This is a genomic window from Nocardioides sediminis (assembly GCF_003047295.1).
Classification (GTDB): domain Bacteria; phylum Actinomycetota; class Actinomycetes; order Propionibacteriales; family Nocardioidaceae; genus Nocardioides; species Nocardioides sediminis.
This window is the reverse complement of the sequence record NZ_PZYZ01000008.1, coordinates 1-55,810: the sequence shown is the minus strand read 5'-3', so window position 1 is coordinate 55,810 and position 55,810 is coordinate 1. Positions and strand designations below refer to the sequence as shown.

The following is a 55,810-nucleotide window of genomic DNA, read 5'->3' as shown; positions in this document are numbered from 1 at the left end:
CGCCTACCGCGACCTGCGGGACGAGGCGCCCCGGGACATCGGCGACGAGTGGACCCAGGTGGTCACCCGGCTCGAGGGGCTCCAGGACGCCCTGGACGACGCCGGCGTCGACCCCGGGTCGTACGACCCGCGCGTCACGCCCGACGAGCTGGCGGCCGAGGACCGGAAGGCGATCGAGGCCGCCGCGCGGGCCCTCGGGGAGGCGCGGACCGTGGAGGCGATGGCCGGGATCGAGCAGCAGGCCCTCGACGTGTGCGGGACGCCGCTCAGCCAGTAGGGGCCGCATTGCAGGGCGTCCGTCGGACTGACTAGATTGACCGCGTTGCCCTCGCCCCAGAGCCAGAAGGACCCGTTTCGTGGCCTTGCCCCCCCTCACGCCCGAGCAGCGCCAGGCGGCCCTCGACAAGGCCGCCGCATCCCGACGGGAGCGCGCCGAGGTCAAGAACCGCCTCAAGAACTCGGGTGCCTCGATCATGGACGTCGTCCACGAGGGGCAGGACAACGAGGTCATCGGCAAGATGCGCGTCGTCGACCTGCTGCAGTCGATGCCCGGGCTCGGCAAGGTCCGTGCCCGCCAGGTGATGGAGCGGCTCGGCATCGCCGAGAGCCGCCGCGTGCGGGGTCTGGGCATCAAGCAGGTCGCCGCGCTCCAGCGTGAGTTCGGCCCCCGCGAGGAGTCTTGAGCGAGCCCCGCAGGTCCCGCCTGATCGTGCTCGCCGGCCCCACCGCCGTCGGCAAGGGCACCGTCGCCGCCGAGGTCCGCCGCCACCACCCCGAGGTCTGGCTCTCGGTCTCCGCCACGACGCGTGACCCGCGCCCGGGCGAGGAGAACGGCGTCCACTACTGGTTCGTCTCCGACGACGACTTCGACGCGATGATCGAGCGCGGCGACCTCCTGGAGTGGGCCACGGTCCACGGGACGCACCGCTACGGGACCCCGCGGGGCCCCGTCGAGCTCGCCCTCGCGTCGGGGCACCCGGCGATGCTCGAGATCGACCTGCAGGGTGCCCGCCAGGTGCGCCGGACGATGCCCGAGGCGTTGTTCGTCTTCCTCAAGCCGCCCTCGTGGGAGGAGCTCGTACGCCGCCTGGTCGGCCGCGGCACCGAGACCGCGGCGCAGCGCGAGCGCCGGCTCGCGACCGCGCGCGAGGAGCTGGCCGCCGAGTCGGAGTTCGACGTCACCGTGGTCAACCACGAAGTTCACGCTGCCGCCGACGAGTTGGTAGCCTTGATGACGTTCGACCAAGCGTCGGCCCCTGCCCGGGGCGAGACGACCACCGACTGACTTCTGTGAGGCCTTCCGCGTGTCTGCCCCCAACATCGCCGCCGAGGGCGTGACCAACCCCTCGATCGACGACCTGCTCACCAAGACCGACAGCAAGTACAAGCTGGTCCTCTACAGCGCCAAGCGCGCCCGGCAGATCAACGCCTACTACTCCCAGCTCGGCGAGGGCCTGCTGGAGTACGTCGGCCCGCTCGTCGACACCGTCGTCCAGGAGAAGCCGCTCTCCATCGCGCTGCGCGAGATCAACGACGACCTCCTCACCTGCGAGGACGTCGACCCCGCCGAGCTCGCCGCCGAGGAGGCTGCCGCCGCGGCCGCGCGCGCCGAGGCGTCGACCTTCACGGAGTGACGTGACCTCCCAGGACCCTTCCGTCCACGACGTGGCCGTTTCCCGCACCGGGGAGCGGCCACGTGTCGTACTCGGGGTCAGTGGCGGCATCGCGGCCTACAAGGCCTGCGAGCTGCTGCGTCGGCTCACCGAGTCGGGCCACGACGTGACCGTGGTGCCCACCGCGTCGGCGCTGGAGTTCGTCGGTGCCCCGACGTGGGCCGCGCTGTCGGGCAAGCCGGTCGCCACCGACGTGTGGACCGACGTCCACGAGGTGCCGCACGTGCGCATCGGGCAGTCCGCCGACCTCGTGGTGGTCGCGCCGGCCACGGCCGACCTGCTCGCCAAGGCCGCCCACGGGCTGGCCGACGACCTGCTCACCAACACCCTGCTGACCGCCCGCTGCCCGGTGGTGCTCGCGCCCGCGATGCACACCGAGATGTGGGAGCACCCGGCCACCGCCGCCAACGTCGAGACCCTGTGCGGTCGCGGCGTGGTGGTCGTCGAGCCGGCTGAGGGCCGGCTGACCGGCAAGGACACCGGCAAGGGCCGGCTCCCCGAGCCGGCCGAGATCTTCGAGCTGGCCATGGAGGTGCTGGCCCGCGGGGTCGCCGTCCCCGACCTGGCCGGTCGGCGGGTCGTGGTGAGCGCGGGCGGCACCCGGGAGTACCTCGACCCGGTCCGCTTCCTCGGCAACCGCTCCTCGGGCCTGCAGGGCTACGCCCTGGCCCGTGCGGCCGCTGCCCGCGGGGCCGAGGTGACGCTGGTCAGCGCCAACGTCACGCTGCCGGACCCGGCCGGGGTCAAGGTCGTGCGCGTGGAGACCACGGCGCAGCTGCGCGACGAGGTCGTGCTGGCGGCCGGCTCGGCCGACGCGGTGGTGATGGCCGCGGCGCCCGCCGACTTCCGGCCCACCACGGTCAGCGAGGCCAAGATCAAGAAGGCCGACGACGGCTCCGCGCCGGCGATCGAGCTCGAGCAGAACCCCGACATCCTCAAGGAGATCTCCCACGACCGGCAGCGGCCGGGGGCGGTGGTGGTCGGGTTCGCCGCCGAGACCGGCGACGACACCGGCGACGTCCTCGACCTCGCGCGCGCCAAGCTGGCGCGCAAGGGGTGCGACCTCCTCGTGGTCAACGACGTCAGCGGGGGAGCGGTGTTCGGCAGCCCCGACAACGAGGCGGTCATCCTGGCCGCCGACGGCGCGGCCGTGGAGGTCCCCCACGGCACGAAGGGCGCGCTGGCGCACGTGGTCTGGGACCAGGTCGTCGCGCGATTCGCCCGCTGAGACGCGCATCTTGCATAGTGGCCCCCCGATATCGTGGGTCTCACCACCTCGACAGGAGCACAGACTGTGGCTGGACGCCTCTTCACCTCCGAGTCCGTGACCGAGGGTCACCCGGACAAGATCGCTGACCGCATCAGCGACACCGTCCTGGACTACCTCATGGAGCACGACTCCGACCGCGAGAACCTCCGGGTCGCGGTCGAGACCCTGCTGACCACCGGGCTGGTCGTCGTCGCCGGGGAGGTCCGCACCCACGCCTACGCGCCGGTCGCCGACCTCGTCCGCAAGGCGATCCTCGACATCGGCTACGACTCCTCCGACAAGGGCTTCGACGGCACCACCTGCGGCGTCCAGGTCGCCATCGGCGCCCAGTCGAGCGACATCGCCGCGGGCGTCGACAGCGGCCACGAGTCCCGCGTGGGGGCCTCCGAGGACGACCTCGACAAGCGCGGCGCCGGCGACCAGGGCCTGATGTTCGGCTACGCCTGCGACGACACCCCCGAGCTGATGCCGCTGCCGATCATGATCGCCCAGCGGCTCGCGCAGCGGCTGACCGAGGTCCGCAAGGACGGCACGCTCGCCTACCTGCGGCCCGACGGCAAGACCCAGGTCACCATCGAGTACGACGCGCAGGACCGCCCGGTCCGCATCGACACCGTGGTGCTCTCCACCCAGCACTCCGAGGACGTCGACCACGCCACGCTCGAGGCCGACATCAAGAAGCACGTCATCGACGCGGTGCTCGCCACCTTCGACATCCCCTCCGAGGGCTACCGGCTGCTGGTCAACCCCACCGGCAAGTTCGTCGTCGGCGGGCCGATGGGCGACGCCGGCCTGACCGGCCGCAAGATCATCGTCGACACCTACGGCGGCATGGCCCGCCACGGGGGCGGCGCGTTCTCCGGCAAGGACCCCTCGAAGGTCGACCGCTCCGCGGCGTACGCCATGCGCTGGGTGGCCAAGAACGTCGTCGCCGCGGGTCTCGCCCGGCGCTGCGAGGCGCAGGTGGCCTACGCGATCGGCAAGGCCGCGCCGGTGGGTGTGTTCATCCAGACCTTCGGCACCGGTGTGGTCTCCGACGAGGCGATCCAGGCGGCCGTGCTCGAGGTCTTCGACCTGCGTCCGGCCGCCATCATCCGCGACCTCGACCTGCTGCGGCCGATCTACGCCCAGACGTCGGCCTACGGCCACTTCGGCCGCGAGCTCCCCGACTTCACCTGGGAGCACACCGACCGCGCCGAGAAGCTCCGGGCCGCCGCCGGCGCCTGAGCGCCGCTGCAGGAATCACCGCTTCAGCGGTGACTCTGGCGCTTGCTGGCCGATGCAACGGCCAGCAACCGTCGGGATCGGCCAGCAAGTGCGGGACCGGTGGGACCGTCGGTGGCGCTGTCGGTCCGCATTGGTTGAATGCCGACCATGACCAACCACGAGGCCGGGCCAGCAGAGATGCTGCCCGGCCTCCGTGCGTCGGTGGCCGACGGCAAGGCGCGGGCGGCGGCGACCCGGGCGCGCAAGGCGGCCGAGTTCGAGCCGGCCGCGGTCGACCCGGTCGCGCGCGTCCTCGTCGACGTGCCGCTGGCCCACCTCGACCGCACCTTCGACTACGCCGTGCCGGTCGCGCACGCCGAGGCGGCCGTTCCGGGTGCGCGGGTCAAGGTCCGCTTCGCGGGCCAGGACGTCGACGGGTACGTCGTCGAGCGCGCCGCCACCAGCGACCACCCCGGCCGTCTCCAGCCGCTGCGCCGGGTGGTGAGTCCCGAGCCGGTCCTGAGCCCCGTCGTCGCCGACCTGACGGCCGCCGTCGCGGCGAGGTACGCCGGCGCCCGCGCCGACGTGCTGCGGCTCGCCGTGCCTCCCCGGCACGCCAAGGTCGAGGCCGAGGCCTGGGAGGTGCCGCCGGCGCACCCGGTGCCGGCCTCCGCGGACCGGTGGCGGCACGTCACGCACGGTGAGGCGTTCCTGCGGCACCTGACCGACGGGTCGGCGCCCCGCGCCGTCTGGTCGGCGGCTCCCGGCGACGACTGGCCGGGCATGGTCGCGGCCGCGGTGGCCGCCGCCCGGGCGGGCGACCGGGGCGCGATCGTCTGCGTGCCCGACCAGCGTGACGTCGAGCGGGTCTCCGCCGCGCTCGAGGGCTTGCTCGGACCCGACCAGCACGCCGTCCTGACCGCCGACCTGGGTCCTTCAGCGCGCTACCGGGCGTTCCTGTCGGTCTCCCGCGGGGCCCGCAAGGTCGTCGTCGGCACCCGGTCGGCGGCCTTCGCCCCCGTCCGCGACCTGGGGCTGGTGGTGATCTGGGACGACGGCGACGACCTGCATGCCGAGCCGAGGGCGCCCTACCCCCATGTTTGCGAGGTGCTGGGGATCCGGGCCGAGGCCGAGGGGACCGCGATGCTCCTCGGCGGCTTCGCCAGGTCGACCGAGGCCGCCCTGCTGCTGCGGTCCGGGTGGGCGCGCGAGCTCGTCCCGTCGCGCGCGGTGGTCCGCGAGCGGGTGCGCACCGAGGTCGCGCCCGCCGAGGACCGGGCCGTCGGCTCCCGGCTGCCGCGGCCGGCGTTCGAGGCGATCCGGAGCGGGCTGGCCGTCGGCCCGGTGCTCGTCCAGACACCCCGCGCCGGCTACGCCCCAGCGCTGGCCTGCGAGCGGTGCCGCACCCCCGCCCGGTGCGGACGCTGCGCCGGCCCTCTCGTCCTCCGCGGACCGACCGTCCCGCCGACCTGCCGCTGGTGCGGCACGGCCGACGAGCGGTGGGCCTGCCGCGAGTGCGGCCACCGCGGCCTCCGCGCACCGGTGCGGGGCGAGGCGCGCACCGCGGAGGAGCTCGGCCGCACCTTCCCCGGCACCACCGTGCGCAGCTCGAGTGGCGACCGGGTGCTGGCCCGGGTGGGGGAGCGGCCCGACCTCGTGGTCGCGACCGTGGGCGCCGAGCCGGTCGCGGAGACCGGCTACGCCGCGGTCGTCCTGCTCGACACGTGGCTGACGCTGGCCCGCGACGACATGCGGGTCCAGGAGGAGGCCCTGCGCCGCTGGCTCGGCGCCGCGGGCCTGGTCCGTCCCGGCGGGCACGTCGTCGCCGTGGGGGACCCCGCGCACCCGGCGCTCCAGGCGCTGGTGAGGTGGGACCCGGCGGGGTTCGCCGAGCGCGAGCTCGTCGAGCGGGGGGAGGCACACCTGCCGCCGACGGCACGGATCGCCACCATCACCGGCGACCCGGGCGCCCTCGACGACGCGGTGACCCTCCTCGACCTGCCCGAGCCGGCCGAGGTGCTCGGCCCGGTCCCGGTGGCCGAGGACGAGCAGCGCGTGGTCGTGCGGGTGCCCCTGACCCAGGGCGGCGCCCTGTCCCGCGCCCTCGGCGAGCTCCAGCGCGTCCGCTCGGCCCGCAAGCTCGACGCCGTCCGCATCCAGGTGGACCCGCCGACCATCTGAGCCCTCCCTAGACTGGGCGCGCATCCGAGACCGAGGAGTCCCAGCAGTCCATGGCAGTCCAGCCCATCCGCCTCTTCGGCGACCCGATCCTGCGCCGACGCGCGATCGAGGTCGACGACTTCGACAAGGAGGTCCGCCAGCTCGTCACGGACCTCACCGACACCATGCTGGCCGCCCCGGGAGCCGGGCTGGCCGCTCCGCAGATCGGCGTCGGCCTGCGGGTCTTCACGTGGAACGTCGAGGGCGAGGTCGGCCACCTGGTCAACCCGTCCCTCGAGCTGAGCGACGAGACCCAGGACGGTGCCGAGGGGTGCCTGTCCCTGCCCGAGCTGACCTACGACTGCCTGCGCGCCCTCTCCGTGGTGGCGACCGGCTTCGACATGTACGGCGAGCCGGTGCGCATCGAGGCGTCGGAGTACCTCGCGCGCGCCATGCAGCACGAGACCGACCACCTCGACGGCATCCTCTTCATCGACAAGCTCGACACGGCCGCCCGCAAGGCGGCGATGAAGGAGATCCGCGAGTCCGAGTGGTTCGGCCTCGAGCGACCCGTCGTCCGGGTGAGCCCGCACAGCACCGGCGGGCTGGGCTTCTGATGCGCGTCGTCTTCGCCGGCACCCCCGAGGTCGCCGTGCCGGCCCTCGACGCCCTGCACACCTCCTCCCACGAGGTCGTGGGCGTCGTCACCCGGCCCGACGCGCCCGCGGGCCGCGGACGCCGGCTGGTCGCCAGTCCCGTGGCGCTGCGTGCCGAGGAGCTCGGCCTGCCGGTCCTCAAGCCCGAGCACCCGCGGGACGCCGACTTCCAGGACGCCCTGCGAGCGCTGGAGCCCGACGCCTGCCCCGTGGTGGCCTACGGGGCCCTGCTGCCGCAGTCCGCCCTGGACATCCCGCCGCACGGGTGGATCAACCTGCACTTCTCGGTCCTGCCCGCGTGGCGCGGCGCCGCGCCGGTGCAGCACTCGATCTGGGCGGGCGACGAGGTCACCGGCGCCACGACGTTCCGGATCGTCAAGGAGCTCGACGCCGGGCCGACGTACGGCGTCATGACCGAGCGGATCCGGCCCACCGACACCGCCGGCGACCTCCTCGCGCGGCTCGCGGAGGGTGGCGCGACCCTGCTGGTGCGCACCCTCGACGGGATCGAGGACGGCTCGTTGGAGGCCCGGGAGCAGCCCGCCGACGGCGTCAGCCTCGCCCCCAAGATCCTCGTCGAGGACGCGCGCGTCGACTGGGCCGAGCCTGCGATCGGCGTGGACCGGCGGATCCGGGCGTGCACGCCCGGCCCGGGCGCGTGGACCACCTGGGACGGCGAGCGGTTCAAGGTGGGACCGGTGACCGTCGCCGCCGGACGCGACCGCCTGGAGCCCGGGGTCCTCGAGGTCACCAAGAACGCGGTGTACGTCGGCACCGCCAGCGACCCCGTCGAGCTCGGCGAGGTCAAGGCGTTCGGCAAGAAGCAGATGCGCGCGGCCGACTGGGCCCGCGGGGTGACCGTGCCGGAGGGCGCGCGGCTGGTGTGACCCACACCCAGGGGTGGGGTGTGTCACATTTCAACGATCCGGCCGCTAGCCTTCGCGTCACGTCCATCGTCTCGGAGGTTCACCCGTGGCTGTTCTCGAAGTCCTCGATCGTCGCCACACGGTGGCACCGCACTCCTACAACCGCTGGCTGATCCCGCCGGCCGCCCTGGCCGTGCACCTGTGCATCGGCCAGGCCTACGCCACCAGCGTCTACAAGAACTCGCTCATCGAGCACTTCGACGCCTCGCAGACCGCGATCGGCTTCGTGTTCTCCATCGCCATCGTGATGCTCGGCCTCAGCGCCGCGGTCTTCGGCACCTGGGTGGACAAGGTCGGCCCCCGCAAGGCGATGTTCACCGCGGCCTGCTGCTGGAGCGCCGGATTCCTGGTCGGCTCGCTCGGCATCGCGACCGGCCAGCTGTGGCTGCTCTACCTCGGCTACGGCGTGATCGGTGGCGTCGGCCTGGGCATCGGCTACATCTCGCCGGTCTCGACGCTGATCAAGTGGTTCCCCGACCGTCCGGGCCTGGCCACCGGCATGGCCATCATGGGCTTCGGCGGCGGCGCGATGGTCGCGGCCCCGCTGTCGCGCCAGCTGCTCTCGTTCTACGACCCGGCCTACGACCCCAGCGACGCGGGCTCGCTCGCTGACGGTCATGCGCTGACGTTCCTCTTCGTCACCCTGGGCATCGTCTACTTCGCGATCATGATGCTCGGCGTCGCCAACATCCGCGTCCCCGCGCCGGGCTGGCGGCCCGACGGGTTCGAGCCCTCCGAGGTCGCGAGCAAGTCGCTGGTGACCGAGAACGACGTGTCCGCCGCCAACGCCCTCCGCACCCCGCAGTTCTGGCTGCTGTGGACGGTGCTGTTCTGCAACGTCACCGCGGGCATCGGCATCCTCGAGCAGGCCAGCCCGATGATCCAGGACTTCTTCCGCGAGGGTGGCGAGTCCAGCGTGACCGTCGCGGCCGCGGGCGGCTTCGTCGGCCTGCTGTCGCTGTTCAACATGGCCGGCCGCTTCGTGTGGTCCAGCACGTCGGACTACATCGGGCGCAAGCCGATCTACATGGTCTACCTCGGCGTGGGCATCGTCCTGTACGTCGCACTGGCGCTCGTCGGCTCGACGTCCACCGCGATCTTCGTGCTGCTCGCCGCGATCATCATCTCCTTCTACGGCGGCGGCTTCGCCACCGTCCCGGCGTACCTCCGCGACCTCTTCGGCGTCTTCCAGGTCGGCGCCATCCACGGCCGGCTGCTCACCGCCTGGTCCGCGGCCGGCGTCGCCGGGCCCCTCATCATCAACGGCTTCCTGGACTCCGCCGGCGGCGCGGGAACGCTGACGGCCGACTCCTACCGGCCGGCGCTGTTCACCATGGTGGCGATCCTGGGCGTCGGCTTCGTCGCCAACCTCCTGGTCCGGCCGGTCGCGGCGAAGTTCCACGAGGACACCTCGGCGCACAAGGCGCAGGCCGAGGCCGACCGGGAGGCGGGGCTCGCCGCGGAGGAGTCGGTCGGCTCGGGTGGCACGAGCACCGCCCGCCTCGTCCTGTCGTGGGCCGTGGTGAGCATCCTGCTCGCCTACGGCGTCTTCCAGACGGTCAGCACCGCCCTCAAGCTCTTCTCCTGACCCTCCTCGCGGACTTGCGGCGGCCGGGTCGTCGTGACGTAGGTTCGTGCGCCATGACCTCCCCCCTGGTTGTCCGTACCCGTCCCCGGCGCGCCCGCGTCGCCGCGCTCGCCGCGGCCGTCCTGGCGTCGGTCACCGCGCCGGTGCTCGTCTCCTCGACCGCGTCGGCGGACCACGGAGGCGCCGAGCCCGGCCCGGTGCACGCGGGCAACACCTACGGCTGGTGGCACAAGGGCATCGCGTGGCGCGAGGAGTTCGAGAAGCCCTACTCCGGCCCCACCGGCCCGCAGTGGCAGGCCTCGGGCAACGGCGAGGTCGTGCACCAGAACGGCATGCTGACCCTCAACACCACGACCCGCGGCGACCTCAGCGCCAAGCTCGGCTTCGAGGGCGCCACGGTCGGACGCTGGGAGACCCGGCTGCGCAGCCGGCAGTACGGCCGCGGCGGGGCCCGCTTCAAGGTGATGACCGAGCTGGTGCCGGCGGGCGACCGCGACCAGCACTGCGGCGCGCAGAACATCGCCCTGCAGAGCTACCGGATCGGCACCAGCAGGACCAACGTCTACGCCCGCACGCTCCCCGACGTCGCGTGGAAGGGCGCCAAGGTCGGCATGGACCTCGGCAAGGACCGCTGGCACACCTACGCCGTCGAGGTCGCCCGCGACCGCATCTCCTGGTTCGTCGACGCCCACGTCGTCCACACCGAGCGTCGGCCCGAGATCTGGTCCGACGTGCCGCTCGTGCCCCGCTTCACCATGCAGGCCAAGGGCGGCAAGGAGATGAACGTCAGCCGTATGCAGATGGACTGGATCCGGCACTGGAGCCTCGAGGCGCCCAACGACCTGCCCGTCGACGCGGCTCCCACCCGCCGCGGCACCTACGGGAAGGCCTGCTGAGCACCGTCGTCGCCCCGGCTACGCTCGCTCGCGTGAGCAGGCGCGCACGTCCCGAGGACATCGACGAGATCTGCGCCGCCCTGCCCGAGACCGAGCTGGGCATCTCGTGGGGCGACCGCCCGACCTGGAAGGTGCCCCGCGGTCCGAAGGGCCGCGGGTTCTGCCTCTACCGCATGCCGCACCACACCGCCGTGGACCCCGAGACCGGGGAGATGTACGACGACGTGGTCGTCATCGTGACCGCGTCCGAGGCCGAGAAGGTCGCCCTGGTCGAGGACACGTCGACCCCGTTCTTCACCATCGACCACTTCCGCGGGACCAACGCCGTCCTGGTCCGCCAGTCCCGCCTCGGGGAGATCACGCGGGACGAGCTGGTCGAGGTGCTCACCGACGCCTGGGCGCACCGGGCCCCGAAACGACTGGTCCGCGAGCACCTCGATGGCTGACCGCCGGGTCGACCCCGCCCGCGTGGCCGCCCTGGAGGTGCTCAGGGCCGTCCGGGTCGACGACGCCTACGCCAACCTGGCGCTGCCGCAGGTCCTGGCCCGCCACGGGCTCACCGGCCGCGACGCGGCCTTCGTGACCGAGCTCGTCTCGGGCACGATCCGCCGGCAGCTCACCTACGACGCGGTCATCGACGCCTGCCTCACCAAGCCGCGGCTCGAGGCCAAGGTCCGCGACGTCCTCCGTCTCGGGACGCACCAGCTGCTGTCGATGCGGGTGCCCGACCACGCGGCGATCAGCGCGACGGTCGAGCTGGCCCGCGCCCGGGTGGGGCTCGGCCCCGTCGGGCTGGTCAACGCGGTGCTGCGCAAGGTCGCGACGCACGACCTCGAGGGGTGGATCCGTCGGGTGGCGCCCGACCGTGGGACCGATCCCTTCGGCCACGCCGCCGTGGCCCACTCCCACCCCCGCTGGGTCGTGGAGGAGCTGGCCGACGCCCTGGCGTCCGCGGTCGAGCTCGAGGACCTCCTCGCCGCCGACAACGCGCCGCCGCGCGTGATGCTGGTCGCCCGGCCGGGGCTGGCCACCGTGGACGAGCTCGTCGCCGCCGGCGGCACGCCCGGCACCCTCTCGCCGTACGCCGTCGAGCTGGCGGGCGGGGACCCCGCAGCGATCCCGGCGGTGGCCGAGGGGAGGGCCGGGGTGCAGGACGAGGGCTCCCAGCTGGTGGCGCTCGCGCTCGCCGATGCGGAGATCGACGGGCGCGACGAGCGCTGGCTCGACGTCTGTGCCGGGCCGGGCGGCAAGTCCGCGCTGCTCGCCGCCGTGGCCGCCCAGCGGGGGGCACGGCTGCTCGCCAACGAGCTCCAGCACCACCGCGCTGCGCTGGTCGCGCGGGGCACCCGGGCCGCCGCGGCCGGGATGCTCGGCGTGGTCACGGGGGACGGCACCCGCCCGCCGTGGCGACCGGGCACCTTCGACCGGGTGCTCGTGGACGCGCCGTGCTCGGGCCTGGGGGCGCTGCGCCGGCGACCGGAGTCGCGGTGGCGCCGGACCCCGGCCGACCTCGGGGTGCTCGTCCCGCTGCAGCGTGCCCTGCTGAGCAACGCCCTGGACGCGGTGCGGCCGGGCGGGGTCGTCGTCTACGCGACGTGCTCGCCGGTCCTCGCCGAGACCACCGAGGTGGTCGACGCGGTCGTCGGTTCGCGCGACGACACGAGGGTCGGGGAGGTGCGCCAGCTGTGGCCGCACCGCGACGGCACCGACGCGATGTTCATCGCGACGTTGCACGTCGGTTGAGCCCACACCCCCAAAAGGGGGGAGCCGGGGTGCTCGGCTGTTCCCTCGGCACCACCAGTCGTGTTTGATGGTGGCGTCGGCCGCCGGGCCGACGGGGGACGGAAAGAGCGACGCGGTGCGACGGACAGCGGGAGCGGTGGCGGTGGCCGCTGTGGCGAGCCTGCTCCTGGGCCCCTCGCCCTCCGCCTCGGGCGACGGCGTCACCGTGCGCAGCGACCCCGGCACCCAGGCCGACGGCATGTTCCTGACCTACGTGGGCTGCGACGCCTTCTTCGGCCCCGCGACCGCGCCGCGCACCCGCGTCAACCTCGGCCCGGGTGCCGCGCCGCTGGGTCGCCGCAGCTTCGGGCTCGTCCCGGGCGGGCCGGGCACCGCGTCCGGTCCCTACGTGCCCTTCGGCTCCCTCGCGGGGCTCGGGGCCTCGGTGGCCGTGACCGCCGCCGCCGGCACCAGCGGTGCGTCGTACATCTGGACGACCGCCGCCGACGCGCCCGCCGGCCACGCCTGGCGCGGCCGCGCGGCGACCAGCGTGCCCGCCGGCGGCTGGCACACCGTCGCGACCTCCGCGCTCCGCTACGACTGGCAGCTCGTCGACCTGGTCACCGGGTCGACGACCCCGGGCGGGCAGGCGACGCCCGCCGAGTTCGTCGCCGAGCACGGCGACGGCGCCGGCTACGTGGTCACCGGCTTCGGCTGCGACGGGCGGGCGTTCAACATCGACGCCGTCCGTGGCGGCGGCAGCACGTGGGACTTCGAAGGGGTCAGTCTCTCCACCGCCATCTCCGCCTCGACGACGCAGGTGACCGCCGGGCAGGACGTCGTCCTCAGCGCCCACGTCACCAACGCCGCCGGGCGGGTCACCGGCGACCCGGTGCTCCTCCAGGCCCGCACGCCCGGGCAGGGGGAGTGGCGCACGGTCTCCGACCTGACGCTGGTCGGTCCCGACGGCTGGTCCCGCAGGACCGTCACGGTCACCGAGGACACCGAGTTCCGCTGGCTGCGGCCCGAGGGGGAGTACGCCGACGCCGGCGCGAGCGAGTCGGTGGTGGTCCGGGCGATCCCCGCAGCTCAGCAGACCCCGGCGCCCGAGCAGACCCAGCCGCCCGAGCAGGCGCCGGAGCAGCAGGAGGCGCCCGAGCAGACCCAGGCGCCGGATCCCGGACCCGCGCCGCAGCAGCCGTCCACGCCGGCTGGCTAGGTTGGGCCGCATGGCCCCGACCGGCAAGAGCACTGCCAGCAAGAGTCCCAGCGTCGAGATCGACGTGGACGACAAGGTGGTGCGGGTGAGCAACCCGGACCGGGTCTACTTCCCGGCCTCCGGGGCCACCAAGCTCGACCTGGTCGAGTACTACCTGGCCGTCGGGCCCGGCATCGTCAACGCCCTCTTCGAGCGCCCGTGCATGCTGCACCGCTTCCCCAAGGGCCTGTCGGGGGACAAGGTGCACCAGAAGCGCCTCCCCGCCGGCGCCCCGCCGTGGGTGGAGACGGTCAGGCTGCACTTCCCGCGCTGGAACCGCACCGCCGACGAGCTGTGCGTCACCGAGCTGGCCAGCGTCATCTGGGCCGTGCAGATGTCCACCGTCGAGTTCCACCCGTGGAACAGCCGCCGGGCCGACACCGAGAAGCCGGACGAGTGGCGCATCGACCTCGACCCCGGCCCGGACTGCGACTGGGCGACGGTGCAGCGGACGGCCGCGACGGTCCACGAGGTGCTCGACGAGCTCGGGGCGGTCGGCTACCCCAAGACCAGCGGCGGCTCGGGGCTCCACGTCTACGTCCGCATCCCGCCCACGCACGGCTTCGGCGACGTACGCCGCGCAGCACTGGCGTTCGCGCGTGAGGTCGAGCGCCGGTCCGGTGGCGACGTGACGACGGCCTGGTGGCGCAAGGACCGCGAGCCCGACCAGCTGTTCGTCGACTACAACCAGAACGCCCGCGACCACACGATCGCCGCGGCCTACTCGGTGCGCGGCGTCCCGGAGGCGCGCGTCTCCGCACCGGTGAGGTGGGACGAGGTCGACGTCTGCGAGCCCGACGACTTCACGATCTTCACCGTGCCCGAGCGGTTCGCAGAGATCGGCGACCTGCACGCCGACATCGACGACCACGTCTTCGACATCGCGCCGCTGCTGGAGTGGGCCGACCGGGACGAGGCGCAGGGCGCCGAGGCGCCCGTCGACCCGGACGACTGATTCCCGCGTTCCCCGGCCACGACGGCGGCGCGCTCCTAGCATCGCCGACGTGAGGTTCAAGACAGCCCCCGCGCCGTGGCCCCCCGACGAGGTCGACCCGCAGCCCGACCTGCGCGCCGGGCTCGAGGCCGTGGGGTTCCGCCTGCTCGGGGCGGCGGTGCGCGTGCTGCCGACGGACGCGGAGGTGTCCGCGATCGCGGCCGGCTACGCACCGGCCGACGGCGAGGCGCTCCTCCGCGGTGACCGCCCCGCCCAGGTGATGGCCGCCCCGGACGGGTCGGCCTTCGTGCGGATGGCCTGGTTCTGGTCGGGCAGCTACGCCGAGATGTCCACCGTGCTGCCCGGGGGCGGGGTGGTCACGACGGCGCTCGACTGGGGCGTGGACCCCGCGTGGCCCCGCGCGCTGAGCAGGGGTTACGCCGCGACGACCGACAGCCGGCGCGAACAGCTGCTGTGGTGGGCGCCGAGCGCCTCGCTGCGCATCGTCCGGGGCGGTGCGGCCGAGCTCTGGGACGCCCATCGCGAGCACGTGGCCGAGGTGCACCGGGACGCGAGGCCCCTGCCGGTGCACGCACGTCTCGAGGACGCCGTGGCCGTGTACGACGCGGCGCAGGCCTGCCGGATGAGATCGGCCGCGCGCTCGCGCATGCTCGCGGTCGTGGCCTCCCTGCTCGCAGGCGTGGTCCTCTTGGTGCTCCTGGCGGCGCTCCAGGCCGTGCTGCGCCCGCCGGCGGGTTGGGCGCTGCTGCTCGCCGCCCCGCCCGTGCTCCTCGTCCTGGCGCTGCACCGGCCGCTGTGGCTGCGGCTGCGGCACTGGGCACGGCTCCACCCGGTGCTGCGGGCCCCCGTCCCGGTCGCCGAGCGCTGATCCACAGCCAGCGCACAGGTCATCCTCACGCTCCTCTCACGCCACCCTCGTAGCGTCGGGCCATGCCCGCCGAGAGCCGCACCCGCCACGTCGCCGTCGTCATCAACACGGCCGCCCGCACCGGGGCAGCAGCCCTGCGCATGGTCGAGGCCGAGCTGCGCCGGTCCGGCGTGGAGGCGGTCGACGTGCACCGGGTCGACGGCGGGGCGCAGCTGCCCGGCGCGCTCGCGGAGGCGGTCGGCGCGGAGCCCGACCTCGTCGTCGTCGGCGGTGGGGACGGCACCGTCGGCTGTGCCGCCGCCTTGCTGGCGCACACCCGGGCCACGCTCGGCGTGCTGCCGCTCGGGACCGCCAACGACTTCGCCCGCACCCTGGAGATCCCCTCGGCGCTGCCGGCGGCCGTCGACACCCTGCTGAGCGGCAAGGTGGTGGACGTGGACCTGGGCCGGGTCAACGGCTCGGTCTTCCTCAACGTGGCCTCGCTCGGCCTCTCCGTCGAGGTCACCCGGCGGCTCACGCCGGGGCTCAAGCGCCGCCTCGGCCAGCTGGCCTACCCCGCCGCCACGCTCGCGGCGTACCGGCACCACCGCCCCTTCGCGGCCCGGCTCGAGCTCGCCGACGGCTCGACGCTCGAGCTCGGCGACCTGATGCAGGTCGCGGTGGGCAACGGCCGCCACTACGGCGGTGGGCTGACGGTGTCGCCCTCGGCCTCCATCGACGACCACCTCCTCGACGTCTACGCGATCGAGAAGGGTCGGCTGCGCGACCACGTGTCCGTGGCGCGGCTGCTGCGCAGCGGACACCTCATCGAGCACGAGCGCGTCCACCACCTCACCACCCGCACCCTCCGGGTGGTCACCGACGAGCCGCTGGACGTCAACCTCGACGGCGAGCTGGCCGCGATGACGCCGGCGACCTTCGAGGTCGACCGCAACGCGCTGCACATCGTCGTCCCGCAGCACAGCCGGGCCGCCCGGCTCGACTGAAGGGGCCTAGACTCACCGGCCGTGGGCATCCAGATCACGCCGAGCATCCTCAACGCCGACTTCTCCCGCCTCGGTGAGGAGGTACGCCGCATCGGCAGCGCCGACTGGGTGCACGTCGACGTGATGGACAACCACTTCGTGCCCAACCTGACCTTCGGCCCGACGATGGTGGAGGCGCTGACCCGCGCCACCGACCTCCCCCTGGACGTCCACCTCATGATCGAGGACTGCGACAGCAACGCCCCGGCGTACGTCGAGGCCGGCGCGTCGAGCGTGACCTTCCACGTCGAGGCGACCAGGGCGCCGATCCGGCTCGCCCGGGAGATCCGCGCCCAGGGCGCCCGGGCGAGCATGGCGCTCAAGCCGGCCACGCCGATCGAGCCCTACGAGGCGCTCCTGCCCGAGCTCGACATGCTGCTCGTGATGACCGTGGAGCCCGGCTTCGGCGGCCAGAAGTTCCTCGATCTGTGCCTGCCCAAGATCCGCACCGCCCGCGACCTGATGCGCAAGCACGGCGTCGAGACCTGGCTGCAGGTCGACGGGGGAGTCTCGCTCGAGACCATCGAGCGCTGTGCCGAGGCCGGCGCCGACGTCTTCGTGGCCGGGTCGGCGGTCTACTCGGCCGAGGACCCCGATGCGATGGTGCGCGAGCTGCGGGCGAGGGCCGAGGCCGCGACGTCGTGACCCGGCGGGCCACGGTCGACGACATCCACGCCGCGGCGCTGGCGATGCCGCACGTGACCGTGGAGCGACCGGGCACCCGCAACCCCGTCTACCGGGTGGGTGGGAAGGCGTTCGTCTTCTTCCGGACGCCCCGGCCCGACGCGGTCGACCCGGACACGGGGGAGCGGTACGACGACGTCATCGTGCTCTGGGTCGGCTCCGACGGCGACAAGATGGCCCTCGTCCAGGACGACGCGTCGCCCTTCTTCACCACCCCGCACTTCGACGGGCACCCCTCGGTGCTGCTCCGTGCCTCGCGGGTCGGCGAGGTGGAGCGCGACGAGCTCGTCGAGCTGGTGCAGGACGCCTGGCTGTCGCAGGCCTCGCGCCGGCGCGCGGACGGCTGGCTGCGCGAGCACGGCCTGGCGCCCTGACCGGTGACCTCGCGAGCGGTGAGCCAGCCACCATCCCCGCGCACGGACGGTGGCATCCTCACCGCCGCAGGGCGTGTCGCACCGGACACGCCGCCGGGAGGTGGCCCAGCCACGGAACGGGTGACCGTGAATGTGGCTCACGCACCGCGCCCCACTGAGGCCGCGCCCGCGAGCACGGCCTGGCGCCACAGCCCGGGAGTGGCTCATCCCACGTCGGACACCCGCACGGGAATGCCGCGGGCTGTGGCAGAGTTCCGTCCACGAGCAAGCGTGCTCTGGGGGCGGTGAAATTCCGCACCGGCGGTCACAGTCCGCGACCCGACCACTGCCAGTGGCCGGTTGACCAGGTGGAACTCCTGGACCGACGGTCACAGTCCGGATGAGAAGTGCACGCAGGCGTCGCACCCGTCCCGCACGGGTGCGCGCACCGCGCCCCCCGGAGTCCGAGACCACGGACGAGAGGGCCAGCAATGGGCGCGACACCGGCAGAGACCGCGGCGATGCGGCGCGCGCTGCAGATCGCAGCCACGCCCGGCGTCCCGCTGGGACCCAACCCGCGCGTGGGCTGCGTCCTGCTGGCCGAGGACGGCTCCGAGGTCGCCGAGGGCTTCCACCGCGGCGCGGGTGCCCCGCACGCCGAGGTCGCCGCGCTCACAGAGGCCGGCGACGACGCCCGCGGGACCACCGCCGTGGTGACCCTCGAGCCGTGCAACCACACCGGGCGCACCGGCCCCTGCGTGGAGGCTCTCGTGACCGCCGGCGTACGACGCGTGGTCTTCGCCCAGGCCGACCTCAACCCCGTGGCCGCCGGCGGGGCCGACGCACTGCGGGCGGCCGGCATCGAGGTCGAGGGCGGTGTGCTGGCCGAGGAGGCCGCGCAGGTCAACCGCGCCTGGACCTTCGCCGTCGAGCACGGCCGACCGTTCGTGACCTGGAAGTTCGCCACGACGCTCGACGGTCGCAGCGCGGCCGCCGACGGGACCAGCCGCTGGATCTCCAGCGAGCCCGCGCGCCAGGACACCCACCGACTCCGGGCCGAGTGCGACGTGGTGCTCGTCGGCACCGGCACCGTCGAGGTCGACGACCCGCTGCTCACCGTCCGCGACGACTGGGACCGCCCGGTCCGGCACCAGCCCCTCCGCGCGGTGATGGGTCTGCGGGACATCGCAGCCGACCGCCGGGTGCTCAACAACCACGCCGAGACGGTGCACCTGCGCACCCGCGAACCCGCCGAGGCGCTCCGCGAGCTGTTCGAGCGTGACCGCCAGCACGTCTGGCTCGAGGGCGGCCCCACCCTCGCCGCGGCCTTCCTCGCCGCCGGGCTCGTCGACGAGGTCGTCGCCTACGTCGCCCCCAGCCTCCTGGGCGCCGGCGCCAATGCCGTGGGCGACCTCGGCATCACCACCGTCTCCGACCAGCTCCGTCTCCGGATCAGGCAGGCCGCCGTCATCGGCACCGGTGCCGACGCCAACGTCCGGCTCACCCTCGGGAGGACCCCCTGATGTTCACCGGCATCGTCGAGGAGCTCGGCACCGTCGCCGCGATCGAGGAGCAGGGCGACGCCCTGAGGCTCTCGATCAGCGCGGCCACCGTGCTCGAGGACACCAGGCTCGGCGACTCGATCGCCGTCAACGGCTGCTGCCTCACCGTCACCGACCTGGCCGACGGGACCTGGACGGCGGACGTGATGGCCGAGACGCTCGACAAGACCTCCCTGGCCGGCGCCCGGCCCGGTGACCGGGTCAACCTCGAGCGCGCGGTCACCCCGCAGACTCGGCTGGGCGGCCACATCGTGCAGGGCCACGTCGACGGCGTCGGCACGGTGCTGCGGCGTACGCCGAGCGAGCACTGGGAGGTCGTCGAGGTCTCCCTCCCGCCCCACCTCGCGCCGTACCTCGTCGACAAGGGCTCCATCACCGTCGACGGGGTCAGCCTGACCGTCGTCGAGGCGCGGGACGACAGCTTCACCGTCAGCCTCATCCCCGAGACGCTCGCCCGCACGACCCTGGGCGTGCGCGGGGTGGGCGACCGCGTCAACCTCGAGGCCGACATCATCGCCAAGCACGTCGAGAAGCTGCTGCAGCGCGGTGGCCGGGACGAGCACCAGCACGACAGGAAGCAGGACTGATGGACCTCCTCGCGTGGCTCGTCCACGGCAGCATCCCCGTCGCCGGCGGCGGGCTGAGCGTGCCCGAGGTCGTGGGCAACCTCTTCGGGCTCGCCAGCGCGATCCTCGGCATGAGGCGCGTCGTGTGGGCCTGGCCGGTCGGCCTGGTCGGCAACGCGCTGCTCTTCATCGTCTTCGCCTCCGGCGAGCTCAGCGGCGTGGTCGCCGAGCCCCTGTGGGGCCAGGCCGGCCGCCAGGTGTTCTTCGCCGCGGTCGCGCTCTACGGCTGGGTGCGGTGGTCCCGGTCCCGCCGGGCCGGCGGCGCCTCCGACGGCGGGGCGATCACGGTCCGCTGGGCCACGGCGGCCGAGCGGCTCCAGCTCGTGGCCCTCGGGGCGGTCGGCTACGCCGTGGCGTACGTCGTCCTCCAGCAGATCGGGTCCTGGGGGCCGGTCACGGAGGCCTGGATCCTCGCCGGCTCGATGCTCGCGACCTACGGCATGGCGCGCGGCTGGGTGGAGTTCTGGATCGTGTGGATGCTCGTCGACGTCGTCGGCGTGACGACGCTGGTCAACGCGGGCTACTACCCGACCGCGGGCATGTACCTGTTCTACGCCGTCTTCGTGGTCATCGGCTTCGTGGTGTGGAAGCGGGCCAGCGCCCGGACCACCGCTCCCGCGGAGCGCCGGCTCGAGGAGGTGCCGGTCTGATGGGCGTGCGCCTGGACTCCGTCGAGCGGGCCATCGAGGACATCGCGGCCGGTCGCTGCGTGGTCGTCGTCGACGACGAGGACCGCGAGAACGAGGGCGACATCATCTTCGCCGCGGCGCGGGCCACGCCCGAGCTGATGGCCTTCACGATCCGCCACTCGAGCGGGGTCATCTGCGTGCCGATGCCGGGACCGATGCTCGAGCGGCTCGAGATCCCGCTGATGACGCCGCACAACAAGGACAAGCTGCGCACGGCCTACACGATCTCGGTCGACGCCAAGGACGGCGTCAGCACCGGCATCAGCGCCGCCGACCGAGCGCACACCGCCCGGGTGCTCGCGGACTCGGCGACCGAGCCGACCGACCTGACGCGCCCCGGGCACGTCTTCCCGCTGCGCTACCGCGACGGTGGAGTGCTCGTGCGCCGCGGGCACACCGAGGCGGCCGTCGACCTGGCCCGTCTCGCGGGGCTCACGCCCGCCGGCGTCCTGGTCGAGGTGGTCAACGACGACGGCACGATGAAGCGCGCCCCCGAGCTGCGGGAGTTCGCCGACGCGCACGGCCTGGCGATGATCTCCATCGAGGACCTGGTCCGCTACCGGCGGCGGCACGAGCGGCACGTCGAGCGCGTCGCGGTGACCCGGCTGCCGACCACGCACGGCGACTTCACGGCGTACGGCTATCGGATCACCATCGACGACAGCGAGCACGTCGCGCTGGTGCACGGGGACATCTCCGGTGAGGAGCCCGTGCTCACCCGGGTCCACTCCGAGTGCCTCACCGGCGACGTGTTCGGCAGCCACCGCTGCGACTGCGGGCCGCAGCTCGAGGAGGCGATGGCCCGCATCGTGGAGGAGGGCCGCGGCGTCGTCGTCTACCTCCGCGGGCACGAGGGACGCGGCATCGGACTGGTCGCCAAGCTGCAGGCCTACGAGCTCCAGGACGGCGGCCGCGACACGGTCGACGCCAACCTCGACCTCGGCCTGCCGGCCGACGCCCGCCACTACGGGACGGCCACCCAGGTGCTGCGCGACCTCGGGGTCGAGCGCGTGCGGCTGCTGACCAACAACCCGGCCAAGACCGCGAGCCTCGAGGACTTCGGCATCGAGGTCGCCGAGCGGGTGCCGCTGACCGTGCACCCCACCGAGGCCAACCGCGCCTACCTCGAGACCAAGCGCGACCGCATGGGCCACCACCTGCCCGACCTGCCGGACCTCACCGCCCTGAACGACCCCGTCACCACCACCGAGGAGCTGCACCAATGATCCCCACCCCACGACGTTCTTCGTCTCCTCCGCTCCGCTCCTCCGTCGAACAACGCCTCGGGGACCCCGCGTGAAGTCCGGAGCACCCGCCGAGGAAGCGTTCGACGCCAGCGACCTCGCCGTGGCCGTGGTCGCGGCGAGCTGGCACACCGAGGTGATGGACGGCCTCCTGGCCGGCGCGCGGCGCGCCCTGGACGCCCACGGCGTCACCGACGCCGAGGTCGTCCGCGTCCCGGGGACCTTCGAGCTCCCGGTGGTCGCCGACGCGCTGGCGGAGGAGTACGACGCCGTGGTCGCCCTCGGCGTCGTCATCCGCGGCGGCACCCCGCACTTCGAGTACGTCTGCTCCGCCGCGACCGAGGGCCTCACCCGGGTGTCGCTGGACCACGGCATCCCGGTCGGCTTCGGCGTCCTCACCTGCGACACCGAGGAGCAGGCGCTCGACCGCGCCGGCCTCGAGGGCAGCAGCGAGGACAAGGGCTGGGAGGCGACCGCGGCCGCGCTCGCCACGGCGCGGACCCTCGCCGGGCTCGGCTGACCGGCCGCCGTAGGCTTGCCACCCGTGAAGACGTTCGAGGAGCTGTGGGCCGAGCTCACCGAGAAGGCCCAGACCCGACCCGAGGGATCCGGCACCGTGCGACAGCTCGACGCCGGGGTCCATGCGATCGGCAAGAAGCTCCTCGAGGAGGCGGCCGAGTCCTGGATGGCCGCCGAGCACGAGGGCAAGGAGGCCACCGCGCTCGAGATCAGCCAGCTGCTCTACCACGCGCAGGTGCTGATGATCGCCGCCGACCTCACGCTGGAGGACGTCTATGAGCATCTCTGAGCAGGTCCCCGGGCAGGGCGGTGAGCTGCTGCGGGTCGCGGTCCCCAACAAGGGCGCCCTGTCGCAGGCGGCGTCGGAGATCCTGCGGGAGTCCGGCTACCGCCAGCGGAGCGACTCCAAGGAGCTCGCGCTCGTCGACGCCGACAACGGCGTCGAGTTCTTCTACCTCCGGCCTCGGGACATCGCGTTGTACGTCGGCGAGGGCACCCTCGACGTCGGCATCACCGGCCGTGACCTACTGCGGGACTCCGGCGCGACGGCGGTGGAGGTCCGCGAGCTCGGGTTCGGACGGAGCCGCTTCCACTTCGCGGGACCGCGCGGCCGCTTCTCCTCGTTGGAGGAGCTCGAGGGGGCACGCATCGCGACGTCGTACGTCGGCATCGTGGAGTCCTTCCTCGCCGAGCGCGGCATCTCGGCCACCGTGACCCGCCTCGACGGCGCCGTGGAGACGAGCATCCAGCTCGGCGTCGCCGACGTCATCGCCGACGTCGTCGAGACCGGCTCCACCCTGCGGGCGGCCGGCCTGGAGACGTTCGGCGAGGTCGTCCTGGACTCGCAGGCCGTGCTGATCTCGCGCAACGGCGACGTCCCGCCCGGCTTCGAGGTGTTCATGCGCCGCATCGAGGGCGTCCTGGTCGCGCGCAGCTACGTGATGATGGACTACGACATCTCTCGCGACCAGCTCGACCGCGCCGTGGCCGTCACGCCCGGCCTCGAGGGACCGACGATCTCGCCGCTGGGCCGCGAGGGCTGGGTCGCCGTGCGGGCCATGGTCCCGCGCGCGGGCGCGCAACGGCTGATGGACGAGCTCTACGACCTGGGGGCCAGGGCCATCCTGCTCACCGACATCCATGCCTGCCGCATCTGACCCCGCCACCGTGAGCCTCCCGCACACCTGGCGCCCGCTGGGCGTCCGGCTGGCCGTGCTGTTCTTCGGCGGGATGCTGGTGCTGGTGTGCGCGTTCGCGTGGTACGGCTTCGACCCGTCGGTGCGGGCCCGGTTCACCCTCTTCCAGCGGTCCACGATCGTCGCGCTCGGACTGTGCTACGCCGCGGTCGGCTACGCCCTGGCCCGGTCCCGGGTGGTGGCCCGGGAGACGGGCCTCGTCGTGGTCAACGGTTACCGGAAGCACGTCTACGACTGGGCGCAGGTCGTGGCGATCCGGCTCCCGACCGGCGCGCCCTGGGCCACGCTCGACCTGGCCGACGGCACGACCGTGTCCGTGCTCGCCATCCAGCAGACCGACGGCGACCGGGCCCGGAACGCCGTGCGCGGGCTGCGGGCGCTGATCGACCGCTGAGCGACCGGGTCGCCGGTCTCAGTCGCCGGCGTCCTCGGGAGCGGTCGCGCGGATGCCCCACGTGACCGACAGCTCGTCGCCCGGCTCGCCCGCCGGGGCCAGCGTGACGAGGTCCGTCCCGGAGTTGAAGGCGTTGGCCGGAGCCGTCATCGGCTCGACCGCCAGCGAGCGCCGCTCCTTGCCGGGGACGTCGTCGCCGCTGTAGACCAGCAGCCACGGGAGCCGCTCGTCCACCCACAGGGCCACGCCGTGCCCGTCGGCGGGGTCGCGCAGGAGCGTGGTCGCGACGCCGTCGGTGCGGGACAGGTCGCCGTACGCCTCGTCGAAGACCATCGACCCGATGCGGCGCGGGGAGCGGAAGTCGTGCTCCGCGTCCACGGGGACGACCTCGACGGGGATGAGGCGGTCGTCGGGGACGGCCAGGGTGCCCGCCGGCAGGGTGAGCTCGAGGTCGTCGATGCCCTCGCCGACGCACAGGTAGGGGTGGGCTCCGCAGGCGTACGGCGCGGGCTCCCCGCTGAGGTTGGTCGCCGTCTGGGTGACGGCGAGGCCGTCGGCGCTGAGGTCGTAGAGCACGTGCAGGTCCACCGCCCAGGGGTAGCCGCTCTGCGCCATCACCCGGTAGACGAGCGACACCGAGTTGGCGGTGTGCTCCTCGAGGGTCCAGGCGGCCCACCGGGCCAGGCCGTGGGAGGCGTGGGAGCGCTTGGGCTCGGTCAGGGCGAGCTGGTGGTCGCGTCCACCGAAGGAGTAGCGACCGTCGCGGATGCGGTTGGGCCACGGCATCAGCAGCTGACCGCGTCCGCCGGAGGACATCTCCTCCTCGCCGAACCCGTCCACCAGGGGGCGGCCGTGGTGCTCGAGCACGCGCAGGGCCGCGCCGCTCTCGGTGACCACCGCGCGGTAGCCGGCGGCCGAGATCTCGTACTGGTCGCCGCTCGGTGCGACACGGGGTGTGGGAGGCATGGCGCCACCCTAGGTGGATCAGCGGCGCAGCCGCTCCAGCTCGGCCAGGACCGCCTGCACCGTGTCGGCCAGCCGGTCGATCCTGTCCCGGTCGGTGGGGACGGCGTCGCGGGCCGAGGGCGGCATCGCCTCCACGTCGAAGGCGGCCTGGTCGCCGCGGTGCCAGGTCGAGAACTCCTCGAGCGTGACACCGTCGCGGTCCACGCTGCGACCCTCGAGGAGCAGGAGCGGCGAGCCCTCGGCCACGCCGAGGAGCTCCGCCAGCCGGGACGTGGCCGCCACGGCGCGGATCTGGTTCTGGCCGCCGGACACGTGCCGGTCGAGGCGGTCGGCGAGCAGCTGGTGGAGCGAGGCGTCCTCGAGGGCGTCGGCGTCGACGGCGTCCGCGACGTCGGCCGGCAGCCAGGTGCGGATGTAGCTGAGCACCACGTCGCCCACCGACCGGAGCCGTCCCACCTCGAGCACCTGCTCACCGGTGATGGAGCGCAGGTGGTCGGGGCGGGGGACCAGCTCGTACGACGTCACGTGGGTCCGCACCGCCCCGTGGTGCCCGGGCCGGAGCGTCAACCCGGGCGAGAGGACGTCGCGATGGACCTCCCTGTGGTCGGCGACCACCGAGCCGCGCCCCTGCACCTTGCGGATGAGGCCGTCGGCCTCCAGGCTCGCCAGCGCCTGCCGCACCACCGAGCGCGAGACGGAGAACTCCTCCTGGAGCGCGGCCTCGGTCGGGAACAGGTCGCCGGGACGCAGGTCCCGGCTCTCGAGCCGCTGGCGCAGCGACTGGGCGACCTTGGCGTGCAGCGGGACGCGTCGGGAGGTCGCGTTCTGGGTCACGCGTGCCAGCCTAGGGGGCACTCACACGGTGACCTGGGAGGCCGTCTTCCACACCGCGTCCCAGCCGGGAGCGAGGGCAGCGGCGCGTCGGGTGGCGAGCACGAGGCTGGCCTCCCGGGCCACGCCCTGGCCCGCGATGTCGAAGGCGGTCCCGTGGTCGACCGACACCCGCACCACCGGGAGCCCGACGGTGATGTTGACCCCGTCGTCGCCGTACACGGCCTTGAACGGCGCGTGGCCCTGGTCGTGGTAGCAGACGACGACCAGCTCCCACTTGCCGCGGACGGCCTGGGGGATGAGGGCGTCGGCGGGGAGCGGGCCCCGGGCGTCGATGCCGCGCTCGCGGGCGGCCTCGATCGCCGGGGCGAGCACGTCGGCGTCCTCGTCGCCGAACAGCCTGTCCTCACCCGCGTGAGGATTCAGGCCCGCCACCCCGATCGGCGTCTCGGGGCGGCCGAGGGCGTCCGCGAAGGCGTGCGCGAGGTCCAGCACGTCGCGCGTGCGCTCGGGCGTGATCCCGGCGATCGCGTCGGAGAGCGAGACGTGCGTGGTCAGGTGGAAGAAGTACAGGTCTCCGGCGGAGAGCACGAGGGAGAAGTTCTCGACCCCGAACTGCTCGGCCAGCAGCTCGGTGTGGCCGGGGTACTTGTGGCCGCCCGCGTGCATGGCCGCCTTGTTGAGCGGCGCCGTCACGATGCCGTCGATGGCGCCCTCCTTGGCCAGGTCGCAGGCCGCGACGACGAACCGGTAGGACCCGTCGCCCGCTGCAGCGCTGAGCTCGCCGACCGGGACGTCGGCCATCAGCTCGCCGACCTGCACGACCTCGACCAGACGCGGGTCGTTGGTGGCCTGCGACGGGTGCTCGACGGCCACCACGACGGAGGGGTCCACCCCGACGGCAGCAGCGGCCCGGCGCAGCGCGCCGACATCGCCGAGCACCACCGGCACGCACTCCTGCCGGAGGTCGTCGTGCTCCAGCAGGGTGCGCAGGGTGATCTCGGGGCCGATGCCGGCGACGTCGCCGAGGGTGATGCCGAGGACGGGAAGGGTCATGAGGGTGCTCCTAGGGCGCGGACTGCGGTGAACAGGCGGATCAGGGTGGTGGGGTCGCCGAAGCCGCCCGCCTTGGTGGCGACGGCCAGCCCGTCATGGCGCCCGCCGACGATGGTGCCGAGCGGGACCCCCTCGACGGGCGCGTCGGCGACGCGGATGCCCGCGGCGCCGAGGACGTTGAGCGTGGCGGCGGCCCCGTCGCCGCCGACGAGCACGAGGAGGTCGTGCTCGCCCCGGTCGAGGATCGCGGACGCCTGCGCCGCGATGTCGTGGGCGCGGGTCTCGGCCGCCCCGTGCTCGGGGCGGTCGGGGGTGAGCAGCACGTCGACCGTGCCGGCCTCGGCGGTCTCGCCCAGCGCACGGGCCTGGGCGCGGGCCACCTCGTGCAGCGAGGAGACCACCACCAGGGCCCGACCGGTGGGAACGGGCGGTGTGGTGGGTGCGCCGGCCCGGTGGGTGCCTTCGCTCCAGGCGCGCGCCAGCGCACCCGCCAGCCCGGCGGAACCGACCGGCAGCGCGTCGGGCCCGATCGCGGCGACGGCTGCGGCGAGGCGCTCGACGTCGGCGTCGTCACGGGCGTCCACGACGACCACGTCGTGGCTTGTCCCGGCCTCGCGCAACGCGGCCTCGAGTCCGGACACCGGGCCGTCGGTCGCGGGGATCCGCACGCTCCCGGGCAGCAGCCGGGTGAGGTCGGACTCGGTCACGGGCGTGACCGGGTCCCGTCCGGCGGCGCCCTCGTGCACCGGCGTCCCGTCCACCAGGACGACGCCGTCGACCACGGTGCGGCCGAGCGCGGGGTAGGCCGGGCAGACGACCGCGTACGCCGCGGGGCGGCGCCGCCGGACGCCTGTCAGCGCGCCGCGGACCTGCTCGGCGACCCGGCCGCGGACGGTGGAGTCGATCTTGAGGTAGACCGCACCGGTGGCCAGGTCGGCGGTCGCCCGGGCGGTGATGCGCTCGGCCTGCGGGTCGCGACGGGTGTCCAGCGTGAGCGCGACCGCGTCCTCGGTCGGCTCCTCGCGCCAGCCGCCCGAGAGGGACAGGAGCGAGGACCAGCCGGAATGGGCGAACTGGACCACGGTGTCCGAGGCGCCGGTGAGGTCGTCAGCCAGGACGAGCACCCTCACAGCTGTGGCTCCTTGATGCCGAGCTCCATGTCGTCGATGCGCGCGACCTCCTCCTCGGTCAGGAGCCCGCCCTCGCGCTTGAGCGCGGCGGAGGCCAGGAGGGGAGCGATGATCGCGGTCACCAGCACCGACGCGGCGACCTGGGCGGTCGCGGTCTCGACGTACGGCTCGAAGCGGGGGTCGGCCAGGGCGACGATCGCGGGCGTGGCGATGGCGTTGCCCGCGGTGGTGCCGGCGGCGAATCCGATGCCCGAGCGGTAGCCGCGGCGCAGCAGGAACCGGTAGCCGAGGTAGGTCAGCAGCCCGGTGACGGGTGCGACGACGATGCCGACCGCGATGCCGGCGGCACCGCCGGTCACGATGGCGTTGAGGTCGATGCCGGTGCCGAGCGCCAGGGCGAAGAACGGGATCACGATCGCGGGGGTCGGGCGGAGCACCTCGCGCCAGTGCGGGTTGAGGTTGCCGACCACCATGCCGAGGACGAAGGGGATGACCGCGGCGACCATGGCGCTGACCGGGATCTCGGCGAGGCCCGAGGCGCCGAGGAAGAGCAGGGAGAAGAACGGGCCGTCGTTGATCGCAGAGGCGATGTAGGCGCCACGGTCACGCTTGTCGCCGTACCGTCCGGTGAAGGCCAGCCACAACCCGCCGTTGCTGTTGTCGACCGCGACGAGCAGCGCGAGGATCGAGACGCCGAGGATTCCGTCGATCCCGACCACCGTGCCGAGCAGGATGACCAGGGTGGCCGGGATGACGCTCTTGCACAGCAGCACCACGCCGGCCGTCGCCAGCACCGGTCCGCTCGTCTTGACGGTCACCTGGGTGCCGGTGGCGAAGATCAGCAGCGCGATCAGGGGCAGGGCGCTCTCGGCGAACAGGGCAGTGGTGAACGAGCCCAGGCCGAGGAAGCCGGGTGCGAAGGTGCCCAGCACCGAGCCGATCACGAGGGGGATCAGCATCAGACCGCCAGGGATGCGGTTCATCATCTGGTAGAGCGGGAGGATCTCGCGCTCGGGGGAGGTGGTCGTCATCGTCAGTCCGTTCCGGTCGATCCAATCGTACGTACAACACGTACGTACAAATTACTGTGACACGACCCTTCGGCGTGTGTCAACGCTCACAGGGGCCCTACGCTGCCGCCCATGGCACTCGCCCACCGACCGGTGACCCCCGAGGACTCCGAGGACGTCGCTGCCCTGATGGCCCGGGTCGCCGCGGACCACCCGACCGGCTTCGAGCTGTCCGCGGCCGAGGTGCGCGAGCTGCTGGCCGACTACCCGGGCGTGGTCGTCGAGGGCGGCTGGGACGGCGCGGACCTGGTGGCCTACACCGCGATCCTGCCCCGGGCCCCGCACGACGGCGCCCAGCACTTCCTGCTGTTCGGCGACGTCGATCCGGCCCGCCTGGGTAAGGGGTTCGGAACCGAGATGTTCGGCCGGGCCCTGGCCGCGGCCCGCCGACTGCACGCCGAGCACGGTGGCACGACCCGGGCCCGCTTCCAGACCCGGGCCCTGGCCGGCCGGGAGGACCAGGCGCGGCTGCTGTCCGACCACGGGCTGGTCGTCGACCGCCACAACTTCCTGATGTTCTCCGACCTCACCGACCTGCCGGTCCCGGCGCTGCCCGACGACCTCGTCGTCGGCGCCTTCGACCCGGCCACGGCCGAGGAGCTGCGGACGGCCCACAACGAGGCCTTCGCCGACTACCCCAACGGCAGCGCGGTGGACGAGGAGACGTGGACCTCCTTCATGGTCCACGCCGCCCACGCCCGCCACGACCAGTCGTTCGTGCTCCGGGACCCGCGGTCGGACGGCGCGGTCGCGGCGTACGTCTTCGTGCACGAGTACGAGATCGCGCGCTCCGGCGCGGCCGGGCGCGAGGCGTACGTCGCCTACGTCGGCACGCTGCCCGCCCACCGCGGCCGGGGCCTCGCCACCCACCTGCTGGCGCACACCCTGCGGGCGTGCCGGGCGGCCGGGTTCGACAGGTCGAGCCTGGACGTGGACACCCGGAACCCGACGGGGGCGCTCGGGATCTACGAGCGCGCCGGCTACGGGGTGCGCTACCGGCAGGACAGCTACGCGCTGGTGGAGGAGCCGGTCTCGTAGACGAGGTCGGCGCGGTCCCGGGTGCGCTCCCGGGCGTGCAGGGCCTCCTCGTCGTCCAGCCACTGCTCCCACTGCGGCCGCATCTGCTCCCCGTCGCGCGCCAGGCCCCGACGGAGTCGCTCGTCGCGGGGAGCCTCGACCCACACCCGGGTGGTGACGAGGTCATCGATGCGCGCGGGGGCGGCGCCGACCCCCTCCACGACCAGGAGGCCGCCGGGGGAGAGGGGGTACGACTCGGCCCAGGCCGAGGCGTGCCAGTCCCACCGCGTCCAGGAGGACGCCCGGCCCTCGGACAACGGGCGGAGCACCCGGTCGAGGGTCGCGGCCAGGCCCGGCAGCCCGCCCCACCCCTCGAGCAGCTCGTCGGTGTGCAGCAGCCGGGCCGGGGTCGCGGCGGCGACCCCCAGTGCCAGCGTCGTCTTGCCGGAGCCCGCCAGGCCGTCGATGCACACCAGCCGACCGGGGCCGAGCGTGGGCCGGCGGGACAGCGCGTGGGCCAGCACCTCCTGCGGGTCGATCACCAGGCGTGGCCCAGGCCGCGGTAGCTCGGCACGGTCGCCACGATCCGGTCCCCGCGCACGAGGTGGACGTCGTTGACGTGCTCGAACAGCTCGCCCGACTTGGCGTGCCTGAACCACACCAGCTCGCCGATCCCCAGCATGGCGGCCGGGTGGCCCGTCAGTGGCGTCTGCACCTCGCCGGCGCCCTCGAGGCCGGTGAGGTGGAGGCCCGGGGGCGCCCACGGGAGCGGGGCACGGTCGTCCCCGACCGGCCCGGAGGCGATCAGGCCGCCCCCGTGCACCGTCGCCATGGCGGGCGAGGGCTTGCGGGTCACCCGCAGGCCGAAGTACGCCGCCGGGCGGGGCGCGAAGGCCTGGTAGTGGTCGAACAGTGCCGGCACCAGCAGGCCCGATCCCGCGGCCACCTCGGTGACCACCGGGTCGGCCACGGTCGACTCCACGGACCCGGAGCCGCCGCCGTTCCAGAACTCCAGGTCGGCCAGGGACGCGAGCGCGTCGGCGACCTCGCGCCGACGGTCCTCGAGCTGGGCGACCGATGCCTGCTTGAGGCGGCGGACCAGCAGGGACTTCGCGCGCTGGCCCGGCACGTCGTCGGGCACGCCGGCGACCTGTCCCTCGTAGGTCATCGCCCCGACCAGGACGAAGCCCGGCCGGCCGACGACCTCGCGCGCGAGCGCGGTCACTGCCGCCCCGTCGTACAGGGGGGAGCGCTTCGGCCCCACGTGCTGGCCGCCCACGCGCAGCCCGGCATCGACGTCGACGGCCACGCGCACCGGGACGGCGGGGGAGTCGCGGACCGCGTCGACGGCGTCGAGGTGGGCGACGTCGTCGACCATGATGGTGATCGCGGAGGCGGCCTCCTCGGAGCCCGCCAGCCGCGCCAGCGCCCCGGCGTCGACGCTCGGGTAGGCCACGACGATGTCGTCGCTGGTGCCGGTCTCGTGCAGGTGGAGCGCCTCGGCGACGGTGTAGGCCAGCACGCCCGAGAAGCCGTCGTGGTCCAGGGCGCGGGCGATCAGGTTCGGCACGCGCAGCGACTTCGAGGCGACGCGGACGGGCTTGCCCGCCGCCCGCCGGGCCAGGTCGTCGGCGTTGGCGTCGAACGCGTCCAGGTCCACCACGGCGATCGGCGTCGCCAGTGGCTCGGGGTGCGCCGCGACGGCGGCGCCCAGTCGGGCCCAGAGCCGGTTGCGCTCGACGAACCCGTCCGCCGGCGCTCGGCTCACTGGATGCCGCGCTTCTTCAGCAGTGCCTCGATCTCGGCCATCTCGTCGTCCACGACCGGCTCCTGGCGGGGAGCACGGGTCGAGGAGGCCTCCGGGAGGTCGCGCCGCCTCGAGGAGCGCGGGCTGTCGGTCACCGCGGCGGCGCCCGCGTCACCCGCGGCCCGACCGAGCTGCCGGTCGCGCAGCACGCCCGACAGCACGATGAGGACCACTCCGAAACCGGCCAGTCCGATCCCGGTCCACGTGGCCGGGCTGAGCACCAGGCCGGAGGCCCAGTCGGTCACCGAGCCCGCGATCTCGGTGAACATCTCCAGGGTGCCGGTGAGGAACGCGGCCACGGGCAGCATCGTGAAGCCGAGGGCGCGCATGGCCCCCGGGACCCCGCGGCGGCGGAAGGAGATCCACGTCCACGCGAGTCCCAGCAGGGTCAGGGTCGCGGCGAGCGCCGCCCAGGTTGCCTCGTCCACCCCTCCAGAGTTCCACAGCGCGCAACCCTTCGGGGACAATGGGCCGCGTGGAACGACAGATCCCGGACCCCGGCTTCCAGGGTGACGACGGCACCGCCGACCCCGCTCTGCGCAGCGCGCTGGCACGCGGCGCCGGCGACCCCGCGTCGTACGGCGAGGCGTTGCTCGCCCTGCAGGACTCCCGGCTGCTCGTCCCGGTGGTCGCGGTCCTCGGCGAGGTGGAGGTCGACGAGCAGGGCCTCGCCCACGACAAGACGTCCGACATGGCGGCCGTGCTGATGACCGGGGCGGACGGGCGGCGCGCGCTGCTGGCCTTCACCGGGACCGACAGCCTGGGCGCCTGGGACGCCGGGGCGCGGCCGGTCCCCGTGCCGACCCGCGTGGCCGCCCGGTCCGCGGTCCAGGACGGTGCCGCCGCGCTCGTGGTGGACATCGCCGGCCCCGCCACCGCGGTCGTTGAGGGCGACGACCTCACCCGGCTCGCGGCCGGCTGGCGGGTGGTGCGGCTCCAGGGCGACCGGAGTGGTGCGGACCAGCAGCTCGGCTGGATTGGCCCCGCGGCGGAATGATCCGTTAGCCTTCGGTGTTGACCGATCAGTCCCTCTCCGCCACCACCGGGAGCGGGGCCGATCCTCCAAGCGGGAACAGCACCACCGTTCCCCACCCGCACCGGCCGCCCAGCACCACAGGTCGTCGGGTCACGGTCCGGATGAGTCGTACGCCCGTCGTACGTCATCGCTGGCTCCCGCTTGGTCACCGCGGGAGCCATTGTTCATTTCAGGGCACGTGTCTCCGGCCAGGGTCACCCCAACCACTGAGTCACTGGAGGACACATCAGCACCGAGCTGCGCATCAACGAGCGGATCCGCGTACCCGAGGTCCGCCTTGTCGGGCCCAATGGCGAGACGGTCGGCATCGTGCCGACCGATCAGGCGTTGAAGCTTGCCCAGGAGGCAGACCTCGACCTGGTCGAGATCGCTCCCCAGGGCCGGCCGCCAGTCTGCAAGCTCATGGACTACGGCAAGTTCAAGTACGAGAACGCCCAGAAGGCTCGCGAGGCCCGTCGCAACCAGACGAACGTGATCATCAAGGAGATGAAGCTTCGTCCCAAGATCGACGCGCACGACTACGAGACCAAGAAGGGCCACGTCGTCCGGTTCCTCAAGGCCGGCGACAAGGTCAAGATCACCATCATGTTCCGTGGTCGCGAGCAGCACCGTCCCGAGCTGGGCTTCCGGCTGCTGCAGCGCCTGGCTGAGGACGTCACCGAGCTCGGCTTCGTGGAGTCCGCGCCCAAGCAGGACGGCCGCAACATGATCATGGTGCTCGGCCCGCACAAGAAGAAGGCCGACGCCAAGATCGACGCCGCCGCCGCGAAGGACGCCAAGATGGCGCAGCGCGAGGCGGCCGTGGCCGAGGAGCAGGCCGAGCGCGATGCGGCCCACGCCGCCGGGCCGGTCGCGGCCAAGAAGGAGCGTCGTCGCTCCGAGAACCTCGACGACGACATCGACGTGTGAGCCTGCGTCACCTCGCAGCGACGTCGACCACGACGTCCGTCACGTCGTCCACCAGGACGTCCCAGACATCCAGCAGCAGAAAGTAGAGAGAGATGCCGAAGAACAAGACGCACTCCGGTGCCAGCAAGCGCTTCCGCGTGACCGGCTCGGGCAAGATCCGCCGCCAGAAGGCCGGCCTGCGCCACAACCTGGAGAAGAAGCCCTCGAAGGTGACCCGCCGCATGTCGGGCACGACCGAGGTCTCCAAGGCCGACAACGCGCGCGCCAAGAAGCTGCTGGGTCGCTGACCCCCGGGGCCGCCCGGCGGCCCACCGCACCACTTTCCGAGTTTTGAGCACCAAGGAGCAATGACATGGCACGCGTGAAGCGCGCAGTAAACGCCCAGAAGAAGCGTCGTACCACCCTCGAGCGCGCCAGCGGCTACCGCGGCCAGCGCTCGCGCCTCTACCGCAAGGCCAAGGAGCAGGTCACCCACTCGCTGGTCTACAGCTACAACGACCGCCGCAAGAACAAGGGCAACTTCCGCAAGCTGTGGATCCAGCGCATCAACGCCGCCGCTCGTGCGCAGGGGATGACCTACAACCGCTTCATCCAGGGCCTCAACCTCGCCGGTGTCGAGGTCGACCGCAAGATCCTCGCCGAGCTGGCCGTCAACGACGTGGCCGCGTTCAACGCGCTCGTCGAGACCGCGAAGGCCGCCCTCCCCGAGGACGTCAACGCGCCCAAGGTCTCCGCCTGATTCTCGGGACCCGAGCATGAGCGCGCCCCTGACCGCGGGCACTCCACTCACTGTGGGGAACAGCCGCGTCAAGGAGGCCCGCAAGCTGAGCCGCCGTTCGGTGCGTACCGAGCGGCGGCTCTTCCTTGCCGACGGCCCCAAGGCCGTCGAGGGCGCCCTCCTGGTGCCCGGCCGCGTGGTCGAGGTCTTCGCCACCCCCACGGCCGCGCAGCAGTACGCCGGCCTGCTGGCCGCCGCCGACGTCGTCACGCTCGTGGACGACCGGGCGCTGGCGTCGCTCTCCGACGCCGTCAACCCCGCCGGCCTGGTGGCGGTGTGCCACCACCTCGACGTGCCGGTCGCCGCGCTGGTCGCCGAGCACGCCCCGCTCCTGGTGATCTGCGCCGACGTCCGCGACCCGGGCAACGCCGGCACGGTGGTCCGCACCGCCGACGCCGCCGGCGCCGGGGGAGTGGTGCTGGCCGGCAGCTCGGTCGACGCCTACAACCCCAAGACCGTCCGGGCCTCCGTCGGGAGCCTGTTCCACCTCCCGGTCGCGGTCGAGCCGGACGCCGCGGCCGCGGTCGCAGCCGCGCAGGCCGCGGGCTACACCGTGCTGGCCGCCGACGGATCCGGGGAGGCCGACCTCTTCGAGACCGACCTCTCCGGGCCGACCGCCTGGCTGTTCGGCAACGAGGCCTGGGGCCTGCCGGCCGAGCTGGCAGACCTGGCCGACCGCCGGGTGGCCATCCCGATCCACGGCCGCGCCGAGAGCCTCAACCTCGCGACGGCCGCTGCGGTCTGCCTCTACGCCAGCGCGCGGGCGCAGCGCTCGTGATCCTCATCGACCCGCCCAGCGTCCCGCGCTGGGGCCGCACGTGGTCCCACCTGGCCAGCGACACGTCGTACGACGAGCTGCACGACTTCGCCCTGGCCAACGGCGTCCCGGAGCGGGGCTTCGACGGCGACCACTACGACGTACCGGCGGAGTTCTACGACGTGATGGTCGCCGCCGGCGCCGTGCCGGTGACCAGTCGCGAGCTCGTGAGCCGGGTCCGCAGCGCCGGGTTGCGGCGTCCCAAACCGCTCCGCGCGGACTAGGGTGACCCGGTGCCCCGCATCGTCGAAGCCCGACCCACGCGGCTGCAGTCGCTGGCCGACCTCTACCCGGACGGCATCCTCGGTGCCTCCATCGCCGGCGAGATCACCTTCATCAACGACCACGCCGCGCGGCTGCTGGGGACCACCGTGGCCGAGGCGATGGGCGGGCGTCTCGAGGACGTGCTGCGCCTGCAGGACCAGGACGGCCGCACCTGGCTGCACGTCAACCGGCCCGACCGGAGCATCTCGATCCGCACCGGCATCCCCGAGCAGTCCTGGCTCAACAGGAGCGGCGCCGAGGTGCTCACCACCGCGCGCCTCGTCCGGGCGCGTCCGCTGGCCCCGGTGGTCGGCGTGGCCATCGGCATCCGCGACGGCCGCGGCCGGGCCCGGCTCGACCGCGAGCGCTCCGACCTGGTCGCCACCGTCGCCCACGAGCTCCGCTCGCCCCTGACCGGCGTCAAGGGGTTCGTCCAGGCCCTGCTCAACCGGTGGGACAAGCTCAACGACGAGCAGCGCAAGCTCATGCTCACCACCGTCAACGCCGACGCCGACCGGCTGGTCCGGCTCATCGCCGAGCTCCTCGACGTGGCGCGCATCGACACCGGCCGGCTCTCCCTCTACCCGCGCGAGGCCGACGCGGTGGTGCTGACCCGTCGCGTCGTGGACTCCGTGGCCGCCGGCACCAGCCGCGTCATCGAGCTCGAGGCCGCGGACGGGCTGCCGGAGGTCTTCGCCGACCCCGACAAGCTCACCCAGGTCGTCACCAACCTCGTCGAGAACGCGGTGCGCCACGGCCAGGGCCGGGTCACGGTCTCGCTCACGCCCACCCCCGAGGGGTGCGACGTGCAGGGGGTGCGGATCTGCGTGGACGACGAGGGCGAGGGCATCCCCGAGGAGATGCGGCGACGGGTCTTCACCAAGTTCTGGAAGCACGGCTCGAGCGGGGGCTCGGGACTGGGGATGTACATCGTCGGAGGCCTGGCGCGGGCCCATGGCGGCTACGTCACCATCACCGAGGCCGACGGCGGCGGGGCGCGCGTGATGGTCGACTGGCCGAGCGAGGACCGCCGCCCGGAGTGAGCGGCGGCAGGGCCGTCACTCCGCGGCGGCCATCGTCGCGCCGAGGCCGATCATCATCACGCCGCCCGCGGCACCCATCGTGTCGAGCCGCTCGGGACGCCGGGCGAACCAGTCCCGGGCCGTGCCGGCGGCCATCGCCCACACGGAGTCGCTCGCCACGGCCAGGACTCCGAACAGCAGGCCCAGCAGCGCCACCTGCAGCCCGACGTGGCCAGCCGCGGCGTTGGTGAACTGCGGCAGGAACGCCACGAAGAACACGATCGTCTTGGGGTTGCCCATCCCCACGAGCATCCCGGTCCACACCGCTGCTCCGGGGCGTTCGGGGGCCCTGCGACCGGTGGTGAGGGCCACGCGGGCGTCCTTGCGGTGCCGGATGGCGGAGACGCCGAGCCACACGACCCACGCTGCGCCGGCGAGCTTGAGGACCGTGTACGCCGTCGCGCTCGCGGCCACGACCGCGCCCAGGCCGACGGCGACCAGCAGCACCTGCACCAGCAGGCCCAGGGCGTTGCCGACGACCGACAGGAGGGCCTCCCGACGCCCGACGGTCAGCGCCCGACCGATGGTGAACAGCAGGCTCGGACCCGGCACCTGGATGAAGAGGATCGAGGCGAGCACGAAGGCGAGCAGCTGGCTGGTGGTCGGCACCCGACCAGCGTAGGACCGCGCGAGGCCGGTCGTCGCGCGACGTCGCGGGACGGCCATCTGCACACAACCTTCACGAGTCGTCCCCGCCTCCCGCGCCGTCGGGCTCCTAGGGTCGTGCCATGAGCCAAGGGGTGGGTCCAACGGCGCCGCGACGCCGGGTGCTGGTGGTCGAGGACGAGCGCGTCATCAACGACCAGCTGGCCGAGCGCCTCCGGACCGAGGGCTACGACGTCACCCAGGCCTACGACGGCCTGACGGCGGTCGAGCGGGCGCGGGCGGACGAGCCCGACGTCGTGGTCCTCGACGTGATGCTGCCCGGCATCGACGGCCACGAGGTGTGCCGGCGCGTCCAGGCGCAGCGGCCCGTCCCGGTGCTGATGCTGACCGCCCGCGACGACGAGGCCGACATCCTGGTCGGCCTCGGGGTCGGCGCCGACGACTACCTCACCAAGCCGTTCCGCATGCGGGAGGTCGTGGCCCGGGTCGCCGCCCTCGTACGACGCGTGGACCGGGCCGCCGAGCTCGTCGCCACCTCGGGGAGCGCGCCCCTCGTGCTGGGCGGGCTCACCGTCGACCCCGGCCGGCGCCGAACCGTGCGCGACGGCAGCGAGGTGCACCTGACGCCCACCGAGTTCGACCTGCTCCTGTGCCTGGCCCGCGACCCGGGCCAGGTGCTGACCCGGGAGCGCCTGCTCGCCGAGGTCTGGGGCTGGGCCGAGGTGGGCCTCACCGGGGTCCCCACCCGCACCGTCGACAGCCACGTGAAGGCGTTGCGCGCCAAGCTGGGCCCCGCCTGGATCCGCACGGTCCACGGCGTCGGCTACGCCCTCGAGGCCGAGGTGCCCGGCCGGTGAGCGGCGCGCTGGACCCGGTGACGAGCATCAAGGCCAAGCTCGGGGCGCTCGTCGCCGCCTCCGTCGTCGTGGCGGCGCTGCTCGCCACCCTGGGGTCCGCCGCGGGGGTGCCCGCGCTGCTGACGGTGCCGGTCGCGGTCGCCCTGGCGCTCGGCGTCACCCAGCTGCTCGCCGCCGGGATGGTCGCCCCGCTGCGCCAGATGACCGACGTCGCCCAGCGGATGGCCCGCGGCGACTACTCCGGACGGGTCCACACCACGGCGACCGACGAGGTGGGACGGCTGGCGGCCGCGTTCAACCAGATGGCGGCCGACCTCGAGCAGGTCGACGCCGAGCGGCGCGACCTCATCGCCACCGTCTCGCACGAGCTGCGCACCCCGCTGGCCGCCATGACAGCGGTGCTGGAGAACCTCGCCGACGGGGTCGTGCCGGCCGACGCCGAGCACGTCGCCGGAGCCCTGGCCCAGGCGGAGCGGCTGCGCGACCTGGTGGCCGACCTGCTCGACCTGTCCCGCCTCGAGGCCGGCGTCGTCCGGCTCGAGCCGCGGGACGTCGAGCTGGCCGCGCTGGTCGAGGACTGCGTGCGCGAGGTGGAGCACGCGGGCCGGAGCACGTCGTACGACGTCGCCGTGGAGCCCGCCCTCGTCGTCACGGCCGACCCGGCCCGGCTGCGCCAGCTGCTCGTCAACGTCCTCGACAATGCCGCCCGCCACAACCCGCCCGACGGTCGTGTCGACGTCACGGCCGGGGCGTCGCAGGCCGGCTGGTGGCTCGAGGTCACCGACCACGGCCCTGGGGTGGCCCCCGAGGACCGCGAGCGCGTCTTCCAGCGCTTCGGCACCAGCAGCACCGGCGGCGGCACCGGGCTCGGGCTGGCCGTCGCGCGCTGGGTGGCCCAGCTCCACGGCGGCACCCTGCGGTTCACCGACCCGGAGCCGGGCCGCACGGGTGCCCGCCTGCGCCTCCACGTCCCGTGCCGGCTGCCCGAGCCGTCCCAGGAGGTCGCCGCGCCCGCACCCCCGCCGGCCGGCGCCCACCACACGGAGGCTTCGGCGGCCGCGCCCGGGCCTCCCGCGGCACCGGCCGGTACCGACACCCTCTTCGGCGCCTTCTGGCCCGAGGTCCCCGGTGCCGCGGCGTTGCGGGTCGTCGTGGCGAGCGCCCTGGTCGGCGTCCTCGCCGGTGCGACCATGACGTTCGTCGGCCCGGGGCTGGCCTGGACGCTCGTGCTCGCGGCGGCCGGGGGAGCGGCGTACTCCACGGCGCGGCACCGTCGCGACCCCTTCGTCGTGGGCGCGACCGTGCTGGGCCTGCTGCTCGTCGCGCCGCTCACGCTCCTCGACAACGCCGGCATCGCGATGCTCTGCGTGCTGGCGGCCATCGCCGTGTTCCTCGTCGCGGTCACCCGGGCGGTCACCCTGTCCGGCTTCGTGCTCGCCGGGGCGTCGTGGCCGCTCTCCTCGGTGCGCGGGCTGCCGTTGTTCGGCCGCAGCCTGCGGCTGGTCGGCACCGGGGGGCGTGGTCCTGCGGTGGCGCGCACCCTGGCCCTGTCGCTGCTCGGCCTGGTCGTCTTCGGTGCCCTCTTCGCCTCGGCGGACGCCCTGTTCGCACGCTGGGTCGACGCCGTCGTCCCCAACCTGACCTTCGGAGACCTCGTCACCCGCATGTTCGTCGCGGTCGCGGTCTTCGGGCTCAGCCTGGCCGGCTCGTACGCCGCCCTCAACCCCGCCCGCGTGGAGCGGCCGCGACGGGCCGTCGACCCGTTGCCCAACCGGTTCGAGTGGCTGGTGCCCGTGCTCATCGTCGACGCGGTGTTCGCGGTGTTCCTCGTCGCCCAGGCCGCGGTGGTGTTCGGGGGGCACGACTACCTCGAGAGGACGACCGGCATCACCTACGCCGACTACGTGCACCAGGGGTTCGGGCAGCTGACGGTGGCGACCGCGCTGACCCTGCTGGTGGTGTGGGCGGCCGCCCGCCGGGCCGGCGGGACGCCGCGCGACCGGTGGTGGCTGCGCCTCTCGCTGGGGCTGCTGGGCGTGCTCACCCTCGTCGTGGTGGCCTCCGCCCTCTACCGGATGCACGTCTACCAGGAGGCCTACGGCTTCACGACCCTGCGGCTGGTCGTCGACGTGTTCGAGGGCTGGCTCGGGCTGGTCGTGGTCACCGTGATGGTCGCCGGCCTGCTCGGCCGGGCCCGCTGGGTCCCGCGGATCGCGCTGGTCACCGGCGCCGTCGCCGCGCTGGGGCTCGCGGCGCTCAACCCCGACGCATGGGTGGCGGGACGCAACATCGACCGCTACGAGGAGACGGGGAGCCTCGATGTCCGCTACCTCCAGTCGCTCTCGGCCGACGCCGCCCCGGTGATCGCCGAGCGGCTGCCCGAGCGGGTCGCGGCGTGCGTCCTGCAGCACCTCCCCGACAACCAGCTGCGGGAGGAGGGCGACACCCTGTGGGGCTGGAACCTCGGTCGCCACCGTGCGGAGGGCGCGGTGGCGGGCGTCGACCTGCCCACCGGGGACGACGTGTCGGGCGATCCCTGCGCCTCCGTCTACGAGGAGTTCGACGAGCCACCCACCGACACCGTCGGCTAGCATCGACACGTGCAGCCACGTCAGCGATTTCCGCGCCCCGGACCGGCCGTCGGTCCGGGGGCTGCACGCGCGTCCGACTGAGGCGACAGCAGGCTCTCGCACGACGCCGGGTCCGGGGAGTCGTCCCGTCCGACCCACTTCTAGAATCAGCGCGTCCACGTAGACGCGAGGAAAGGGAGCCATGTCCGGCCCCAACACCGAGTACGACCCTGTCGAGGTCACCCCGCTCAAGGCCGACGAGGTCGAGGCGATGCGCGAGGCGGCCGTGGCCGCCATCGCCGCCGCCACCGACCTGGAGTCGCTCAAGGTGGTCCGCCTCGAGCACGTCGGCGATCGCTCGCCGCTGGCCCTGGCCAACCGGGAGATCGGCGCCCTGCCTCCGCAGGCCCGCAAGGACGCCGGCCAGCGCGTGGGCCAGGCCCGCGGCGCCGTCAACAAGGCGCTGGCCCAGCGCCAGGTGGAGCTCGAGGCCGAGCACGAGGAGCGGATGCTGGTCGAGGAGACCGTCGACGTCACGCTCCCGACCAACCGGGCCCGGCGTGGCAGCCGGCACCCCATCACGCTGCAGTCCGAGCTGATCGCCGACATCTTCGTCGCGATGGGCTGGGAGATCGCCGAGGGACCCGTCGTGGAGGCCGAGTGGCTCAACTTCGACGCCCTCAACCTCGGCCCCGACCACCCCGCCCGCACCATGCAGGACACCTTCTGGACCGAGCCCGCAGACCACCACGTCGTGCTGCGCACCCAGACGTCACCGGTCCAGGCCCGCACCATGCTGACGCGCAGGCCGCCCATCTACGTCGCCTGCCCCGGCCGCGTCTTCCGCACCGACGAGTACGACGCGACGCACAGCCCGATGTTCCACCAGGTCGAGGGGCTCGTCGTCGACGAGGGCATCACCATGGCCCACCTCAAGGGCTCGCTGGACCACCTGGCGTCACAGCTGTTCGGCGACGGCATCGACACCCGCTTCCGCCCGTCGTACTTCCCCTTCACCGAGCCGTCGGCGGAGGTCGACGTCCGATGCTTCGTGTGCCGCGGTCTCGACAGCGCCTCGTGCCGCACCTGCCGCGGCGAGGGCTGGATCGAGTGGGGCGGCTGCGGCGTGGTCAATCCGCGGGTGCTGGTCGCCTGCGGCGTCGACCCCGAGACCTACTCCGGCTTCGCGTTCGGCATGGGCATCGACCGCAGCTTCATGTTCCGCCACGACCTGGAGGACCTGCGACCGCTCTTCGAGGGCGACGTCCGGTTCTCGTCCGCCTTCGGGTCCGAGATCTGAGAGGGAGGATCCGAGATGAAGACGCCCCTGTCCTGGATCACCGAGTACGTCGACGTGCCCGACCACGTCACCACCGAGGAGCTCACCGCCCGGCTGACCATGACCGGCCTCAAGCTGGAGGGCATCCACAGCCCCGGCGCCGAGATCGCCGGCCCCCTCGTCGTCGGCCGGGTGCTGACGATGGAGCCCGAGCCCCAGAAGAACGGCAAGACCATCAACTGGTGCACCGTCGACGTCGGCCCGGAGCTGAACGCTGCCCACGGCACCGGCGAGGCTGGACGTGGGGTGGGCATCGTCTGCGGGGCCCACAACTTCGCGCCCGGTGACCTGGTCGCCGTCGTGCTCCCCGGGGGAGTGCTGCCCGGCGGGTTCGAGATCTCCGCACGCAAGACCTACGGGCACGTCTCGTCCGGCATGATCTGCTCGGCCGCGGAGCTCGGCCTGGGCGAGGACCACGACGGGATCATCGTGCTCCCGTCCGGCTCCGGCGAGCCCGGGCAGGACGTGCGGCCCCTGCTGGGCCTCGACGAGGAGATCATCGAGTTCGAGGTCAACCCCGACCGCGCGTACGCCCTGTCCCTGCGCGGCATCGCGCGCGAGGTGCTCGTCTCGGTCCCCGGCGCGACCGGCTTCCGCGACCCGGCGATCCGCGACACCCCCGAGGCCAACGACGAGGGTCACCCGGTCGTCGTCGAGGACCCGGTGGGCTGCCCGGTCTTCGTGGCACGCACCGTCACCGGGTTCGACCCGTCAGCACCGACCCCGGAGTTCATCGCCCAGCGGATCACGGCGGCAGGGATGCGGCCGATCTCCCTGGCCGTCGACGTCACCAACTACGTGATGCTCGAGACCGGGCGGCCGATCCACGGCTACGACGCCGACCGGCTGCAGGGTCCCATCGTCGTACGCCGGGCGAGGGCCGGTGAGCGCCTCACCACCCTGGACGGCACCGCGCGCACCTTGTCGGAGGAGGACCTCGTGGTCACCGACGACTCGGGCATCATCGGCCTCGGCGGCGTCATGGGGGGCGAGACGACCGAGATGTCGGCCACCACCACGCGCGTCCTGGTCGAGGCGGCCCACTGGGACGCGACGGCCATGTTCCGCACGGGCCGGCGCCACAAGATCACCTCCGAGGCCGGCAAGCGCAACGAGCGCGGCGTCGACGCGACCATCTGCGAGGCCGCGGCGGACCGGGTCGTCGAGCTGCTCACGACCTACGGCGGAGGACAGGCCGAGCCCGGCGTCACGGTGGTGGGCACGCCGCCACCCATGCCGGTGATCACCGTCGCCGCGGACCGGGCCGCCCGGGTCTCCGGGCTCGACATCAGCGAGGAGCGCGCGGTGGAGGCGCTGCGCGCCGTCGGCTGCGAGGTCTCCGGCACGGGCACCCTCCACGTCGTCCCGCCGCCGTGGCGCCACGACCTCACCGACCCCCAGGACACCACGGAGGAGGTCGTCCGCCTCGTCGGCTACGACACGATCCCGTCCGTGCTGCCCAAGGCGCCCGGGGGGCGCGGGCTGACGCGCAGCCAGCTGCTCCGCCGTCGCATCGGCCGCACCATGGCCGGCGCCGGGTACGTCGAGGTGGTGACCTTCCCGTTCGTCGGCGAGGCCGACCTCGACGCCCTCGGCCTCGACGAGGACGACCCGCGCCGCACCACCCTGCGCCTGTCCAACCCGCTCAACAGCGAGACGCCCGGCATGACGACCACCCTGCTGCCGGCGCTGCTGCGCACCGCCGCGAGGAACGTCGGGCTCGGGACGACGTCGGTCGCCATCTTCGAGGCGGCGCCGGTGACCCTGCCCCGGGCCACGGCCCCGGCGCCGATCCTCCCCGTGGACCGGCGGCCCACCGATGCCGAGCTCGACGCCCTGACCAAGGCGCTGCCCGACCAGCCGTTGCACCTCGGCGTGGTCGCCACCGGCGAGGCGGAGTCCGCCGGCTGGTGGGGCGACGGCCGGCCGGTCGCGTGGTCCGACGCCGTCGACGCCGCACGGGTCGTGGCCGAGGCGCTCGGCCTGGAGCTGACCACCCGTCCCGCCGACACCGCGCCGTGGCACCCGGGCCGGTGCGCCGCCCTGCTGCTCGGCGACGTGCTGGTCGGGCACGCCGGAGAGCTCCACCCCCGGGTGTGCTCCGCGTTCGGCATCCCGCCGCGCTCCGTCGCCGCGGAGGTCGACCTCGACGTCCTGCTCGAGCACGCGGTGCACCTGCGTCCGTCCCCCTCCTTCTCGACCTACCCGGTCGCCAAGGAGGACGTCGCCCTGGTCGTGGACGAGCACGTGCCGGCCGCCGACGTCGAGGCTGCGCTGCGCGAGGGCGCCGGCGAGCTCCTGGAGTCCATCCGCCTCTTCGACGTCTACACCGGCGAGCAGGTCGGCGAGGGGAAGAAGTCGCTGGCCTTCGCGCTGCGCTTCCGGGCCCCGGACCGGACCCTCAAGGAGGGCGAGGCGTCCGCCGCGCGCGACGCCGCCGTGCGGCTCGCCGCCGAGCGCACGGGGGCCGTCCAGCGCTGACGAGCGGTCAGTCGATCGGAGTGGCCACGATCGCGCGGAAGCGCGTCAGGACGTCCCGGTCGCCCGCGACCGACAGGCCCGAGTCGTCGCCCCGGTGCCACAGCCAGGCATCGAGGGCGGCGGCCGGACCGTCGATCACGGCGTCGGGCTCGACGCCGGCGGGTGGGTCCACGAGGTGGCAGTCGTCCTCGTCGGAGAACACCTCGCCGGTCTCGGGGTGCGTCCCGTTGAACAGCCCGAGCTGCGCCCACACCTCGTCGCCGGTGTCGGTGCAGTCCAGGCGGACGTGGTGGGGGAGCGGCTCCCACGAACCCCACGGCGGGCACCCGCCGTACATCACGCCCACGACCTCCGCCACCCCGTCGGCGGCGAGTCGCGCATCGACCTCGGACGCCACCCCGGCGGCCTGCTCGGCGTCCAGCCGGTGGATCAGCGCCTCGTGCGCCTGGCGCCGCAGGATGAACCCGACGGTGTGGTCGGCCGGGTCGGACGACCACGTCCAGGCGGGCTCACCCGCGTCGAGGCCCTCCAGTGCGCCTGACAGGGCGGCGCTCCAGACGTCGAAGGCCTCCAGCGTCTCGTCGTGGGTCGCCGGCCGCGTCGGCTCGGCGGACAGGTCGACCTCGGCGGGCCGGCCGGAGACGGCCCTCGACCAGAACCACTGCACCGTCACCAGGTGCCACAGCAGGTCGCCCGCGTCCCAGTCGGGGCAGGACGGCACCCGGGCGGCGGGCTCGCAGTCGGCCAGCACGGCACGGAACCGGGCTGACTCGGCGCGGATGTGGTCGAGGTAGACCTCGGGCGTCAGTCGTGTCATGGCGCCCAACGTAGGGGCACGGCCGACGTGGCGACACCGGATTCACCCACGCCACCAGCCCCGCCGGCGCGATGCCGGCTCGAGCTCGTGGTCCAGCGACTGCCGCAGCAACCGCACCTGGTCCCGGTCACCCAGGACCGAGACCTCGTCACCGACCTCGTGGTCGTGCAGCCACCACAGCAGTGACGTGGCCGGGCCCTGCACCACGATCGCCGGCTCGTCGAGCTCGGCGGCACGGACGGCGCCCAGGACGCCGCGCCGGTCCACGCCGTAGGCGACGGCCCAGGCCTGGCCGGCGTCGGTGGTGCGCAGCACGGCAGGCCGCGGTTGCCAGGCCACGTCGGCGTCGGGCTCCGCCCAGTGGTCCAGTGCCCGGTCGATGCCGTCCGCGGCGGCGTCCGGGTGCAGCGCGGGTGCCGCGCGACCCGCCGCCAGGCTGGCGGCGTGGGCGACGCCGACCGCCTCGTGCGCGAGGAGCCGCGCGACCTGCGCCGTCGTCCCCGGACGACCGAAGTAGTCGATCGCCGCGTCCGGCCCGACCGCCAGCAGCAGCTCCTCCAACCGCGTGAGCTCGTCGGCGACGGCCGCCACCACCGCGGCGTGGTCCACCGGAGGAGCGGGCTCCGCCCGCTCGCTCCAGTGCTGCCCGGGGTGCTCCAGCGACCACGCCCAGACCTCCAGGGTGGCCCAGTGCTCGCGTGTCGCCGCGTGCGCGGGCACGGCGTGGGGGGGCAAGGTGTCGGTGGGACCGAGGACCCCGAGGCTGGCGACGGCCGCGCGGCCGTGCAGGTCCATCAGGTCGAGGTGCTCGGCGAAGGCGATGTCCACGGCGCAGACCCTAGTGAAGCATGGTCATGCATTCGCATGTATAGTCATGCACATGACCTTCTCCGTCGCCGTCGCCGGTGCCAGCGGGTACGCCGGTGGCGAGGTGCTCCGCCTGCTCCTCGGCCACCCGGACGCCCGGATCGGCACGCTCACCGCGGGATCCAACGCCGGGGAGACCCTCGGGTCCCTCCAGCCGCACCTGCTGCCGCTGGCCGATCGGGTCCTCGAGCCCACCACCGCGGAGACCCTCGTCGGGCACGACGTCGTCGTCCTGGGGCTGCCGCACGGCCAGTCCGCGCCCGTCGCCGAGGCGCTCGGCGACGACGTGGTCGTCATCGACTGCGGCGCCGACTTCCGGCTCACCGACCCGGCCGCCTGGGAGCAGTTCTACGGCGGCACCCACGCCGGCTCGTGGCCCTACGGCCTGCCCGAGCTCGCGGGCCAGCGGGACCGGCTGCGCGACGCCCGTCGCATCGCCGTGCCCGGCTGCTACCCCACCGTCTCGACGCTCACCATCGCGCCCGCGCTGGCAGCGGGCCTCGTGGAGCCCGACATCAGCGTCGTCGCCGCGAGCGGGACGTCCGGGGCGGGCAAGGCCGCCAAGCCGCACCTGCTGGGCAGCGAGGTGATGGGCAACGCGAGCGCCTACGGCGTCGGGGGAGTGCACCGCCACACCCCCGAGATCACCCAGAACCTCGGTCGCGTCCACGACGGCGACGTCCGGGTCAGCTTCACGCCGTTGCTGGTGCCGATGTCCCGCGGCATCCTGGCCACCGTGTCCGCCCCGCTGGCCGGCGACGCCGACGCCGACGAGGTGCGCGCCGCCTACCTCGACGCCTACGCCGACGAGCCCTTCGTCCACGTGCTGCCCGAGGGGCAGTGGCCGCAGACCCAGTCCGTGCTCGGCTCCAACGCCGTCCACGTGCAGGTCACCGTCGACCCCGCCGTACGACGCGTGGTCGCCGTCGGCGCCGTCGACAACCTCGCCAAGGGCACCGCGGGCGCCGCCGTGCAGTGCCTCAACCTCGCCCTCGGCCTCGACGAGACCACCGGGCTCTCCACGATCGGACTCGCCCCGTGACCGACCAGCCGACGGACCAGCCCGCGCAGCACACGCTCACGCTGCTGAAGTACCCCGAGAAGCTCGCCATCGTCCGGCTCGGGCCCGGGGCCGAGATCCCCCAGTGGGCCGAGTCGGCCAGCCTGTTCTCGGTGACTGCGACCGCGACCGAGACCAGCCTCGTGTGCGCCACGCGCTCGGTGCCGACCAAGACACCGAGCATCAAGCCGCTCACCGCCTTCCAGGTCCGTGGTCCGCTCGACCCGGACGCCGTGGGCATCCTGGCCGGGCTGCTGGCCCCGCTGGCCGAGGCCGGGATCCCGGTTTACACGATCTCCACCTTCGACACCGACTGGGTCATGGTGCGCCTCGTGGACGGCGACAAGGCGGCCGAGGCCTGGCGACGACGAGGTCACACCGTGACCGACGCCGTCCCCGCCACCCCGTCCCGGAAGAGCAGGAAATGACCACCACCCACCCCGCAGGGTTCACCGCCGCCGGCGTCGAGGCCGGCCTCAAGACGAGCGGCGGCAAGGACGTCGCGCTGGTCGTCAACGCCGGCCCCACGTTCGACTCCGCCACCGTGTTCACCTCCAACCGCTGCAAGGCCAACCCGATCCTGTGGAGCCAGGAGGTCGTCAAGGACGGCACCGTCCGCGCGGTCGTCCTCAACTCGGGCGGCGCCAACTGCTACACCGGCCCCGAGGGCTTCCAGACCACCCACGCGGTCGCGGAGCGCGTCGCGGAGCACCTGGGCATCGGTGCGATCGACGTCGTCGTCTGCTCGACGGGGCTCATCGGCCTGGCCAACGACCGCGACGCCGTGCTCGCGGGCGTCGACGCCGCGCACGCCGCGCTGTCGGAGGACGGCGGCCCGGCCGCGGCCGAGGCGATCATGACCACCGACTCGGTCAGCAAGCAGGTCGTCGTCGAGGGAGCGGGCTGGTCGATCGGCGGGATGGCCAAGGGCGCCGGCATGCTGGCCCCCCAGCTCGCCACGATGCTCGTGGTCCTGACCACCGACGCGGTCGTGCCCGCCGACGGCCTCGACGAGGCGCTGCGCGCCGCCACCCGCGTCTCCTTCGACCGGCTCGACTCCGACGGCTGCATGTCGACCAACGACACCGTCACCGTGATGGCTAGCGGGGCCAGCGGCATCACGCCGACCCCGGCGGACTTCACCGACGCGCTCACCCAGGCCTGCACCGACCTGGCGATGCAGCTGCTCAAGGACGCCGAGGGCGCCGACCACGAGATCGCCATCACCGCGCTCAACGCCGCCTCGGAGGACGAGGCCGTCGAGGTGGCGCGGAGCGTCGCCCGCTCCAACCTGTTCAAGGCCGCCGTCTTCGGCAACGACCCCAACTGGGGGCGCGTGCTCGCCAGCATCGGCACCACGCAGGCCGCCTTCGACCCCGCCGACCTCGATGTCGCCATGAACGGCGTCTGGGTGTGCCGGCGCTCGACGCCGGCCGAGGACCCCGCGACCGTCGACCTGACCGGCCGCGAGGTCAGCGTCACCATCGACCTCAAGGCCGGCGACGCCCGCGCCACGGTCTGGACCAACGACCTCACCCACGCCTACGTCCACGAGAACAGCGCCTACAGCTCATGACCCAGACACCCAACGCCCAGAACCGTCCCGACCCCGCCAAGGCGCGCACGCTCGCCGCCGCGCTGCCGTGGCTCAAGCGCTACCACGGCCGCACGATCGTGGTGAAGTACGGCGGCAACGCGATGACCGACGACACCCTCAAGAAGGCGTTCGCCGAGGACATCGCCTTCCTGCGCTTCGCCGGCTTCAAGCCGGTCGTCGTGCACGGTGGTGGTCCGCAGATCTCGGCCATGCTCAAGCGCCTCGACATCACCTCGGAGTTCCGGGGCGGCCTGCGGGTCACCACGCCCGAGGCCATGGACGTCGTCCGCATGGTCCTCGTCGGCCAGGTGCAGCGCGAGCTGGTCGGCCTCATCAACGAGCACGGTCCGCTCGCCGTGGGCCTGTCCGGGGAGGACGCCGGCCTGTTCACCGCCGAGGCGACCAACACCGTCGTCGACGGCGAGGAGGTGGACCTCGGGCTGGTGGGCGAGGTCGCCAAGGTGCGCCCCGAGGCGGTGCGCGACATAGTCGAGGCCGGCCGGATCCCGGTGATCTCCAGCGTCGCCCCCGACGAGGACGGACAGGTCCACAACGTCAACGCCGACACCGCCGCGGCCGCGCTCGCGATCGCGCTGGATGCCGAGAAGCTGCTCGTGCTGACCGACGTCGAGGGCCTGTTCCGCGACTGGCCCGACAGCGACGACGTCATCCAGGAGATCAGCCCCGAGTCCCTCGAGGAGATGCTGCCCACGCTGGCCAGCGGGATGGTCCCCAAGATGACCGCCTGCCTCCAAGCCGTGCAGGGCGGCGTACCGCGTGCCACCGTCGTCGACGGGCGCGAGGAGCACGCCGTGCTCCTCGAGATCTTCACCGACGAAGGCGTCGGCACGCAGGTGCTGCCGGGCGTCGAGACCCGCCTGCGCAAGGCGCACACCACCCCGGAGGTCAAGGGATGAGCTGGCAGCAGCGCTACGAGGGCGCCCTGATGAACACCTTCGGCACGCCCGCGCTCAAGCTCGAGCGCGGCGAGGGCGTCCGGGTCTGGGACGACGCCGGGCGTGAGTACGTCGACCTCTACGCCGGCATCGCCGTCAACGCGCTCGGCCACGCCCACCCGGCCGTCGTCGAGGCGGTCACCACGCAGCTGCAGACCCTGGGCCACGTCTCCAACTTCATGGCCTCCGAGCCCCAGCTCGCCCTGGCCGAGCGGCTGCTTGCGCTGCTCGGGGCCTCGGGCCGGGTCTTCTTCTCCAACTCCGGGACCGAGGCCAACGAGGCGGCCTTCAAGCTGACGCGGCGCACCGGCCGCACCCACGTCGTCGCCGCCACCGGCAGCTTCCACGGCCGCACGATGGGCGCCCTCGCGCTGACCTCCAAGGCGGCCTACCGGGAGCCCTTCGAGCCGCTGCCCGGGCACGTCACCTTCGTGGAGTACGGCGACGAGGCCGCCCTCGCGGCCGCCGTCACCGACGAGACCGCGGCGGTCCTCCTGGAGCCGATCCAGGGGGAGGCCGGCGTGCACGTCGCCCCCGACGGCTACCTCGCGGCGGCCCGCGAGACCGCGACCCGGCACGGCGCCCTGCTCTGGCTCGACGAGGTGCAGACCGGCATCGGCCGGACCGGTGCGTGGTTCGCCCACCAGCTGCCCTTCGCCGGCGGCGTCACCCCCGACGTCGTGACCCTGGCCAAGGGCCTCGGCGGCGGTGTGCCGATCGGCGCCACGGTTGCCCTCGGCGAGGCCGGCGGGCTGCTGCAGCCCGGCAGCCACGGCACCACGTTCGGCGGCAACCCGGTCGCGTGCGCCGCGGCCCTCGCGGTGCTGGACACCATCGAGCGCGACGGCCTCCTCGAGCACGCCGAGCACGTCGGCAAGCGCCTCGCCGACGCGCTCGCCGAGCAGCCGTTCGTCACCGAGGTCCGCGGGCACGGGCTGATGCTGGCCGCCGACCTCGACGCCGAGGACGCCCCGGCCGTCGTCGCCGCCGCCCGCGACGCCGGCTACCTGCTCAACGCGACCGGGCCCTCCACCCTGCGGTTCGTCCCGCCGCTGGTGATCACCGAGGCCGACGTCGACGCCTTCACCGCCGCGCTCCCGGGCATCGTCGCCGGCGCCCGGGCCGAGGACCGGGGAGGCGCGTGATGCGCCACCTCCTCGCCGACGACGACCTGACCCCCGACGAGCAGGCCGAGGTCCTCGACCTGGCCGCCGCGATGAAGGCCGACCCGTTCGGCCACCGCCCGCTGGAGGGTCCCCGCACCGTCGCCATGGTCTTCGACCGCCCGACCCTGCGCACCCAGGTCTCCTTCTCGGCCGGCATCGCCGAGCTCGGCGGCCACCCGATGACGGTCGACGGCGGCCTCGCCGGGATGGGGGAGCGGGAGTCGGTCGAGGACGTTGCCCGGGTGCTGGGCCGTCAGGCCGCGGCCGTCGTGTGGCGCACCGCCCATCAGGCCGACCTCGTCCTCATGGCCGAGCACTCCGGCATCCCGGTCGTCAATGCGCTCACCGACGAGTTCCACCCCTGCCAGCTGCTGGCCGACCTCCAGACCGTGCGCGAGCACGTCGGCGCCCTGAGCGGCACCCGCGTCGCGTTCGTCGGCGACGGCGCCTGCAACATGGGCAACTCCTGGGTGCTGGCCGGCGCGACCGCCGGGATGCACGTGGTCGTCGGCGCCCCCGACGGCTACGAGCCCGACGCCGACGTCGTCGCGCGCGCCCGTGAGATCGCCGGCCGGACCGGCGGCTCGGTCACGCTCGAGCGCGACCCGGTCGCCGCCGTCACCGGTGCTGCGGTGGTCGTGACCGACACCTGGGTCTCGATGGGCCGCGAGGAGCAGCGGGCCGACCGGCTGCGCCTCTTCACGCCGTACGCCCTCACCGGCGAGCTGCTCGCGCACGCCGACACCGGTGCGATCGTCATGCACTGCCTGCCGGCCTACCGCGGCACCGAGATCGACGCGGCCGTCATCGACGGCCCCCGGAGCGTCGTGTGGGACGAGGCGGAGAACCGGCGGCACGCGCAGAAGGCGATCCTGGCCTGGCTCCTGGAGCGAGCATGAACGAGACCGCCGTGAGCCCCACGACCAAGAGCGCGCGCCACCAGCGCATCATCGACCTCGTGACCCACCACGACGTGCGCTCGCAGACCGAGCTCGCCGAGCTGCTCGCCGCCCGCGGCGTCCACGTCACGCAGGCCACGCTGAGCCGCGACCTCGTCGAGCTCGACGCGGTCAAGATCCGCAACGCGTCCGGCGCCCTGGTCTACGCCGTGCCCGCCGAGGGCGGCGACCGCACGCCGGGAGCCACCCGGGAGACCGCGGCCGCGGTGGACCGGCTCGCCCGGCTCTGCGGCGAGCTGCTGGTCAGCGCCGACGCCAGCGCCAACCTGGTGGTGCTCCGCACCCCGCCCGGCGCCGCGCAGTTCCTGGCCAGCGCCTTCGACAAGGCCGACCTCGGCGACGTGCTCGGCACCATCGCCGGCGACGACACCGTCCTGGTGATCGGCCGCGACGCTGCCGGCGGCGAGGCCCTCGCCCGGCGCTTCCTCGCCCTGGCCAACCACGCGGCCAGCATCACGAGCCACGGCACGGCCCCGGCCGGCAGCCACGACACGACATCCCCCCACCCCGCAAAGGACGACCACCAGTGAGCAAGGTCCTCACCTCCCTGCCCGCCGGCGAGCGCGTCGGCATCGCCTTCTCCGGCGGCCTCGACACCTCGGTGGCCGTGGCCTGGATGCGCGCCAAGGGCGCCGTGCCCTGCACCTACACCGCCGACATCGGGCAGTACGACGAGCCGGACATCTCCGGCGTCCCCGGCCGTGCCCTGGAGTACGGCGCCGAGATCGCCCGCGCCGTCGACTGCCGCACCTCGCTGGTCGAGGAGGGGCTCGCGGCCCTCGCGTGCGGCGCCTTCCACATCCGCTCCGGCGGGCGCGCCTACTTCAACACCACGCCGCTCGGCCGGGCCGTCACCGGGATGATGCTGGTGCGGGCGATGCACGAGGACGACGTCGACATCTGGGGCGACGGCTCGACCTTCAAGGGCAACGACATCGAGCGGTTCTACCGCTACGGCCTGCTGGCCAACCCCGAGCTGCGCATCTACAAGCCCTGGCTCGACGCCGACTTCGTGCACGAGCTCGGGGGCCGCACCGAGATGAGCCAGTGGCTGACCGAGCGGGGCCTGCCCTACCGCGACAGCAAGGAGAAGGCCTACTCCACCGACGCCAACATCTGGGGCGCCACCCACGAGGCCAAGACGCTGGAGCACCTCGACGTCTCCCTCGAGACCGTCGAGCCGATCATGGGCGTGAAGTTCTGGGACACCTCGGTCGAGATCCCCACCGAGGACGTCACCATCCGCTTCGACCAGGGCCGCCCCGTCGCCATCGACGGCACGTCGTACGCCGACCCGGTCCGGCTGGTGATGAAGGCCAACGAGATCGGCGGCCGGCACGGTCTGGGCATGTCCGACCAGATCGAGAACCGCATCATCGAGGCCAAGTCGCGGGGCATCTACGAGGCGCCCGGCATGGCGCTGCTCTGGATCGCCTACGAGCGGCTGCTCAACGCCGTCCACAACGAGGACACCGTCGCCAACTACCACAACGAGGGTCGGCGCCTCGGCCGGCTGCTCTACGAGGGCCGCTGGCTCGACCCCCAGGCCCTGATGGTGCGCGAGTCGATCCAGCGCTGGATCGCCTCGCTGGTGACCGGCGAGGTGACGCTGCGGCTGCGTCGGGGCGAGGACTACACGATCCTGGCCACCGACGGCCCGGCGTTCTCCTACCACCCCGACAAGCTGTCGATGGAGCGCACCGACAACGCGGTGTTCGGTCCCACGGACCGCATCGGCCAGCTCACGATGCGCAACCTCGACATCGCCGACTCGCGCGCCAAGCTCGAGCAGTACGCCAGCCAGCCCCAGGACCAGGGCCACGTGCTCGTCGAGAACGGCAACCTGTTCGGGGAGATCGAGCCGGGCGGCGCCGACCGGATCGCGACCGCCAGCGGGTCCGACGGGCTGGACGACGAGGCGCTCGACCACGCCGCCATGGACGTCGGGACCGACTGATGGCCGAGCAGGGCACCAGCACCACCAACCAGGGCAAGCTCTGGGGCGGCCGGTTCGCGTCCGGACCCTCGCCGGAGCTCGAGGCGCTGTCGCGATCGACGCACTTCGACTGGCGCCTGACGCCCTACGACCTCGCGGGCTCGCGGGCCCACGCCAACGCCCTGCACCGGGCGGGCCTGCTCACCGACGGCGACCACGCCGAGCTGCTCCGCGGGCTCGAGGTGCTCAGGAGCCGGTACGCCGCCGGCACCCTGCACCCGGACCCGTCCGACGAGGACGTGCACGGTGCCCTCGAGCGGCTGCTGCTGGAGGAGGTCGGGCCCGACGTGGGCGGTCGCCTCCGCGCCGGCCGGTCCCGCAACGACCAGGTGGCCACCCTCTTCAAGGCGTTCCTGCGTGACCACGCGGCGGTCGTCGCCGGCCAGGTCCTCGACCTCGTGGACGCGCTCGTCGTCCAGGCCCGTGCGCACCTCGACACCGTCATGCCGGGACGCACCCACCTGCAGCACGCCCAGCCGGTGCTGCTCTCGCACCACCTGCTCGCGCACGCCTGGCCGCTGCTCCGCGACGTCTCCCGGCTCGCCGACTGGGACGCCCGCGTCGCGAGCGACTCGCCGTACGGCTCGGGCGCGCTGGCCGGCTCGTCCCTCGGGCTCGATCCCACGGTCGTCGCAGCGGAGCTCGGCTTCACCGGATCCAGCGCCAACTCCATCGACGGCACCGCGGCCCGCGACTTCGTCGCCGAGCTCGCGTTCGTGACCGCGATGGTCGGGGTCGACGTGTCCCGCATCGCGGAGGAGGTCATCCTCTGGACCACCCGCGAGTTCGACTTCGCGCGTCTCCACGACTCCTGGTCGACGGGGTCGAGCATCATGCCGCAGAAGAAGAACCCGGACATCGCCGAGCTCGCGCGCGGCAAGGCCGGCCGGCTGGTGGGCAACCTCGCCGGACTGATGACGACGCTCAAGGCGCTGCCGCTGGCCTACAACCGGGACCTCCAGGAGGACAAGGAGCCGGTCTTCGACTCCGTCGACACCCTCGAGGTGCTGCTGCCTGCCTTCACGGGGATGGTGGCCACGCTGGAGTTCAACACCGCCCGGATGGCCGAGCTCGCCCCGCAGGGCTTCTCCCTCGCCACGGACGTCGCAGAGTGGCTGGTGCGGGAGGGCGTGCCGTTCCGGGTGGCCCACGAGGTGGCGGGCGCGTGCGTACGCCGCTGCGAGGAGCTCGGCGTCGAGCTGCACGAGCTCACCGACGAGCAGCTGGCCTCGATCTCGCCCGACCTCGGGCCCGGCGTGCGCGAGGTGCTCACGGTCGAGGGCTCGGTAGGGTCCCGCACCGGTCGAGGCGGTACCGCGCCGGACCGGGTGCGCGACCAGCTCGTCGAGATCGACGCCCTGGTGGCGGCACACCGTGAGCGCCTCGGCTGACCTGCGCGACGTGCTCGGGGGAGCGGTCCACGAGGTGGCGCCGCTCCTCCTCGGCGCCGTCGTCTCGCACGCCGGGGTCGGCGTCCGGCTGACGGAGGTCGAGGCGTACGGCGCCGCCGACGACGCGGGGTCCCACGCGCACCGGGGAAGGACCCGGCGCAACGCGGTCATGTTCGGTCCAGCGGGTCGGCTCTACGTCTACTTCACCTACGGGATGCACCACTGCGCCAACGTGGTCTGCGGTCCCGAGGGGGAGGCCGCCGCCGTCCTGCTCCGCGCCGGCGAGGTGGTCTCCGGCCTCGACCTCGCCCGCGTACGACGCCCGGCCTCGACCGAGCGCGACCTCGCGCGGGGGCCCGCACGGCTGTGCACGGTCCTCGACCTCGACCTGACGAACGACGGTCAGGTGCTGGGGACCGCCGGTCTCGAGCTGCGCCTGGGCGACACGCCCGACCCGGAGAACGTCTCTCGCGGACCGCGGGTGGGTCTTCGCGGGGCGCCCGAGACCCCGTGGCGGTACTGGCTGACGGGGGAGCGGACGGTGTCCACCTACCGCCCGGCGGCTCACCGACCGGGGCCACAGGCCTCTGACCTGCGGAAACAGTGAAGTCGGCACCCCGATTTGTCAGCGGTTGAACGAGGGGTCTAATGTTTCACCTGTCGCCGCAAGCGGCCCGCCCTCACCGGCCTCACCGGTCGGAACGATCGGGTTCTTGCATGCGCGGCGGGTGCGACACCAGCTCGGATTGACGAGTCGGAGTCGGACCGGTAAGTTTCTGCAGGTTGTCCCAAGACGAGGTCCGGAAGGGCCGAACTTGGGTGCGTCTGATGTTTGAGAACTCAACAGTGTGTCATAGTCGACGAATTAGTTTGTTATGCCCCGTTGACACTGGATTTTGGTTTGGTGTCGCGGTT

Annotated in this window: 60 protein-coding genes and 1 riboswitch (1 of these 61 cut by a window edge); of the genes, 49 read left to right on the top strand and 11 right to left on the bottom strand. The window is 73.5% G+C overall.

Annotated features, from left to right (window positions below; genetic code table 11):
* The 27 genes from DAI17_RS17490 to DAI17_RS17360 all read left to right on the top strand — a co-directional run.
* Positions 1–277, top strand: the 3' portion of a protein-coding gene (locus DAI17_RS17490; protein ID WP_107774513.1) for a hypothetical protein. It extends 164 nt beyond the left edge of the window; only the last 277 of its 441 coding nucleotides appear in the window; the start codon falls outside the window, past its left edge; the stop codon is at positions 275–277.
* A gap of 79 nt (positions 278–356) precedes the next feature.
* On the top strand, positions 357–683 hold the full coding sequence (gene mihF, locus DAI17_RS17485; RefSeq protein WP_107774512.1) for an integration host factor, actinobacterial type: 327 nt from the start codon (positions 357–359) through the stop codon (positions 681–683).
* On the top strand, positions 680–1,285 hold the full coding sequence (gene gmk, locus DAI17_RS17480) for a guanylate kinase (RefSeq protein WP_107774511.1): 606 nt from the start codon (positions 680–682) through the stop codon (positions 1,283–1,285). The genes mihF and gmk overlap by 4 nt, the downstream gene beginning before the upstream one ends.
* A 19-nt stretch (positions 1,286–1,304) precedes the next feature.
* Positions 1,305–1,634 carry a DNA-directed RNA polymerase subunit omega gene (gene rpoZ, locus DAI17_RS17475; RefSeq protein WP_107774510.1) on the top strand — a complete coding sequence of 110 codons (330 nt, stop codon included), beginning with the start codon at positions 1,305–1,307 and terminating at the stop codon, positions 1,632–1,634.
* Between the two features lie 31 nt (positions 1,635–1,665).
* Entirely contained in the window at positions 1,666–2,901 is a 1,236-nt protein-coding gene (coaBC, locus tag DAI17_RS17470; RefSeq protein WP_234412575.1) for a bifunctional phosphopantothenoylcysteine decarboxylase/phosphopantothenate--cysteine ligase CoaBC, read from the top strand.
* 66 nt (positions 2,902–2,967) lie between these two features.
* Positions 2,968–4,170 (top strand): methionine adenosyltransferase, encoded by a 1,203-nt coding sequence (gene metK, locus DAI17_RS17465; protein WP_107774508.1) that lies wholly within the window; start codon positions 2,968–2,970, stop codon positions 4,168–4,170.
* A gap of 147 nt (positions 4,171–4,317) precedes the next feature.
* The gene (locus DAI17_RS17460; protein WP_107774672.1) at positions 4,318–6,330 is read left to right on the top strand and encodes a primosomal protein N'; all 2,013 of its coding nucleotides are present in this window, start codon (positions 4,318–4,320) and stop codon (positions 6,328–6,330) included.
* 50 nt (positions 6,331–6,380) lie between these two features.
* Positions 6,381–6,926 (top strand): peptide deformylase, encoded by a 546-nt coding sequence (def, locus tag DAI17_RS17455; protein ID WP_107774507.1) that lies wholly within the window; start codon positions 6,381–6,383, stop codon positions 6,924–6,926.
* Positions 6,926–7,852 carry a methionyl-tRNA formyltransferase gene (fmt, locus tag DAI17_RS17450; RefSeq protein ID WP_107774506.1) on the top strand — a complete coding sequence of 309 codons (927 nt, stop codon included), beginning with the start codon at positions 6,926–6,928 and terminating at the stop codon, positions 7,850–7,852. The genes def and fmt overlap by 1 nt, the downstream gene beginning before the upstream one ends.
* Positions 7,853–7,937: 85 nt before the next feature.
* Entirely contained in the window at positions 7,938–9,479 is a 1,542-nt protein-coding gene (locus DAI17_RS17445; protein ID WP_107774505.1) for an OFA family MFS transporter, read from the top strand.
* Between the two features lie 53 nt (positions 9,480–9,532).
* Positions 9,533–10,375 (top strand): LamG domain-containing protein, encoded by an 843-nt coding sequence (locus DAI17_RS17440; protein ID WP_107774504.1) that lies wholly within the window; start codon positions 9,533–9,535, stop codon positions 10,373–10,375.
* 32 nt (positions 10,376–10,407) lie between these two features.
* On the top strand, positions 10,408–10,821 hold the full coding sequence (locus DAI17_RS17435; RefSeq protein WP_107774503.1) for an MmcQ/YjbR family DNA-binding protein: 414 nt from the start codon (positions 10,408–10,410) through the stop codon (positions 10,819–10,821).
* Positions 10,814–12,118 (top strand): RsmB/NOP family class I SAM-dependent RNA methyltransferase, encoded by a 1,305-nt coding sequence (locus tag DAI17_RS17430; protein ID WP_107774502.1) that lies wholly within the window; start codon positions 10,814–10,816, stop codon positions 12,116–12,118. The genes DAI17_RS17435 and DAI17_RS17430 overlap by 8 nt, the downstream gene beginning before the upstream one ends.
* A gap of 115 nt (positions 12,119–12,233) precedes the next feature.
* Complete coding sequence (locus DAI17_RS17425) at positions 12,234–13,316, top strand: hypothetical protein (protein ID WP_159081615.1); 1,083 nt, start codon at positions 12,234–12,236, stop codon at positions 13,314–13,316.
* A 10-nt stretch (positions 13,317–13,326) separates the two neighbouring features.
* The gene (ligD, locus tag DAI17_RS17420; protein ID WP_107774500.1) at positions 13,327–14,310 is read left to right on the top strand and encodes a non-homologous end-joining DNA ligase; all 984 of its coding nucleotides are present in this window, start codon (positions 13,327–13,329) and stop codon (positions 14,308–14,310) included.
* A gap of 49 nt (positions 14,311–14,359) precedes the next feature.
* Positions 14,360–15,178 carry a hypothetical protein gene (locus tag DAI17_RS17415; protein ID WP_159081614.1) on the top strand — a complete coding sequence of 273 codons (819 nt, stop codon included), beginning with the start codon at positions 14,360–14,362 and terminating at the stop codon, positions 15,176–15,178.
* Positions 15,179–15,240: 62 nt separating this feature from the next.
* Positions 15,241–16,164, top strand: a complete 924-nt coding sequence (locus DAI17_RS17410) for a lipid kinase (RefSeq protein ID WP_107774498.1) — start codon at positions 15,241–15,243, stop codon at positions 16,162–16,164.
* A 21-nt stretch (positions 16,165–16,185) separates the two neighbouring features.
* Complete coding sequence (gene rpe / locus DAI17_RS17405) at positions 16,186–16,848, top strand: ribulose-phosphate 3-epimerase (RefSeq protein WP_107774497.1); 663 nt, start codon at positions 16,186–16,188, stop codon at positions 16,846–16,848.
* Positions 16,845–17,261, top strand: a complete 417-nt coding sequence (locus DAI17_RS17400) for an MmcQ/YjbR family DNA-binding protein (protein WP_234412574.1) — start codon at positions 16,845–16,847, stop codon at positions 17,259–17,261. Before rpe ends, DAI17_RS17400 begins: the two co-directional genes overlap by 4 nt.
* Before the next feature lie 266 nt (positions 17,262–17,527).
* A riboswitch (FMN riboswitch) is annotated at positions 17,528–17,657 on the top strand.
* Between the two features lie 74 nt (positions 17,658–17,731).
* A complete protein-coding gene (gene ribD / locus DAI17_RS17395) occupies positions 17,732–18,763 on the top strand; it encodes a bifunctional diaminohydroxyphosphoribosylaminopyrimidine deaminase/5-amino-6-(5-phosphoribosylamino)uracil reductase RibD (RefSeq protein WP_234412573.1) in 1,032 nt (343 codons plus the stop codon).
* Positions 18,763–19,389: a riboflavin synthase gene (locus DAI17_RS17390; RefSeq protein WP_107774496.1), complete on the top strand. Its 627-nt coding sequence runs from the start codon at positions 18,763–18,765 to the stop codon at positions 19,387–19,389. The genes ribD and DAI17_RS17390 overlap by 1 nt, the downstream gene beginning before the upstream one ends.
* A complete protein-coding gene (gene pnuC / locus DAI17_RS17385) occupies positions 19,386–20,078 on the top strand; it encodes a nicotinamide riboside transporter PnuC (protein WP_407669752.1) in 693 nt (230 codons plus the stop codon). The genes DAI17_RS17390 and pnuC overlap by 4 nt, the downstream gene beginning before the upstream one ends.
* On the top strand, positions 20,078–21,343 hold the full coding sequence (locus DAI17_RS17380) for a bifunctional 3,4-dihydroxy-2-butanone-4-phosphate synthase/GTP cyclohydrolase II (protein ID WP_107774494.1): 1,266 nt from the start codon (positions 20,078–20,080) through the stop codon (positions 21,341–21,343). Before pnuC ends, DAI17_RS17380 begins: the two co-directional genes overlap by 1 nt.
* A gap of 70 nt (positions 21,344–21,413) precedes the next feature.
* Positions 21,414–21,881 carry a 6,7-dimethyl-8-ribityllumazine synthase gene (gene ribH, locus DAI17_RS17375; RefSeq protein ID WP_107774493.1) on the top strand — a complete coding sequence of 156 codons (468 nt, stop codon included), beginning with the start codon at positions 21,414–21,416 and terminating at the stop codon, positions 21,879–21,881.
* Positions 21,882–21,905: 24 nt separating this feature from the next.
* A complete protein-coding gene (locus DAI17_RS17370) occupies positions 21,906–22,169 on the top strand; it encodes a phosphoribosyl-ATP diphosphatase (protein WP_107774492.1) in 264 nt (87 codons plus the stop codon).
* The gene (hisG, locus tag DAI17_RS17365) at positions 22,156–23,037 is read left to right on the top strand and encodes an ATP phosphoribosyltransferase (protein ID WP_107774491.1); all 882 of its coding nucleotides are present in this window, start codon (positions 22,156–22,158) and stop codon (positions 23,035–23,037) included. Before DAI17_RS17370 ends, hisG begins: the two co-directional genes overlap by 14 nt.
* A complete protein-coding gene (locus DAI17_RS17360; RefSeq protein WP_107774490.1) occupies positions 23,021–23,470 on the top strand; it encodes a PH domain-containing protein in 450 nt (149 codons plus the stop codon). Before hisG ends, DAI17_RS17360 begins: the two co-directional genes overlap by 17 nt.
* Before the next feature lie 18 nt (positions 23,471–23,488).
* Here DAI17_RS17360 and DAI17_RS17355 read toward each other — a convergent pair whose 3' ends face one another.
* Genes DAI17_RS17355 through DAI17_RS17335 form a run of 5 tightly spaced genes read right to left on the bottom strand, consistent with a single transcriptional unit; the run spans position 23,489 to position 28,484 of the window.
* Positions 23,489–24,436 carry an aldose 1-epimerase family protein gene (locus tag DAI17_RS17355; RefSeq protein WP_107774489.1) on the bottom strand — a complete coding sequence of 316 codons (948 nt, stop codon included), beginning with the start codon at positions 24,434–24,436 and terminating at the stop codon, positions 23,489–23,491.
* A gap of 18 nt (positions 24,437–24,454) precedes the next feature.
* Entirely contained in the window at positions 24,455–25,270 is an 816-nt protein-coding gene (locus DAI17_RS17350; RefSeq protein WP_159081613.1) for a GntR family transcriptional regulator, read from the bottom strand.
* A gap of 21 nt (positions 25,271–25,291) precedes the next feature.
* Positions 25,292–26,323: a 4-hydroxythreonine-4-phosphate dehydrogenase PdxA gene (gene pdxA, locus DAI17_RS17345; RefSeq protein ID WP_107774487.1), complete on the bottom strand. Its 1,032-nt coding sequence runs from the start codon at positions 26,321–26,323 to the stop codon at positions 25,292–25,294.
* On the bottom strand, positions 26,320–27,453 hold the full coding sequence (locus DAI17_RS17340; protein ID WP_107774486.1) for a four-carbon acid sugar kinase family protein: 1,134 nt from the start codon (positions 27,451–27,453) through the stop codon (positions 26,320–26,322). The genes pdxA and DAI17_RS17340 overlap by 4 nt, the downstream gene beginning before the upstream one ends.
* The gene (locus tag DAI17_RS17335; RefSeq protein ID WP_107774485.1) at positions 27,450–28,484 is read right to left on the bottom strand and encodes a 2-keto-3-deoxygluconate permease; all 1,035 of its coding nucleotides are present in this window, start codon (positions 28,482–28,484) and stop codon (positions 27,450–27,452) included. Before DAI17_RS17335 ends, DAI17_RS17340 begins: the two co-directional genes overlap by 4 nt.
* Before the next feature lie 111 nt (positions 28,485–28,595).
* On the opposite strand from DAI17_RS17335, the gene DAI17_RS17330 reads away from it, so the two are divergent.
* On the top strand, positions 28,596–29,561 hold the full coding sequence (locus DAI17_RS17330; protein ID WP_107774484.1) for a GNAT family N-acetyltransferase: 966 nt from the start codon (positions 28,596–28,598) through the stop codon (positions 29,559–29,561).
* On the opposite strand, the gene DAI17_RS17325 is transcribed toward DAI17_RS17330, so the two are convergent.
* Genes DAI17_RS17325 through DAI17_RS17315 form a run of 3 tightly spaced genes read right to left on the bottom strand, consistent with a single transcriptional unit; the run spans position 29,531 to position 31,775 of the window.
* Positions 29,531–30,082 (bottom strand): uridine kinase family protein, encoded by a 552-nt coding sequence (locus DAI17_RS17325; protein WP_199905186.1) that lies wholly within the window; start codon positions 30,080–30,082, stop codon positions 29,531–29,533. The genes DAI17_RS17330 and DAI17_RS17325 overlap by 31 nt on opposite strands.
* Positions 30,079–31,308 carry an amino acid deaminase/aldolase gene (locus tag DAI17_RS17320; RefSeq protein ID WP_107774483.1) on the bottom strand — a complete coding sequence of 410 codons (1,230 nt, stop codon included), beginning with the start codon at positions 31,306–31,308 and terminating at the stop codon, positions 30,079–30,081. The genes DAI17_RS17325 and DAI17_RS17320 overlap by 4 nt, the downstream gene beginning before the upstream one ends.
* On the bottom strand, positions 31,305–31,775 hold the full coding sequence (locus DAI17_RS17315; RefSeq protein WP_107774482.1) for a cellulose synthase: 471 nt from the start codon (positions 31,773–31,775) through the stop codon (positions 31,305–31,307). The genes DAI17_RS17320 and DAI17_RS17315 overlap by 4 nt, the downstream gene beginning before the upstream one ends.
* Before the next feature lie 47 nt (positions 31,776–31,822).
* Between DAI17_RS17315 and DAI17_RS17310 the strand changes: the two genes are divergently transcribed.
* The 7 genes from DAI17_RS17310 to DAI17_RS17280 all read left to right on the top strand — a co-directional run bounded on the left by DAI17_RS17310 (position 31,823) and on the right by DAI17_RS17280 (position 36,194).
* The gene (locus DAI17_RS17310; protein ID WP_407669748.1) at positions 31,823–32,344 is read left to right on the top strand and encodes an SseB family protein; all 522 of its coding nucleotides are present in this window, start codon (positions 31,823–31,825) and stop codon (positions 32,342–32,344) included.
* A 264-nt stretch (positions 32,345–32,608) separates the two neighbouring features.
* Positions 32,609–33,292 carry a translation initiation factor IF-3 gene (gene infC, locus DAI17_RS17305; RefSeq protein ID WP_107774480.1) on the top strand — a complete coding sequence of 228 codons (684 nt, stop codon included), beginning with the start codon at positions 32,609–32,611 and terminating at the stop codon, positions 33,290–33,292.
* 92 nt (positions 33,293–33,384) lie between these two features.
* Positions 33,385–33,579, top strand: a complete 195-nt coding sequence (rpmI, locus tag DAI17_RS17300; RefSeq protein ID WP_107774479.1) for a 50S ribosomal protein L35 — start codon at positions 33,385–33,387, stop codon at positions 33,577–33,579.
* Between the two features lie 65 nt (positions 33,580–33,644).
* A complete protein-coding gene (gene rplT, locus DAI17_RS17295; RefSeq protein WP_107774478.1) occupies positions 33,645–34,031 on the top strand; it encodes a 50S ribosomal protein L20 in 387 nt (128 codons plus the stop codon).
* Between the two features lie 16 nt (positions 34,032–34,047).
* The gene (locus DAI17_RS17290; RefSeq protein WP_107774477.1) at positions 34,048–34,848 is read left to right on the top strand and encodes a TrmH family RNA methyltransferase; all 801 of its coding nucleotides are present in this window, start codon (positions 34,048–34,050) and stop codon (positions 34,846–34,848) included.
* Positions 34,845–35,111: a DUF4031 domain-containing protein gene (locus DAI17_RS17285; RefSeq protein ID WP_107774476.1), complete on the top strand. Its 267-nt coding sequence runs from the start codon at positions 34,845–34,847 to the stop codon at positions 35,109–35,111. Before DAI17_RS17290 ends, DAI17_RS17285 begins: the two co-directional genes overlap by 4 nt.
* Positions 35,112–35,120: 9 nt before the next feature.
* Positions 35,121–36,194, top strand: coding sequence for a sensor histidine kinase (locus DAI17_RS17280; protein WP_234412572.1), 1,074 nt, complete (start codon positions 35,121–35,123; stop codon positions 36,192–36,194).
* Between the two features lie 15 nt (positions 36,195–36,209).
* Here the strand turns inward: DAI17_RS17280 and DAI17_RS17275 are convergent, their stop codons facing one another.
* Positions 36,210–36,842, bottom strand: coding sequence for a LysE family translocator (locus DAI17_RS17275; protein WP_199905185.1), 633 nt, complete (start codon positions 36,840–36,842; stop codon positions 36,210–36,212).
* 119 nt (positions 36,843–36,961) lie between these two features.
* On the opposite strand from DAI17_RS17275, the gene DAI17_RS17270 reads away from it, so the two are divergent.
* The 4 genes from DAI17_RS17270 (at position 36,962) to pheT (ending at position 44,086) form a co-directional block, all read left to right on the top strand.
* The gene (locus DAI17_RS17270; protein WP_107774474.1) at positions 36,962–37,696 is read left to right on the top strand and encodes a response regulator transcription factor; all 735 of its coding nucleotides are present in this window, start codon (positions 36,962–36,964) and stop codon (positions 37,694–37,696) included.
* The gene (locus DAI17_RS17265) at positions 37,693–40,287 is read left to right on the top strand and encodes a DUF4153 domain-containing protein (protein ID WP_159081612.1); all 2,595 of its coding nucleotides are present in this window, start codon (positions 37,693–37,695) and stop codon (positions 40,285–40,287) included. The genes DAI17_RS17270 and DAI17_RS17265 overlap by 4 nt, the downstream gene beginning before the upstream one ends.
* A 181-nt stretch (positions 40,288–40,468) precedes the next feature.
* Positions 40,469–41,566 carry a phenylalanine--tRNA ligase subunit alpha gene (gene pheS, locus DAI17_RS17260; protein WP_107774472.1) on the top strand — a complete coding sequence of 366 codons (1,098 nt, stop codon included), beginning with the start codon at positions 40,469–40,471 and terminating at the stop codon, positions 41,564–41,566.
* Between the two features lie 15 nt (positions 41,567–41,581).
* A complete protein-coding gene (gene pheT, locus DAI17_RS17255) occupies positions 41,582–44,086 on the top strand; it encodes a phenylalanine--tRNA ligase subunit beta (protein WP_107774471.1) in 2,505 nt (834 codons plus the stop codon).
* A gap of 7 nt (positions 44,087–44,093) precedes the next feature.
* Here pheT and DAI17_RS17250 read toward each other — a convergent pair whose 3' ends face one another.
* Positions 44,094–44,903, bottom strand: coding sequence for a maleylpyruvate isomerase N-terminal domain-containing protein (locus tag DAI17_RS17250; protein ID WP_107774470.1), 810 nt, complete (start codon positions 44,901–44,903; stop codon positions 44,094–44,096).
* A 42-nt stretch (positions 44,904–44,945) separates the two neighbouring features.
* Complete coding sequence (locus tag DAI17_RS17245) at positions 44,946–45,731, bottom strand: hypothetical protein (protein WP_107774469.1); 786 nt, start codon at positions 45,729–45,731, stop codon at positions 44,946–44,948.
* Between the two features lie 52 nt (positions 45,732–45,783).
* Here DAI17_RS17245 and argC point away from each other — a divergent pair, with 52 nt between their 5' ends.
* From argC to DAI17_RS17195, 10 genes are read left to right on the top strand one after another with little or no spacing between them, the layout of a single operon-like run.
* Complete coding sequence (argC, locus tag DAI17_RS17240; RefSeq protein ID WP_107774667.1) at positions 45,784–46,812, top strand: N-acetyl-gamma-glutamyl-phosphate reductase; 1,029 nt, start codon at positions 45,784–45,786, stop codon at positions 46,810–46,812.
* Positions 46,809–47,258 carry an ACT domain-containing protein gene (locus DAI17_RS17235; RefSeq protein WP_159081611.1) on the top strand — a complete coding sequence of 150 codons (450 nt, stop codon included), beginning with the start codon at positions 46,809–46,811 and terminating at the stop codon, positions 47,256–47,258. Before argC ends, DAI17_RS17235 begins: the two co-directional genes overlap by 4 nt.
* Entirely contained in the window at positions 47,255–48,406 is a 1,152-nt protein-coding gene (argJ, locus tag DAI17_RS17230; RefSeq protein ID WP_107774467.1) for a bifunctional glutamate N-acetyltransferase/amino-acid acetyltransferase ArgJ, read from the top strand. The genes DAI17_RS17235 and argJ overlap by 4 nt, the downstream gene beginning before the upstream one ends.
* Positions 48,403–49,344 (top strand): acetylglutamate kinase, encoded by a 942-nt coding sequence (gene argB / locus DAI17_RS17225; RefSeq protein WP_107774466.1) that lies wholly within the window; start codon positions 48,403–48,405, stop codon positions 49,342–49,344. Before argJ ends, argB begins: the two co-directional genes overlap by 4 nt.
* Positions 49,341–50,528 carry an acetylornithine transaminase gene (locus DAI17_RS17220; protein WP_107774465.1) on the top strand — a complete coding sequence of 396 codons (1,188 nt, stop codon included), beginning with the start codon at positions 49,341–49,343 and terminating at the stop codon, positions 50,526–50,528. The genes argB and DAI17_RS17220 overlap by 4 nt, the downstream gene beginning before the upstream one ends.
* Positions 50,525–51,448: an ornithine carbamoyltransferase gene (argF, locus tag DAI17_RS17215; protein WP_107774464.1), complete on the top strand. Its 924-nt coding sequence runs from the start codon at positions 50,525–50,527 to the stop codon at positions 51,446–51,448. Before DAI17_RS17220 ends, argF begins: the two co-directional genes overlap by 4 nt.
* A complete protein-coding gene (locus DAI17_RS17210; protein ID WP_107774463.1) occupies positions 51,445–52,038 on the top strand; it encodes an arginine repressor in 594 nt (197 codons plus the stop codon). Before argF ends, DAI17_RS17210 begins: the two co-directional genes overlap by 4 nt.
* Positions 52,035–53,465 (top strand): argininosuccinate synthase, encoded by a 1,431-nt coding sequence (gene argG / locus DAI17_RS17205; RefSeq protein WP_107774462.1) that lies wholly within the window; start codon positions 52,035–52,037, stop codon positions 53,463–53,465. The genes DAI17_RS17210 and argG overlap by 4 nt, the downstream gene beginning before the upstream one ends.
* Entirely contained in the window at positions 53,465–54,895 is a 1,431-nt protein-coding gene (gene argH, locus DAI17_RS17200) for an argininosuccinate lyase (protein WP_107774461.1), read from the top strand. The genes argG and argH overlap by 1 nt, the downstream gene beginning before the upstream one ends.
* Complete coding sequence (locus DAI17_RS17195; protein WP_107774460.1) at positions 54,879–55,502, top strand: DNA-3-methyladenine glycosylase; 624 nt, start codon at positions 54,879–54,881, stop codon at positions 55,500–55,502. The genes argH and DAI17_RS17195 overlap by 17 nt, the downstream gene beginning before the upstream one ends.
* Positions 55,503–55,810: the final 308 nt, after the last annotated feature.

Excerpts from the sequence above, each read along its gene's own strand:
- DAI17_RS17330 (WP_107774484.1), top strand. The coding sequence starts at position 28,596 with ATGGCACTCGCCCACCGACCGGTGACCCCCGAGGACTCCGAGGACGTC.
- DAI17_RS17220 (WP_107774465.1), top strand. The coding sequence starts at position 49,341 with ATGAGCTGGCAGCAGCGCTACGAGGGCGCCCTGATGAACACCTTCGGC.
- DAI17_RS17210 (WP_107774463.1), top strand. The coding sequence starts at position 51,445 with ATGAACGAGACCGCCGTGAGCCCCACGACCAAGAGCGCGCGCCACCAG.
- DAI17_RS17430 (WP_107774502.1), top strand. The coding sequence starts at position 10,814 with ATGGCTGACCGCCGGGTCGACCCCGCCCGCGTGGCCGCCCTGGAGGTG.
- argJ (WP_107774467.1), top strand. The coding sequence starts at position 47,255 with ATGACCACCACCCACCCCGCAGGGTTCACCGCCGCCGGCGTCGAGGCC.
- hisG (WP_107774491.1), top strand. The coding sequence starts at position 22,156 with ATGAGCATCTCTGAGCAGGTCCCCGGGCAGGGCGGTGAGCTGCTGCGG.
- DAI17_RS17270 (WP_107774474.1), top strand. The coding sequence starts at position 36,962 with ATGAGCCAAGGGGTGGGTCCAACGGCGCCGCGACGCCGGGTGCTGGTG.
- DAI17_RS17410 (WP_107774498.1), top strand. The coding sequence starts at position 15,241 with ATGCCCGCCGAGAGCCGCACCCGCCACGTCGCCGTCGTCATCAACACG.
- ribD (WP_234412573.1), top strand. The coding sequence starts at position 17,732 with ATGGGCGCGACACCGGCAGAGACCGCGGCGATGCGGCGCGCGCTGCAG.
- DAI17_RS17390 (WP_107774496.1), top strand. The coding sequence starts at position 18,763 with ATGTTCACCGGCATCGTCGAGGAGCTCGGCACCGTCGCCGCGATCGAG.
- argH (WP_107774461.1), top strand. The coding sequence starts at position 53,465 with ATGGCCGAGCAGGGCACCAGCACCACCAACCAGGGCAAGCTCTGGGGC.
- fmt (WP_107774506.1), top strand. The coding sequence starts at position 6,926 with ATGCGCGTCGTCTTCGCCGGCACCCCCGAGGTCGCCGTGCCGGCCCTC.
- pdxA (WP_107774487.1), bottom strand. The coding sequence starts at position 26,323 with ATGACCCTTCCCGTCCTCGGCATCACCCTCGGCGACGTCGCCGGCATC.
- DAI17_RS17335 (WP_107774485.1), bottom strand. The coding sequence starts at position 28,484 with ATGACGACCACCTCCCCCGAGCGCGAGATCCTCCCGCTCTACCAGATG.
- DAI17_RS17460 (WP_107774672.1), top strand. The coding sequence starts at position 4,318 with ATGACCAACCACGAGGCCGGGCCAGCAGAGATGCTGCCCGGCCTCCGT.
- DAI17_RS17250 (WP_107774470.1), bottom strand. The coding sequence starts at position 44,903 with ATGACACGACTGACGCCCGAGGTCTACCTCGACCACATCCGCGCCGAG.
- DAI17_RS17360 (WP_107774490.1), top strand. The coding sequence starts at position 23,021 with ATGCCTGCCGCATCTGACCCCGCCACCGTGAGCCTCCCGCACACCTGG.
- DAI17_RS17380 (WP_107774494.1), top strand. The coding sequence starts at position 20,078 with ATGGGCGTGCGCCTGGACTCCGTCGAGCGGGCCATCGAGGACATCGCG.
- ligD (WP_107774500.1), top strand. The coding sequence starts at position 13,327 with ATGGCCCCGACCGGCAAGAGCACTGCCAGCAAGAGTCCCAGCGTCGAG.
- argC (WP_107774667.1), top strand. The coding sequence starts at position 45,784 with ATGACCTTCTCCGTCGCCGTCGCCGGTGCCAGCGGGTACGCCGGTGGC.
- argB (WP_107774466.1), top strand. The coding sequence starts at position 48,403 with ATGACCCAGACACCCAACGCCCAGAACCGTCCCGACCCCGCCAAGGCG.
- pheT (WP_107774471.1), top strand. The coding sequence starts at position 41,582 with ATGAAGACGCCCCTGTCCTGGATCACCGAGTACGTCGACGTGCCCGAC.
- DAI17_RS17440 (WP_107774504.1), top strand. The coding sequence starts at position 9,533 with ATGACCTCCCCCCTGGTTGTCCGTACCCGTCCCCGGCGCGCCCGCGTC.
- rpmI (WP_107774479.1), top strand. The coding sequence starts at position 33,385 with ATGCCGAAGAACAAGACGCACTCCGGTGCCAGCAAGCGCTTCCGCGTG.
- pheS (WP_107774472.1), top strand. The coding sequence starts at position 40,469 with ATGTCCGGCCCCAACACCGAGTACGACCCTGTCGAGGTCACCCCGCTC.
- DAI17_RS17355 (WP_107774489.1), bottom strand. The coding sequence starts at position 24,436 with ATGCCTCCCACACCCCGTGTCGCACCGAGCGGCGACCAGTACGAGATC.
- def (WP_107774507.1), top strand. The coding sequence starts at position 6,381 with ATGGCAGTCCAGCCCATCCGCCTCTTCGGCGACCCGATCCTGCGCCGA.
- DAI17_RS17290 (WP_107774477.1), top strand. The coding sequence starts at position 34,048 with ATGAGCGCGCCCCTGACCGCGGGCACTCCACTCACTGTGGGGAACAGC.
- rplT (WP_107774478.1), top strand. The coding sequence starts at position 33,645 with ATGGCACGCGTGAAGCGCGCAGTAAACGCCCAGAAGAAGCGTCGTACC.